The following is a 56,874-nucleotide window of genomic DNA, read 5'->3' as shown; positions in this document are numbered from 1 at the left end:
GCCCAGCCGTCCCAGCCCGTTGGTGAAGCCGGCGGTGGCCGTCCAGGCGGAGCGGCGCAGTGACATCGCCGCTCCGATCGGGTTGCGGATCGGGGCGAGGGTGGTCGGCAGGCCCGGATAGCTGCAGCCGACGACCCAGCCGAACTCCGGCGGGAACCAGTCGGGCCGCCCCTCGCCGGGCCAGGCCGGCACGACGAGCCCGCCGGTGCCCTGGACGGACGGGTGGGCGTAGGGCCGGATCAGCCGGGCGAGCCACTCCTCGTCCGCCCGCGCGTCGTCGTCGAGGAAGGCGATGACCTCGGACGTCGCACGCTGGACGCCGGTGTTCCGGGCGCCGGAGAGGCCGCGCGGACCGGTGTTGGGGATGACGGCGACCGCGGGGGCGAAGGCGGCTCGGGCCCGCTCCCGCAGCGGCTCGTTGTGGTCCGTCACGACGATGATCTCGTCTGCCGGGCGTCGCTGGCGAAGAATGCTGTCGACGGCGCGCCGGAGATCCTCCCACCGCTCCTCGGTGTAGGCGCAGATCACGACGGACACGGAGGCCGATGTTCCGATGGTGTCGCTCACGCGCGCTCGATCCTGCTGGCGGGCACCCACTTCAGCCGGGGTGCGGCGGCGCGCGCCGGCCTTGGGGTCGGCACGGGCACGGGCGCACCGCCGTGCGACGCGGCCCACGACGTCCGCATCCGCGGGACGGTCGACCCGGCCGTGCCGAAGGAGGTCGCCGGGTTGTGCCGGTCGCGTTCGCCCCGGCGCGGTGCCGTGAGCGGGCGCCGGCCCCACTCGGCCATGATCGTCCGGAGTACCCGCAGGCCGTCCGAGACCGCGTTCAGGTTGCTGGTGCCGTGGATCCGCGGGTGTTCGAAGCTCGGTACCTCGACGACGCGCAGGCCCGCCCGGGCGACCCGCATGTTGATCAGCGTCTCGATCTCGAAACCGTCACCCCACTGGGCCGGTGTGCCGGNCTCCCCGGGCGCGACATCGAGGACGGGAAGGCAGTGTCGCCAGAAGGCGTTGTAGCCGTAGCAGAGGTCGGAGTAGCGGCAGCGGAGCAGTCCGTTGACCAGGCTGCTCAGGGCGAAGTTGCCGGCCCGCCGCAGCGGGGTGATGTCGCTGCTGCCCCCGCCCGGTATGAACCGGGAGCCCTTCGCGAAGTCGGCGCCCGCCCGCAGCACGCGCACGAAGTCCGCGATCTCACCGGGGTCCGCGGATCCGTCCGCGTCCAGCATCACGATGATGTCGCCGGTCGAGGCGGCGAAGCCGCAGGCGAGCGCGTTGCCCTTGCCCCGGCGGGTCTGCCGCACGACGACGACGTCCGGCCGCAGCGAGCGGGCGACGGCCACCGTGTCGTCGGTGGAATGACCGTCCACGAGCACGATCTCCGCCTCGGCCGGGAGCCGACGCAGGATGTGTGGCAGGTTCCGGGCCTCGTTGAGCGTTGGAACGACGATGCTGACAGCCGGCGGGTCGAACATCGAGGTGTCGACGTTGGTGTTCGGCGCCTGCGGATCGGATGTCATGTTCCCNCTACGCGGCCGCGGCAGGGCGGCCGAGCTGGATCATCGGTCGATGGCAGCGCCACGCGATCGTGGCGACGAGTGTGCGATTCGTCGCCGCAGGTGATCATTCGTGGCCGCTCGGAGCCAGCCGGTGATGTGCGCAGGGAAGGCGGCTGGCCGTGCTCGGTCGTGTCCGGCCTCGGCGGGTGCCCGGCGACGGTGCCGGCGCCCGGCGATGATGCCGGTGCGGCGGCGGTGCCGGCACCGGCTCCTTGGTCGCGCCAGGTGGCGCGGCGGGCGGTGTGCCGTGGTCGCGAGCGCCGCAGCGCCGCATTGCCGGGAGCGGAGAGCCCCAGGCTGGACCCGAGCGGTTTCGACGATAGCGAGCGATGCGAAAGTGCAGGCTGCGTCGCCGTGGGTCACTGGCGCAGGGCGGTCACCCTCGCGGCGGGATCGCGGCGGTGCGGAGCCTCCCGCCCGCCCTCCGCGACATCGGGCGGCCCGGTCCGAACCGGGCGGGAAGGCGAGATGTCCGGCGCGCCGGGGGCGGAAAACCGCCGGCCGCGGCAGGTCCGGACCTCCTGCGGAGGGAAAAGTGTGCGCTCGGTGCCCGGACTACCGCGGGGTGTGTCCAGCGCCGGAGTGATGCAGGTCATGCGCCTGGGCCGGCTGGTCATCGCGCGACGGGGGACGCCGGGCCCCGGCCTGGCGGGCGGCGAGGTCGATCAGCAGGCCGGCCAGAGCGTCGGCCTGGGCCTTCAGCGTGTGGTGGGCGACGACGCTGGCGCGGGCCCCCACTCCGAGCAGGTGGGCGAGCGTCTCGTCGCCGAGCACGCGGGCGATCTTGTCGCGCAGGTNGGCGACGTCGTCCTGGCGGGCGATCAGGCCGGTGGCGCCGTCGGTCACCACCTCCGGGATTCCGGCCGTGGGAAACGACACCACCGGCCGGCCGCAGGCCTGCGCCTCCAGCACGCTCAGCGGCAGCCCTTCCAGGCTGGAGGCGAGGACCAGGACGTCGCTGGCCCGGAGCAGATCGGCGATGTCGGACCGGGGCCCCAGGAAGATCACCCGGTCGCCGAGCAACTCCGCGCCCAGCCGGCGCAGCGACGTCCCGGAGGTCGGGTCCAGGCTGGGCGCCCCCGCCACGGCCAGCCGGGTCGACGCCAGATGTTCGGGCAGGTCGGCCACGGCACGGATCACCTTGTCGATGCCCTTGCGGGGGTCGAGCCGCGACATGACGAGGACCAGCGGCGCCGCCGGGTCCGTCGACAACGTCGCCCGTACGGCGGGGTCGGCCGGGCCGGGGCGCAGCGCGTCGGTGTCGACGCCGTTGCGAATGACCACCGTGCGCCGCGCCGCCCGGGCCGGCAGGGAGGCCGCGACCGCACCGCTGACCGCCACCGCCCGCGCCGCGCCCAGCACGGCGACCCCGCGCAGGCGGCCGAGCAGGTCCGGTTCGTTCTCCTCGTGCAGGACGAGAAGTGCCGGGCGCCGGCACACCGCCGAGGCCAGCACGGCCTCCAGATGCGACCAGTGGCTGTTCGCCAGCAGGACGTCGACCTCAAGCCGGCGGGCGAGTCGTGCGGTGCGGGCCGCCGCGGCCACCGTCCGGCCGGCCTCCCGGGCGGCGAGCACGGCGTTCGGGCGACCGTCCGGGTGACGCAGCGTCCGGTTCGCCGGTACCGGCAGGACGACGTGCTCGCCGCCCGCGTCCCGCCAGGCGGCCGCGGTCGCGCTGTCCGCCGGCGCGGCCAGGATCTGCTCGATTCCGCGCTGCCTCAGTAGCGGCGCCAGCCGCAGCAGGAAGCGTTGCGCTCCCCAGAGCCCCTCACCCTGTTCGACGATGAGGACCCGCGCGGCCGGGTTCTTGTCCACACCCAGGGACGCTACGACATGTCATCGGTCATGTCCTGTCGGTGATGCCAGCGGATGGCTGGCGCCGCGGCGACGGCCCGTCCGAGCAGCAGCGCGAGCGCGCATCCGTCGGCGTCTCCGGCGGACGCGGCGAACGGGAGAACTGCCGCGACCACGGCGAGACCGACCAGCGCCGCGCCCCCGCGGAGGAGCGGCCCGAGCGCGGCCCGTCCAGGCAGGAGGTGATCCGCGGCTGTGCGGTCCGGGAGTGGATCACTCGTGAGCAGGTCGATCACGACCATGAGAAGGAGCAGCCGGAAGCAGGTCGTCGCCTCGTCCGCGTGGGCGGCGCCGAGGAGGGACCAGGGAACGGGCGCCGCTACCAGCAGGACGGCGACGCACGGCAGGGCTGTCAGCCCGCGGCCCTCGGCCGCGGTGCCCACGGCGACGACGGCGAGAGCGGCCAGCGCGAACCCGGCCGAGGTGGCGTCCGCGTCGTGGCCGAGCCGGAAAAGGGCCACGCCCGCGATCATCGAGGGCCACATCATCCGGGACGACGCGAGCCGGGTTGAGATCCGCGGGCGAGGGACGGCCCGGACCGCCCGCGCGATCTGTGTGACCTGTGCGCGCGGCAGGCCTGGCAGGCGCGTGCCCCGGGTGCCCGGCACCTGGAGCGACGGCGCCGGCAGGCCGGAGTCGGGCGTGCGCGGCGCCGGGATTCGCGCCGGCCCGCCGCGGGCGCCCCGGGCCGGGCGGGTGCTGGTCTGCCAGAGCAGCCAGCCGCACCGCGGCCCCGCTGCCAGCGCGGCGGGTGCCAGCCAGGCGAGCAGGGCCAGGTGCGCCTGCGCGGAGGCGGTGTCGCCGAGCGCGACCAGCACGCCGAGGCGGGCGAGGCCCACGGCGACAGCGGCGGCCGCGGCAGCCTGCACCGGGGCGCTGGTGGGCTGCCGCCCTGCCCGCCCGGGCCACAGGGCGGCGCTGGCCGCGGCGAGCGGAACCAGGATGAGGAAACCGGGACTGGTCCGCGGGAAGGTGAGGCCGGGGACGAGCCATCCACCGACCGCCGTGAACATCGCCGCCCCGGCCGCGGCCAGGCCACCGGCGCGCAGCCGATCGTGCGCTCCGGTGCCGCCGGCCGCCGCGCGGGCGAGCTGGACGACGACCCACAGGCACAGCGCGGTGGTCGCGTCGGCGGTGAGGGTGGGTGCCGACGCCCGGTGGGCGGCGTAGCTCCAGAACAGGCCGGCGAGCAGCAGTGCGGCCAGCCGGGCGGCTGAGCCCGGCGAGCGGTCGACGGCCGCCCGGCCCGGGCGCGGCAGGCGGAGCGGCCAGGCGGGGCGGTCCGGTGCCATCGGCCGGTCGACGCCACCGGTCCAGGTGGTGCTTCCGGTCCAGGCGGCCGGCCAGGACCAGTCGACGTCCTCGGTCCGGTCGGCATCCCGGGCCCGCCGGGTTCCGGTGGGTCCCCGCCGTTCCGCCGCCGGGCTCGTCATCGCTGCGAGCGCCCGGGCCGCTCGGAGCCTGGCTGGTCGCCGGTCGCCCGGTGTGTCCCCTCGACGGCCCGGGGCGCGAACCGCGGCCGATAGGCGCCGCCGAGGCGGGCCGGGATCCGGGTGCCGAGGGCGGAGGGCATGAACCGCAGCCGGGACCCGGAGGCGATCGTTCGTGGCAGCGTGCGCCCGATGCCGTCGAGCCAGGCCCGTACGCGGTGGTCGGCGAGGCCGCCGTACACGGTCAGCCGGGTGAGGGCGAAGGGATCGTCACCCGGGTGGGACAGTGCCTCACCCACCGCGCACGCGGCGCTGTAACCGGCCGCGATGACAAGCTGACGGACGCCCTGGTCCCAGCCGCCGCGCGGATAGGCGAAGGACCGCGGCTCCTCGCCGGTGATCGCCGCCAGCCGCCGCCGGCAGAGGGTGATCTCCGCGGTCACGTCCGACCGGTGCAGGCCGTCGAGACGGCGGCCGCTGTGCCCGCTGGCGCCGATCTCCACACCCATCTCGTGCAGGCGCCGGATCTCGGTCTCGCCGAGCATGCCGGGCGCGCCGATCCGGGAGGTGGTCACGAAGACGGTTGCCGCGTGGCCCCGTTCGGCCAGCTCACGGGCGGCGGTGAACGTCTCCGCGCGGTCTCCGTCGAAGGTGACGACGATGGCCTCGGGCGGTGCGCCGGCCGACCGCAGGGCCGCGCAGTACTCGCCCACGGTCATGAAGTGGCGGTGGGAGCGCTGGATCATGCGGCGGTGCCGGGCGAAGACCGCCGGCGTCACGGTCGACCTCCGCGGGACGTGCGCGGTGGGGTCGGCGACCACGTCGTAGCGCAGGATCGGCACCGGCCGTGGCCGGCTGGCGAGGCTCCCTCGGGCGCGCGCGCGGGTGGCGGCCGCCGCGGGCCGTTCCGCCTCGCCGTCCTCCTGGACTCCCAGGGTTTGTTCGAACTCTGCCGTGGTGACGGATTGTGGGGAAGACACTATCGCCCCTCCAGCGGTCCCCGGGCCGCCCGTTCTCGTCGGGTCGGCTCATATCGCGAAAAGTAACCGATCGGCGCCCAGCGGAATCTAGCATGAGTGATTGCTGCGGGTAGCGGCGCCATTACGGACGGGAGATCCGTGTCAGAGGTGAGCGGAAAAAGAAATGGTCCTCGGTGCGGGTCGTGTGGTCCTCCGCCTGTCGCGAGCAGGAAAATAAATTCGTGTTTGTTTCGATGAAAGTTAGATCATCTATTTATGTTGCCGTCGGATTGCGGTCGCCGTGGCCGTGGGGGAGTGACGGCGGGCGTGGACGCGTCCGCCGCCGTTGCCGCCCGATTGCTGGCGGAGCCGCCCGATTGCTGGCGGAGCTGCCTGGTTGCTGTCTGGTTGCCGGCTGGCGGCTGCCGGGGGCAGGCCAGGCAGCCGGGAACCGTTCGCCGGTGCCCGCGGTCGGGGCATGGCTAGGGAGGCGGCGCGCCCGCCCGGGCGGCACGGCGTTGCAGCCGGGTGAACCGCGGGCATGCGCATTTGCCGCAGTCGCTTCCCGGCCGGTAATGCTGGTGCGAATCATCCAGATGGCCNCACCGACACGTCCGCCACCAGGAGCGCGGAGCGCGTCCCCGGTAATTCGGCGTGTTGGTGGGCACGACGTGACAGTACCCCACGGATCTACTTGGCCGGATGTTGCGCCGCCGACCCTCGGGTGCCCATTGGTGGCGGGCGCCCCTGCTGGCCTGAGAAAAGCCCGAGGGTGCTAACCCGTGAACAATCTGGACGAACGGCACTGCTGGCGCCTTGGTGTGTGTCCCAGGTCGCGGCTACCGCCGGGTCGTCCCCGCGGTGGGGCGCGGCGGAATGCACAGTGATGTGCGCGGCGGCCGGGGCCGGGCGAGGTGCGCGGGGGCCGGCGGAGTGGTGCGCGGTGGTATGCGGGTGCCCGGGGCGGGTGGTGGGGCGCGGCGTTCGGGCGTCAGACCGGGCGGCGCCGGCGGGCCGCGGCGGACTGGGCGAGGGAACGCTGCCGCTCTCGCCGGGCGATCTGGGCGCGCCGGCCGCGCACGGCTGCGATCACGGCGACCAGGATGACCGCCGCGAGCAGGACCGGCGCGTGCAGGATCATCTCCGAGCCGACGTCGATCGCCCGGTTGCGCAGCCCCGTGCTTCCGTCCCCGGCCTCGGGGTTGAGGTAGCCGACGATGATCGTGATCACCGCGTAGGCGAGCGGCGGCATGATCACGACGCCGATCAGATCGTCGACATGGGCGCGCAGTGCCGCGACGACACATGAGGCCACAAACAGGACCCCGAAGACATACCGAAGATTGTCGAAGAGCAGCGAGTCGATGACCGCACCGAGCCCGCCGGCGACTACGACGAGCAGCGCCGCGCCCAAAGCGGACAGCCCTCGGCGGGTTCCGGTGACGACGGTGGCCGGCGGCGGCGAACCGTCCCGTGCCCGGTCATACGGATACGCGTCATCCGGCATACGGGTACGCCCGGGCCTGCCGGGCGGTCCGGCNGGCTGCCGGTGAGGCGGCGTACTCACCAGGGCAACGTACCGCCCCGACTTTGCGGTCAGGTAAGGGCGATGGCCGGTGCGGGCAGCGCGTCCTGATCACCGCACTATGGGCATACCTTTATGTACGATGCGCTACCGATTTACGGGGCGTGGAATCGCCGCGCCGGCTCGGCGGCCCGGTTTCCGCGGGCGCGTCGCCGGTCGCGGAGGGCCGCGCGCGTCCCGCCGTCAGGGTCTGCCCGGGTTTGCGCAGGGGGGTCGGTCGGGCTGAGCGGTAGGGCTGCTCCGGCCGCGAAAACGGTTCGGCGGTACCACCGGCGCCGCGGAAGCGGGGCCGACCGCGGGATGTGGCACCGATGTGGCCCTCGGGTGACCGGCCGGCGCGTGGTCCACCGGTGTCGGCACGTGGCGGTCGGTCGCCGTTCCGTCGCCGCTCCGTGGCCCTTCCGCGGCCGACCTCGGGAATGCCCGGGGAAAGCCGCCGCCCTGATGGTCCGATGGTGGCGTCCGCGCCCGGGGCGATCACCCGTAGACTGCTCGCTCATGGGTCTGTCGATCGGCATAGTCGGGCTGCCCAACGTGGGTAAGTCCACGCTGTTCAACGCCCTGACACGCAACGAGGTTCTCGCCGCCAACTACCCGTTCGCGACGATTGAGCCCAATGTGGGCGTGGTCGGCGTGCCGGATCCGCGGCTGGCGAAGCTGGGCGAGATGTTCAAGAGCGTCCGGCTGGTGCCCGCCACGGTGAGCTTCGTCGACATCGCGGGCCTGGTCAGGGGAGCGTCGGAGGGGCAGGGGCTGGGAAACCGCTTCCTGGCGAACATCCGTGAGTCGGATGCGATCTGCCAGGTCGTCCGGGTCTTCTCGGATCCCGATGTGGTCCACGTCGACGGTGCGGTCGACCCGGTGTCCGACATCGAGACGATCAATACCGAGCTGGTGCTCGCGGATCTGCAGACCATCGGCGCCCGGCTGCCGAAGCTGGAGAAGGAAGTCCGCCTGGACCGTTCCAAGCAGCCGCTGCTGGACGCGATGAAGGCGGCACAGGAGGTGCTCGACGCCGGGCGCCCACTGTCGAGCGAGCCGTCGGTGGACCGGGCCGCGCTGCGCGAGCTGTTCCTGCTCACCGCCAAGCCCTTCCTGTACGTCTTCAACGTCGACGAGGACGTCCTGGCCGACCCGGGCCGGCACAAGGAGCTCGCCGAGCTCGTCGCCCCGGCCGACGCGGTGGTCCTCTGCGCGAAGGTCGAGGCGGAGCTGATCGAGCTGCCGGAGGAGGACGCGACCGAGCTGCTCGCCTCCCTCGGCCAGGAGGAGAGCGGGCTGGCGCAGCTGGCCCGCATCGGCTTCCACACCCTCGGGCTGCAGACCTACCTCACGGCCGGGCCCAAGGAGGCACGGGCCTGGACGATCAAGGTCGGCGCCACCGCGCCCGAGGCCGCGGGTGTGATCCACAGCGACTTCCAGCGCGGTTTCATCAAGGCGGAGATCGTCTCCTACGACGACCTCATGTCGGCGGGCTCCATGGCCGCGGCCCGTGCCGCCGGCCGGGTCCGGATGGAAGGCAAGGACTACGTGATGGCCGACGGCGACATCGTCGACTTCCGCTTCAACGTCTGATCCCGCCGCGTACCGCCTCGATCCCGACCCGGTCAGTGCTGGTTGGCCTCGGCCTTCCGGCGGGCGGGGTCGCGGCTCCGCCAGCCCTGCCGCACCCAGATCGACACCGCCGCCAGGACGAGGGGCAGGCTCACCAGGGTGAGCGCGAGCGAGGCGGCGTCATGGTGACCCGCCCGCAGCGCGGACCCCAGGCCGCCGCACGCCGCACCCGCGAACACCAGCCCGAGGGCCAGCGAGCTGAGCCTTCCCTGCCTGCCGTCGACGGGACGGCTCCGCTCCGCGGCCCGGCGCAGGTAGAAGAGGGCGGCCAGCGCGACCACCGGGGGCAGGATCAGTCCGGACCATTCCACCGCCTCAGTGTGACAGGGGCGAGGTCCGGGAAGGCCGAGAAGATCGGAAAAGATCCGAGAAGATCCGGGTAGATCCGAGAAGGGTCCGCTTCCGCGGTCGGGGCCCGGTTGGCTCCAGGTCGGATCAGGTCCGTTGGCCGAGGCCGAGACCGGGGCGCCGAGGGCTGTGCAGGAGGCGGGCCGCCCGGGGCAGGACCGACACGGCGGCCTCGGCCGGCCCGCGCCGTCCCGTCGCCTGCCACGCGGTGGCGGCGGTCAGCGCAACGAGGAGTTGCAGCCCGTACGACCTGGTCGGATCCACCGGGAGCACATCGGTCGACATGATCACTACGTGTAGCGCGTAAAAGGTCAGCGTCATGCCACCGAGGGCCGCGAGCGGGCGGGTCAGCGGGACGTGCGCGCCCAGCAGCGCGAGCCCGAGCAGGGCCAGCGCGGTGCCGGTGGTGTGGGCGAGGTCGAACGGTGTAGTCGAGTGCGGCGTGTCGACGGCCAGCCACCACGCGGTGTCGGTCGGGGTGGCGCCGTACAGGCCCGAGTCGATGAACCAGCCCTGTGGCATGGCACCCACGCCCGGTACCCGGGCCGGGTCCGCGAGGTGGTCGCCGCCGCCGAGCGGCCCGAGCAGCAGCCAGGACGTCCCGCTGGCCACGACGGCGAGGGCCAGGCCGCCGGCCAGCAGCCGGACGGCGACCGCCCGCGAGCGCAGGTCCGCGTGGGCCACGGCCATGCCGACACAGAGGTAGCCCAGCCAGGCGAGCGCCGGGTAGACGCCGGTCAGGGTCAGCTTCGCCAGCAGTGGTCCCGGTTCGCCCAGTGCGGCGAACGTCGGCGAGGACAGGTCGGAGGCGGGCAGGTCGTCCCGCACGAACTGGCTGATGACGGGTATCACGGCCATCGCCAGGACGGCGGTCGTCAGCAGTGCTGGGACCGGTGCCTTCAGCAGTGGCAGCGCGAGGACGAACAGCAGGGCGTAGTAGGCGAGGATCACGGCGATGCCGGAGTCGGCATACGCGAGGGCCAGCCCGATCGCGCCGGTTCCGAGCGCGCGCAGGAACACCGAGAGCTGGGCCTGGCCGGCGGTCCGCCGCCGGGTCGACAGCACCAGCGCGACCCCCGCGAGCACCGCGAACGCGGCGGCCGACCGCCCCGCGGCCAGAGTGAACGCGGGTGAGATCGCCGGATGGCCCGATTCGGTGTCGGTGAAGGCGGGGTAGACGTGGGTCGCCACCATCCCGATCAGCGCGACGCCGCGGGCCAGGTCGACCCCGGTGATCCTGGTGGCGCCGGGTGGGCTCGAACCGTCCATCTGTCCAGAGTCGCAGCATCCGGGGCCTGTGCGCCGGACGGACGCGCTTCGCCGCCGCCGCGCCGGGGCTGCCGGGTGATGAAATGCCACCGGTACGGACGAGTCCGGGCGTACGGGATGGAGACCACGCAATGATCTGTCATCTGGTGGTGAGGGCCGACTGGGAGCCCGGGGCGGGCGACTACCGGCCGGCCAGCCTCGCCACCGAGGGCTTCATCCATTTCTCCGCCCCGGAGACGGTGCTGGAGACGGCGAACCTCTACTACCGGGGCCGTGCCGACCTGCTGCTCGTCGTCGTCGACCCGGAGCGGCTCTCCGCCCCGCTGCGCTGGGAGCCGGCCGCGGGGCCGGCGGACCGCGGCGGGGCGCTCTTCCCGCACCTGTACGGCCCCATCGACCCGGGCGCGGTCCGGGCCGTGATGCCGTTCCCCTGCGCTCCGGACGGGTCGTTCACCACGATGCCCACCCTCTGACGCAGGGTGTTGACGCCGGGCGGCTGTCAGAAGGTGACGCCGGACGAACGCAGGATCGCCGAGATCCTGCGGGCCAGCTCCAGATCCAGTTCGGTAACCCCACCAGCCGAATGGGTCCAGACGGTGAAGACGGTCGTCCCGGGGCCGTGTTCCACGACCGGGTGGTGGTCCATCGCGTCGGCCGCACGCATCACCTCGTCGACGATGGCGGTCGACTCGTCGCCGTCGACGAGAATCTCCAGCCGGAGCCGGTCGGCGTCGCCGATCCAGCCCGGGAGCGCCTCCAGGGAGGTGGAGACTGCACTGTTGTCCAGCCGTGTGGGCATCATTCGCTCCTCGGCGGTCCTTGGGTGGTAATCCGGGGCGGTGGGCGGTGGGCGGTTGAGTGGCGTTGCCCACCCCGCGCGGATGTTGCCATCCGTGGCCTCGCGGCGCCACCCCGCGGTCGTGGGCGACGGCGCCGGGTGGGCCGGGGGCGACGGCACTGGGTCGGGAGAGTCGGATCGGCGGAAGTCGACCGAGGTCGCAGGCGGAAGGACGTGCGGGGATGTCGCCTATGGGGCAGCGGCCGGTGGCGGAGCCGCCCGTCGAGGAGAACCGGCTGGTAGTCGCCGTGGCGCTGGTGGACGGAGCGCGGCGGGTGCTGGCCGCCAGCCGCCTGGCCCCGCCGGCGCTCGCGGGGCTGTGGGAGTTCCCGGGCGGGAAGGTCGAGCCCGGTGAGGACGAGCTGACCGCGCTGCATCGGGAGTGCCGCGAGGAACTGCGTGTCGAGATCGAGCTCGGACGCCTGTTCGGGGAGATCGCGCTGCCCCGGCCGGGCTGGCGGATGCGGCTGTGGCTCGGCCGGGTGAGTCGGGGCGTGCCGGTCGCGGTGGAGCACGGTGAGCTGCGCTGGCTGGGCGTGAACGAGCTCGATGACGTCCCCTGGCTGCCCGCGGACCTGCCCCTTGTCGACGCGCTGCGCCGCGAGCTCGCCGCCCCGCCGGAGGGTGAGCTCACGCCGCGGCCGTCCTAGGAGCGATCTCTGGTGGATCAAGGTCGGCTGGTTCGGGGCCGGGGTAGCGGGCCGGGTAATTGATCGGAGGTCGGGGCGGCTGTGTCTGGCCCGCGGCCGCGGGTGGCCGGGTCGGGTCGCGGTGCGGGCGGCCGGGTCGGGTCGCGGTGCGGGTGGCCGGCTCAGGCCGCGGTGCGGGCGGACGGCTCGGGTCGCGGTGCGGGTGGCCCGCTCGGGCGGCGGCGGTCGCTGGCTCGGGGTCGGGGTGGCTGTGGCTGGCCCGGGGTTGGGGTGACATGCCTGTCTGATTGGACGGGGCGGCCACGGTGGCGGGGCGGGTCGGGAGGCCGTGGTGCGACGGTCCCGGGCCGGTGTCGGGACACCACCGCCGTGTTCCTTCCGGCGTCCGGTACTCCGTCTACGGGCATGGCGGCCCGCGGTGACGTGGTCGACGCGCGGCCGCGGGGTCGTCGTGTCCGGCGGGAAGCCGCTGCAACGCCGCTGCCAGGGCTTTCAGTGGGCGCACAGGCCCCGGAACAGCCCTCGCCCACCCCCGGGCCGCCCGTCCGCGGGTGTGCGCTGACAGCGACTGAAGGGCTTGTTGTGTCTCCGCTTCCGGAGGGGTTGCACTCCCTTCGCTGTCGGGGTTGTCAATACCTCTCCCGTGGAGACACGCAGAGGTCTTCAGTCGCCGCATCGCCACACCCGCGCCGGCCGCTGAAACGCTGACCGTCACCGTCAGATCACGCGTCAGCTCCCCCTGTGCCCCCTGCCCCCAGCACCCGCCGGCGCTCGCCTGCATCCGCCTGCGGCCGTCAGCTGAATCCCTCGGCCGGTCGGGAGGTCACGAGGTCACGAGGCGGACTGACCGGCAGGATCCATCCCGCGGTCGGCCGGAAAGGAAGTCGCCCGCTGCCGGTGGTGCCGATCGCCGGCCGGGGCCACGACTCGACCCCGCTTGTGCCGGCCTTGGACGGGGTCCGGCCCGGCGCGACGGTCCGGCCCGGCGCGACGGTCCGCCCCGACCGCGGACTCGCCCCGACCGCGGACTCGCCCCGACCGCGGGTGCCGGGCGGGTTCCGCCCGGCGGGTTGGCCCGGTGGGCGGCGGTCCGGGGCCATGATGGCGGTCTGCCGCGCGCGGGGTGCCGTGATGAGTCCGTACCATGGAGTCGGACCGCGGCGGTGCGGATGTCGTTCTTCCGGGCGGGGCCACCCCCCGGGTGGCGCGCCATAGACCGCGGTCTGTCATCTGACGAACCGTTTCGGGGTAACAGGAACCGAGCCCTGAAGCCCCACTTTTCCCGGAGCTCATCACCGTGCCCGTACGCGCCGATCTTCGTAATGTCGCGATCATTGCCCACGTCGACCATGGCAAGACGACTCTTGTGGACGCGATGCTCCGGCAGTCCGGCGCGTTCGGAGAGCGTGGCGACGTCACCGATCGGGTCATGGACTCGATGGACCTGGAACGCGAGAAGGGCATCACCATTCTCGCGAAGAACACTGCCGTTCGTTTCGGTGACGTGACCATCAACATCATCGATACCCCCGGCCACGCCGACTTCGGGGGCGAGGTCGAGCGCGGCCTGGCGATGGTCGACGGCGTGCTGCTGCTGGTCGACGCGAGTGANGGCCCGCTTCCGCAGACCNGCTTCGTGCTCCGCAAGGCCCTCGCCGCCCGGCTNCCGGTCGTGCTGGTCATCAACAAGGTCGACCGGTCGGACGCCCGCATCAGCGAGGTGGTCGACGAGGCCTACGAGCTGTTCCTCGACCTCGACGCGGACGAGGACCAGATCGACTTCCCGATCGTCTACTGCAACGCCAAGGCCGGCCGGGCGTCCATCACCCGCCCGGAGAACGGCCAGAGCCCGGACTCACCCGACCTGAAGCCGCTGTTCGACCTGCTGCTGGAGCACGTCCCGGCGCCGTCGCACACCGAGGGCGCGCCGCTGCAGGCCCTGGTCACGAACCTGGACGCCTCGCCCTACCTGGGTCGGCTCGCGCTGTGCCGGGTGCACAACGGGACGATCAGCCGTGGTCAGACTGTCGCGCTGTGCCGGGTCGACGGCACCCAGCAGCGAGTGAAGATCACCGAGATGCTGATGACCGAGGCGCTGGACCGGGTGCCGGCCGAGCAGGCCGGCCCGGGCGACATCATCGCCGTCGCCGGCATTCCCGACATCATGATCGGTGAGACGCTGGCCGACGCGGAGGACCCGCGCCCGCTCCCGGTGATCACGGTGGACGAGCCGTCCATCAGCATGACCATCGGGGTGAACACGTCGCCGCTGGCCGGTCGCTCCGGCAAGAAGCTGACCGCACGCCTGCTGAAGAACCGGTTGGACGCCGAGCTCGTCGGCAACGTCTCCATCCGCGTGCTGCCGACCGAGCGTCCCGACACCTGGGAGGTGCAGGGGCGGGGTGAGCTGGCGCTGGCCATCCTCGTCGAGCTGATGCGCCGCGAGGAGTTCGAGCTGACCGTCGGCAAGCCGCAGGTGGTGACCAGGGAGATCGACGGGAAGGTGCACGAGCCCGTCGAGCGGCTGACCATCGACGCGCCCGAGGAGTACCTCGGGGTGCTGACCCAGCTGCTCGCCCTGCGCAAGGGCCGGCTGGAGCAGATGGTGAACCACGGCACGGGCTGGATCCGGCTGGAGTACCTGGTGCCCGCCCGTGGTCTCATCGGTTTCCGCACCGAGTTCCTCACCGAGACCCGCGGCACCGGCCTGCTGCACCACGTCTTCGACCGGTACGAGCCCTGGTTCGGCGAGCTGCGCACCCGCGCGACCGGTTCGATGGTCGCCGACCGGTCCGGGGTCGCCACCGCGTACGCCCTGTTCAACCTGCAGGAGCGCGGGACGATGTTCGTCGGGCCGACGACCGAGGTGTACGANGGCATGATCGTGGGTGAGAACTCCCGGGCCGACGACATGGACGTCAACCCGACCAAGGAGAAGAAGCTCACGAACATGCGCTCCTCGACCGGTGACGAGCTGGTGCGGCTCACCCCGTACCGGCAGCTCTCGCTGGAGCAGGCGCTGGAGTTCTGCCGTGAGGACGAGTGCGTCGAGGTGACGCCGGCGACGGTGCGGCTGCGCAAGGTCGCGCTGACCGCGGCCGAGCGGGAGAAGCTGCGTTCGCGCCGTCGCACCGGCTGACGGTTGACCGGTTGCCGGGTCGCCTGGGCGCCGGGGTCACGGCACGCGCGTAGGGTCGTGCCGTGACCCAATCCGCCGAAACAGTGCCACCTCGACGGGTGCTGTTCGTCCATGCCCACCCGGACGACGAGGTCATCTCGACCGGTGTGACGATCGCCGCAAACGCCGCCCGCGCCGACACCCACGTCACGCTGGTCACCTGCACGCTCGGTGAGGTCGGCGAGGTGCTGGTTCCCGAGCTGGTCAACCTGCGGGCGGATCTCGGCGACCAGCTGGGCGGCTACCGCATCGGCGAGCTCAAGCGCTCCTGCGCCGAGCTCGGCGTCACCGACCACCGCTTCCTCGGCGGCGCGGGCCGCTGGCGGGACAGCGGCATGATGGGCACCGACGCCAACAACGATCCGCGCTGCCTGTGGCAGGCGAACCTGGACGAGGCGACCGAGGCCCTGGTCCGGATCATTCGGGATGTCCGGCCGCAGGTCATCGTGACCTATGACGAGAACGGCGCCTACGGCCATCCGGATCACATCCGCGCCCACGACGTGTCCGTCCGGGCCTTCGTCGACGCGGCCGACCCGGATTTCGCGCCTGACGCCGGGCCACCGTGGCAGATCGCCAAGTTCTACGAGACGGCGACGCCCAAGTCGTTCATCCAGGCGAGCATCGACTACTTCCGGGAGCACTCCCCGGGCAACAGCCCGTTCGGTGCCGAGTCCGCGGACGACGTGCCGCTGGCGGTGCCGGACGAGCTGATCACCACGGAGGTTGACGCCGAGGAGTTCCTCCCGGCGAAGCTGGCGGCGATGCGCGCGCACCGGACCCAGATGGCCGTCGACGGGTTCTTCTTCGCGCTCGCCGACGGGATCGGGCAGCGGATCTGGGCCACCGAGCACTTCGTGCTGACCCGCGGTGCGCTGGGCGCGGAGCCAGGAGCCCGCGAGACCGACCTGTTCGCGGGTCTGGCCCTCTGNTCGCGGGACCGAGACCGCCGGTCCCTTCGCCGCTCGCGTCGTAACTCGCCCGTTGGTGCTGTTTTCGCCGACGGCGGACCTGGCCGCGGCATGCCCTCCGGAGCCCGCGCGTTGAAACGGGTGTAACGCTGTAATCAGTGTGAGGAGGTTCGGTTGACTCCCTGCGTCAGCGCCCCCGGAAGCCCGAACGGGTGGGCCGCACCCCTCAGATCGGGCGAGGTGACCCATCTCGCCGGGTGCGGGACCCATGTTCCGTCGAAATAGGAAGCCGCCCGCCGCTACTGATCACGCTGCGGACACCCCTGCTCATGATCACGGCGAGGCACCCGGCGAGGCACCCGGCGAGGCACCCGGCGAGGCACCCGGCGAGGCACCCGGCGAGGTCGCTCTCGACGCGTACTCGCGGATCGTGACCCGCGTGGCCGAAGAGGTCGCCCCGAGCGTGGCCAGCCTGCGGGTCCGCACCTCGCGCGGTGCGGGTGCCGGCTCCGCCGTCCTGTTCACGGAGGACGGCTTCCTGCTCACGTCCGCGCATGTCGTGGAGGGCAACCATCCCGGCGGTCAGGTCGGCCTCGCGGAGTTCGTCGACGGGACCGTCCACGCCGTCGACCTCGTCGGTGCCGACCCGCTCTCCGATCTCGCGGTGCTGCGGGCCCGGGGGGCCACCCCGGCCCCGGCGCGGCTCGGCGACGCGGCGGCGCTGCGGGTCGGCCAGCTGGTCGTGGCGGTCGGCAACCCGCTGGGCCTCACCGGAAGCGTGACCGCCGGTGTGATCAGCGCACTCAACCGCTCGCTGCCGACCCGCTCCGGCTCGGCCGTGCGGGTGGTCGACGAGGTCATCCAGACCGACGCCGCGCTGAACCCGGGCAACTCCGGCGGCGCGCTCGTCGCCGCGGACGGGCGGGTCGTCGGTGTCAACACGGCCGTCGCGGGTATCGGGCTCGGCCTCGCCGTACCGGTGAACGCGACCACCAGGCGCATCCTCGCCGCGCTCATCCGGGACGGGCGGGTGCGGCGGGCCTACCTCGGGGTCGCCAGCGCCCGGGTTCCGCTCCCCTCGGGGCTCCTGGAGCGCACCGGGCAGCGGTACGGCGTGCGGCTCGCGGAGGTGGTGCGGGGCAGCCCGGCCGGGCGCGCCGGCCTCTTCGCGGACGATCTCGTCCTGTCCGTCTCCGGGGTCGCGGTGGCGGGGCCCGGCGACCTGCAGCGGCTGCTGACCGAGGAGACCATCGGACGCCCGGTCGAACTGACCGTCTGGCGGCGCGGGGCACTGGTGGACGTCGTCGCGGTGCCCGAGGAGCTCGCCGTGCGCTGACCGTCGTCCCGGGGCGCGCCGCCCCGCCCCCGGGGGTGATCATCCGTGCGCCACCGGCGGAGTGGTCGGGGTGGTCCATGGCCTACTGTCGGAGAATGCCCCGTCCGAAAGCCGGCCACGATCGTGATCATGAAGTGCGTCCCGACCAGGGCACGGCCAGGGCGGCGCGGGCCGGGAGCGGCGGCGCCGCCGGTGCGACGGGCGGCGGGAAGACCCAGCCCGTCGCCGGGGGCGCCCAGCACGTCGGGGTTGACCGGGGCGATGCGGAACCCGGCCGCCTCTTCCTCGGCGCCTCCTACGCGTTCGGTGTCGTCGCGGGGTTCGCGCTCGGGCTGTACGGCGTGGTTCTCGTGGCGGAGGGGCCGCGGCCCGGCGGGTTCCTGATCTCGGTCGGCCTGCTGCTGGCCCTGTTCGGCAACGCCGGGCTGGCGTACCTCATGCGCTGGCTGACGGGGACCCGGCTCGGCGCGATGGTCGTGCTCGCCGGCTGGACCCCGGTGGTCCTCGCGCTGGCCTCTTCGCGGACCGAAGGTGACGTCCTGCTCAGAGCGTCGGCCGCGGGGTATCTCTTCCTCCTGTTCGGCCTGCTGGCCCCCGTCGTGGTGGCCGTGGTCGGTCAGGCCCGGCGTGGTCTCACGGCACTGCCGCCGGCGGCCCGGGCCCCGAGGGCGCCCTCCCGCTAGGCGGCGGTGCCGGCGCCGGCAGGGCGGCCGATGTCACCTGAGAGCGCACAAGGCGCGGTGCGGCCGGTGCCGCGGCGGTAGCCTGGCCGCCGTGGCAAGCCCAGCGCGCCAGCCCCTGCCCGAGCCTGACCCGGTGGTACCGGACGATGTGCGGCCCCCCGGCACGCGCCCTTCGGGCACGCCGCCTTCGGGCCCGCCAAGCTCACGAGGCACCCGTTCGCCAGCGAGGCTGGACCGCCCGGACGCGAAGGTGTTCCGCCAGGCCGTCGGGCGGTTCGCCACCGGCGTCACGGTGCTCACCACCGTCCTGGACGGCCGCCACCTCGCCATGACGGCGAACTCGTTCGTCTCCGTGTCGCTCGACCCGCTGCTGGTTCTCGTCAGCATCCGCCGCGACGCCACGTTCCACGACCCGCTCCTCGCGTCCGGAGTCTGGGGTGTCTCCGTGCTCGCCGCGGACATGAGCCAGGCGTCCCGCGACTTCGCGCGCACCGGCCGCCTTCCACGGCCTGGCGGCCCAGCGCAGGGATCGCAGGTCGGCGGGGAGCAGCTCGGCGGGTGGCCGCACTCGTTCGGGCCGCGCACCGGTGTCGCGCNGCTCGACGGGGCACTCGCCGTCATGGAGTGCGGCACGGTGGAGACCCACCCGGCCGGCGACCACACGCTGGTCATCGGTGAGGTGCTGGGGCTGGCGCGGCACCGGCCCGACGCGGCACCGCTGGTCTTCTACGAGGGCGGCTACCTCTCCACCGGCGCCCCGGTCAGTTGAGTCTGGCCCGGGCCGCGGTCGCCGCCTGCCGGGCCGCGGCCGCGGCCGCGGGCTCCACCGTCGACACCGCGTCGGCGAAGTTGGCCAGGTCCCTGGCGCCGCCCAGGAAGTCACCCAGCCGGACGCGCAGCTCGCCGCGCTCGCGCCGCAGCGCGACGGGGTGGTGGGGCAGCAGCAGCGAGAGCTCCACCGCCCACAGCCGGGTCCGCGGGACGTCGGTGCGCGCTGCCAGCACGCGGATGTTGCCCAGCACCCGGGCCAGCAGGTCCTCCGGGGACATCGGTGTCAGATGCGCGCGGGTGAACGCGGTGCCGGCCGCGCGTACCCGGGCGGCCGCGTCGTGCACGGTCATGATCTGGCCGCCGGCGAACGGGTCGACGAGGACGTTCTCGTGGGGCGAGCCCACCGCCACGATCACGTGCCCGGGCAGACCGACGGCGTAGGCGGGGATCCCGAGCCGGCGCGCGACCTCGAGCCACACCACGGACAGCAGGATCGGCAGGCCGTGGCGCCGGCGGAGCACATCGGGCAACAGGGAGGCACGGACGTCGTCGTAGTCGGATTCCTGCCCGGCGAACCCGGACTGTTCGCCGAGCGACTCCCGCAGCGCCTCCGCGGCGCCCCGCAGGTCGAGCCCGGTGAGGGTGCCGCCGCCGGCGTCCGCGCCCGGGTCGGTGGCGCCGTCCGAGCCGCGCGCCGCCGCACTTTGCGCGGCGAGCAGCGGGGCCGCGGTGGCGGCGAGCGCGTCGAGCGCGCGGGTCGTCTCGACCGGGTTCGTCTCCGGGCCGGCCTCGGCGGCGATCAGGTGGCACGCGAGCGCGAGGTCGACCTGCTCACGCCGGACGACCGTGGCGAACATCCGCCTGCTGTGGGCGCTCACCGCTGGCGACCTCCACGTTCGGATCAGGCCCGTCCGAGCCGATCTGCGGCTGGGTGGATCCGGGTTCGGACATCCCCGTAGGTCCGCCGTGTTGACCAGCCGGCCGGCATGTGGAGAGACACATCCACGTTCCGGTGGCGGTCATTGTCCTTCAGTATCGCCCGACGGCGCCTCGGGGTCTGCTCCCCGGACCGGCCCATCCGCCCGCGGATCCGCTTTTGTGATCCCATTGTTGCGTTCTGCGATCACCTGGCCCCCGCCTGATCCGGACTGGTATGAACTGGGTGCCTGGCCGGGGGATCGCGGACTGGCCCGGCGGGGTGTCGGGGGCACGACACGCGCCGCCACTAGGGATTCCTCGGGCACACTCACTGTCGTACCGTCGGTGCGGCGGAGGTGAAGCTCGCCATCCGACCAGGACTCAAGCGTGCCCAGAACATCGCTCAGGGGGAGTGGTCCCGGAATTCGACGCCGGATCACGACCCGGGAGCCGATGTCTGCTGGAGTGATGTGGACGACATACACGACCAGTGCACGCCCTTGTTGTCGACACCGAACGGTCCAGGTCGATACTAAGGAACTCAGTCGTCCGTGAGCTCGAGGAGGAACGTCCGGTGACCTACGTCATCGCGGAGCCCNGTGTTGATGTGAAGGACAGGGCCTGCATCGAGGAGTGCCCGGTCGACTGCATCTACGAGGGCGGACGGATGCTGTACATCCAGCCTGACGAGTGCGTCGACTGTGGTGCATGCGAACCTGTCTGCCCCGTGGAGGCCATCTACTACGAGGACGATGTCCCCGAGCAGTGGAAGCTCTACGCCGAGACGGGCGCGAACTTCTTCGAGGAGCTCGGCTCGCCCGGCGGCGCCTCGAAGGTCGGCGCCCTTGACTTCGACCCGCCTGCCATCGCGGCACNGGCACCTCAGGGCGAGTCCTGACCGGTTCAGGGGAGTCGGCTAGGCCGCCTCGGACGATTCGATCGCCGGGGCGGTCCCGGGTGCGGCTGCCCGACTTCCCGTGGGACCACCTGGTCTCGTTCAAGGAGAAGGCGCGAGCCCACCCGTACGGCCTGGTCGACCTGTCCGTCGGGACACCGGTGGACGCCACCCCGCAGGTGGTGCGCCAGGCGCTCGCCGGTGCCGCGGATGCTCCCGGCTACCCGCTGACCGCGGGAACACCGGAGCTCGGTGAGGCGGCGGCCGGCTGGCTGGCCCGCCGCCTCGGAGTGGTGGTCGAGCCATCGGCAGTGCTGCCGGTGCTCGGCACGAAGGAACTGGTCGCCCAGCTTCCGTCACAGTTGGGGCTGGAGCCGGGGGACCGGGTCTGGGTGCCCACTCCCGCGTATCCGACCTACGAGGTCGGTGCCCTGCTCGCCCGCTGCGAGCCGGTTGTCGGCCCCGCCGAGGGCGTCACGCTGGTCTGGCTGAACACGCCCGGCAACCCGACGGGCCGCGTCCTGTCGGTGGACGAGATGCGCGCGGTCGTCCACTGGGCGCGCGAGCGGGGCGTGATCGTCGCCAGCGACGAGTGCTACATCGAGCTGGGCTGGGAGGCCCGGGCGGTCTCGGTGCTGCATCCGGATGTGTGCGGCGGCTCCCATGAGGGCCTGCTCGCCGTGCACTCACTTTCCAAGCGCTCGAACCTCGCCGGGTACCGCGCGGGGTTCGTCACCGGCGACCCGGAGATCGTGGCCGGACTGCTCCAGCTGCGCAAGCACGCCGGGATGATGATGCCGGCGCCCGTCCAGGCGGCGATGACGGCCGCGCTGGCCGACGACATGCACGTCGCGGACCAGCGTGCCCGGTATGCCAACCGGCGCGCGGTGCTCGCCGCGGCCCTGGCCGTGGCGGGCTTCACCATCGAGCACAGCGAGGCCGGTCTCTACCTCTGGGCGACCCGGGGCGAGGACTGCTGGGCCACGGTCGACGCCCTGGCGAGTGTGGGTGTCCTGGTGGCTCCGGGCAGTTTCTACGGCGAGTCCGGCCGGCGCCACATCCGGGTTGCGCTCACCGCGCCCGACTCCCAGATCGCCACCGTGCCCGAGCGCATGACGATGCTGCCGCCGGTGGGCGGGCAGCCGGCGCAGTACGGCCCCGGGGCCGGCTGGGCGGCGCAGACGCCGCCCGGCGGCTACCGGCACCACCAGCAGCAGGCGCGCCCGGACAACTACGGCGCGGGCGAACAGTACGGCCAGTCGGGCTACCGGGACGGGCGAGGCGGGCCGGCCGCGGACCCCTACCGGCAGGCCCCCGCGCCGGAGCACCCGGTCGACCGGAGGCCGCCGGCCCCGTACCAGACCGGTCAGACGCCGCTTCCGTCGTATCAGACGGCCCAGCCGCCGCCGTACCAGACCGGCCAGACCCCGGTACCGCCGCCTTACCAGACGGGCCAGACCCCGGTACCGCAGGCATACGAGACGGGCCAGACCCCGGTACCGCCCTACCAGACCGGCCAGGTGCCGCTGCCGCCGTACCAGACCGGCCAGACGGTCCTGCCGCGGAGCTATCCGCCGGGCCCGGAGGAGCACTCCGCGCATGGCCAGCCCGGTGCCGAGACCGCCGAGCACAACGGCTCGCGTCACTGGCGGGCGGAGCCGGACATCCGCTGACCGCCTTCCGGTCGCTGACCGCCTTCCGGCCGGTGACCTGCACGGCGGGCGTGGGAGATCCTCAGGCAGTCCCGAGCGCCGCTCGCGGTGCGGACCGTAGGGTCTTGAGATGTGAGCAGCGTGAGTGAGACATCGTTCGAGTCCCCGCTGGACAGGTCCATCGACGACCTGTGGGAGCGCCGCGGCGAGCTGACCCCCGACGACACCCAGGCCAGGAAGATCATCGTCGGTGCGGTCGACGCCATCGACGCCGGTGAGGCCCGGGTGGCCCGGGTCGGCGCGGACGGCGCGGTCGCCGTCGACGAGCGCGCGAAGCGCGCGATCCTGCTGTCGTTCAAGGTCCTGCCCATGGTCGAGTCCGCTGCCGGTGACTTCCGGTTCCACGACCGCGTACCGCTCAAGACCAGGTTCGACGGTGTCCGGGTGGTTCCGGGCGCGATCGTCCGCTGGGGCGCGCACGTCGAGCCCGGCGCTGTGCTCATGCCGAGCTACACCAACATCGGTGGCTATGTCGGCGCGGGCACGCTCGTGGACACCTGGGCGACCGTCGGCTCCTGTGCCCAGGTCGGGCGCAACGTGCACCTCTCCGGCGGGGTCGGCCTCGGTGGTGTGCTGGAGCCGCCCAGCGCGGTGCCGGTCGTGGTCGAGGACGACGCGTTCGTCGGCAGTCGCTGCATGGTGGTCGAGGGCGCTCGGGTCCGGCGCGGCGCCAAGCTCGGCGCGGGCGCGATCCTCACCGCATCCACGCATGTCTTCGACGCGGTGACCGGCGAGGAGTACCCGCGCGGGGAGATCCCCGAGCGTGCGGTGGCGGTCGGGTCCAGCCGGGTCCGCTCGTTCCCCGCCGGGGAGTTCGCGATGCCATGCATCCTGGTGCTGCGGACCCTGGAGGAGGGCGAGATCCACGACAAGCTCGCCCTCAACGACATCCTTCGGGAGCACGGGGTGGCCTCCTAGCCATGGAGCTCGACCTGGCGCTGTCCGCCCGTGAGCTGACCCGCGCGCTGGTCGACGTGCCGTCGGTCAGCGGCGACGAGGCGGCGCTCGCCGCCGCCGTCGAGAAGGCGCTGCGGTCGGCCGGCGAGCTGGAGGTGTGCCGGGACGGCGATGCCGTGCTCGCGCGGACCACCCGCGGCCTGCCGACCCGGGTGCTGCTCGCCGGCCACCTCGACACGGTCCCCCTCGCGGGCAATCTGCCCGCCCGCCTCGACGGCTCCCGCCTGTACGGCTGCGGGACGTCCGACATGAAGGCGGGGCTGGCGGTGATGCTGCGCCTGGCCGCGGCCCTGGGCGCCGGCGCCGCCGCCCGGCACGACGTGACCTGGATCTTCTACGACAACGAGGAGGTCGAGGCGGCGCGGAACGGGCTGCGCCGGCTGGCCGCCGGGCACCGGGCCTGGCTGGCGGCCGATCTCGCGGTCCTCATGGAGCCCACCGGCGGCGAGATCGAGGCGGGGTGCCAGGGGACGCTGCGGGTGGTGGCCACCACCCGTGGCCGGCGCGCCCACTCGGCCCGTTCCTGGCTCGGCGACAACGCGATCCACCACGCCGGCGAACTTCTCTCCCGGCTCGGCGCCTACCGGCCGCGCTCCGTCACGATCGACGGCTGCACCTACCGGGAGGGCCTGTCCGCGGTGCGCATCGCCGGTGGAGTCGCCGGCAACGTGATCCCGGACGAGTGCCGGGTCACCGTGAACTTCCGGTTCGCGCCGGACCGGGATGTCGCGGCCGCGCTCGATCACGTCACCCAGGTGCTCGACGGGTACGAGCTGACCGTCGAGGACAGCGCCGGGGGCGCGCTTCCCGGGCTCGCCGCACCCGCCGCCGCCGCGTTCGTCGCGGCCACCGGGCGCACCCCGGTGGCCAAGTACGGGTGGACGGATGTGGCGCGCTTCGCCGAGCTGGGTATCCCGGCGCTGAACTACGGCCCGGGTGACCCGAACCTGGCGCACACCCGCGACGAGTACGTCGACCTGGCGCTCGTCGACGAGGCGGAGCGGGTGCTCAGCTCCTACCTGGTGGCGGCGTAGCGGGGTGGCGGCGTAGCGGGGTGGCGGCGTAGCGGGGTGGCGGCGTAGCGGGGTGGCGGCGTAGCGGGGTGGCGGCGTAGCGGGGTGGCGGCGTAGCGGGGTGGCGGTGGGCCGTGGCGGGCCGCTGGCCGCCGGCACCTCCGCGGGAGGCCGGGGGCGAGGAGGTCTTCGGGGCTGTCGGTGCACCTGCGTATGGTGCGGACGTGACAAGCTCCACCCCCCCTGAGCCCTCGACCGGCGGATCGACGCGAGCTGGCGGGCCGCCGCCCGAGCAGCGTCGCGGCCCGGTCACCGCCCGGCGCGGCCAGGTGCAGACGTCCACCACCGACCAGCGCCTGCTCGGGACGCGGAGCCCGGCGTCGTTCGTGCACAGTGACCCGTGGCGGGTCCTGCGCATCCAGAGCGAGTTCGTCGAGGGGTTCGGGCTGCTGGCGGATCTGCCGCCGGCCGTCACCGTCTTCGGCTCCGCGCGGGTGGGCCGGGACGAGCCCGAATACGAGCTCGGTCGCCGGCTGGGCGCGGCGCTGGCGGCCGCGGGCTACGCGGTGATCACCGGTGGTGGCCCCGGGGTGATGGAGGCGGTCAACCGGGGCACCCGCGAGGCGGGCGGGCTGTCGGTCGGCCTCGGCATCGAGCTGCCGTTCGAACAGAACCTGAACGACTGGGTCGACCTCGGTGTGAGCTTTCGGNACTTCTTCGTCCGCAAGACGATGTTCGTGAAGTACGCGGAGGCGTTCGTCATCATGCCCGGCNGCTTCGGCACGCTGGACGAGCTGTTCGAGGCGCTGACCCTGCTGCAGACCGGGAAGGTCACCCGGTTCCCGGTGGTGCTGATGGGCACCGAGTACTGGTCCGGGCTGTTGGACTGGCTGCGCTCGACCGTCCAGGCGGCGGCCCGGATCAAGCCGGGTGATCTGGACCTGGTGCATCTCACCGATGACGTCGACGAGGCCGTGCGCGTCATTCTCACCGGCACCGGGCGCGGCACCGCGGGGCCGGCCGGTCCGGTCAGCCACGGCGGCGGCGGCGAGCGCGCTCCCGGCGGCGGGGGCGGTGAGCCTGACAGCGCCTCCGGTGGCGGTGTGGGCGGCAGTGCGGGCGGGGAGGTGGGCGGCGTGCCCGGCTTCGTCGGGAGTGTGGACCAGGACGGGCGGCCCGTCGGCACGGACCCGATGTGAACATCTGTGTCTACTGCTCGTCGTCCGAGCTCATCGACCCGTCGTTCGTCCTGCTCGCGGCCGAGGTCGGGACAGAGCTTGCCCGGCGCGGGCATGTCCTGGTCTCGGGCGGCGGTTCGGTGTCGTGCATGGGCGCCGTGGCACGGGCGGCCCGGGCCGGCGGCGCGCACACGATCGGTGTCATCCCCGAGGCACTGGTCGCGATGGAGGTCGGGGACACCGACTCCGACGAACTGATCGTCACCGCCACCATGCGTGAGCGAAAAGCGATCATGGATGAGCGTGCGGACGGTTTCCTCGCCCTCCCCGGCGGCCTGGGGACGCTGGAGGAACTGTTCGAGATCTGGGTGGGCGGCCTGCTCGGCCTGCACGACAAGCCGATGGTGATCCTGGACCATGACGGGGTGTTCGCGCATCTGCGCGTGCTCATCGACGACCTGGTCGGCCGCGGTTTCGTGCGTCCGCACGCCCGCGACACCGTGATCTGGGCGACCAGCGTGACCGAGGCGCTGGACTTCGTCGAGGGCGGCGTGCGGGGCCGCGGCGGGCCGCGGCGGGTGCCGACCTCGGAGGAGGTCGCCGAGGGCGAGTGACCCCGCGGCCCCGTTCGCCGGGTGGCCGTTCGCCGGGTGGCCGGCCGTCAGGTCACCGGTCGTCGGTGACCGGGTCGGTAACCGGGGGTGAGGTGGTCAGACGACTCCGCGGCGCGCGATCCGCAGGTCGACATCCCCGCGCAGGGCGGAGACCATCCGCAGTGTGCGCCAGGTGGCGGTCACCTGGTGCGCGCGGAAGACCCGGGCCCCGAGCCACGCGGCCACCGCGGTCGCGGCCAGGGTGCCCTCGAGCCGCTCGTCGACCGGGGCGTCCAGCACCTCGCCCACGAAGTCCTTGTTGGACATCGCCACCAGCACGGGCCACCCGGTGGCGACCAGCTCCGGCAGCCGGCGGGTGGACTCCAGCGAGTGCCGGCTGTTCTTGCCGAAGTCGTGGCCGGGGTCGATCAGCACCCCGTCGGGCCGGACGCCCAGCGACACGGCCCGCTCGGCCAGCCCGGTGGTCGTGACGGCGATGTCGGCGACCACGTCGTCGTAGGCGATCCGGTGGGGGCGGGTCCGCGGCGGCAGGTGGCCGGCGTGGGTGCACACCAGGCCCGTGCCGAACTCGGCGGCGACCTCGGCGAGCTGCGGGTCGACTCCGCCCCAGGCGTCGTTGAGCAGGTCGGCGCCCTCGCCGGCGACCACCCGCCCGACCTCGGCCCGCCAGGTGTCGACGCTGATCACGATGTCGGAGTGCCGGGCCCGCACGGCCCCGACGAACCCGCCGATGCGCCGCAGCTCCTCGGCGGCGTCGATCTCCTCGCCCGGAGCCGCCTTGACCCCCCCGATGTCGATGATGCCGGCGCCGCCGTCCACCGCGGCATCGACGGCGGCGAGCGCCTCCGCCTCGCCATAGGTGGCACCCCGGTCGAAGAAGGAGTCCGGGGTGCGGTTGACGATCGCCATCACGACAAGCTCGGACGGGCCGAAGCTGCGCGTACCGAGCCGCAACGGCCGGGCGGCGCGGCTGGTCGGGTGGGAATCGGCGGCCACCCCGCCCACCCTGCCAGACATCGCCGCGACTGGACCAGACTTCCCGGTGGCCGGGTCGTGCCTCCTGGTAGTCGTGCCGCGTCGTGGTCGTGCTGCGTCGTGGTCGTGCCTCCTGCTGGTCCGGTCGGGTCTCCCGCCGCCGATGTCCGCCGCGCCGCCGGGATGTCCGCCACTCTCGGTCTCGTGCCCGCCGGCGAGTCGGCGGGTGGATCCGCCGCGGGCCGGCGGGCATGGCACGATCGACCTCGTGGTGCTCGCTGTGGAGATCCTGCTCATCGCGACGGTGGTGTTCGTCGTGGCGGCCCTGGCCGTCGGGCGCTTCGACCGGATGGTGCCGGCCCTGCCGGACGGGCCGCATGTCGGCCTGGGCAGTGGCGCGGTCGCCTCCGACGACGTGGCGGACGTCCGGTTCGGCATGGCCGTGCGCGGATACCGGATGGCCGAGGTCGACGCGGTGTTGGCCCGCCTCGCCTACGAGATCGCCTGGCGGGACGAGGAGCTCGCGCGCCGCGACGAGGAGCTTGTGCGGCTCGCGGAGCTGGCGCACCTCGGCGCGGACGCCGGCCCCGGCGCCGGCTCCAGCGGTGCCGGTACGCCGCCCGGCCCGGCCACGCCGCCCGGCCCGGCCGGGATCGCCGGTGTGGGCGAGCTGGACGGCGCGCCCCGCGGGGCTGACGTGTCCGGTGAGGCCGGCATCTCGGGTGGGGCTGACGTCTCGGGTGGGGCTGACGTGTCCGGTGGGGCTGACGTGTCCGGTGGGGACAAGGCCCGTCACCACGGGTCCGACCAGGACGACGCCGGCCGGCCCCCCGACGTCCGGGACGAGCCGGACCGGCCGGCGGTTGCCGCACCCGAGGACGATGCTGGTGGGTAACCGTAGTGAAACGCATCGGATTGACTAGCGTGGGGGTGCTGGGGCACCAGTAAGATCATCGATGGCACTACCCTGCCGTGNCCGTTGTGATTCCCCGCTGGGACGTGTTTCGGTTTGCGGGCGGGTCTCCGGGATAATCGTCGTCAGACGCAGGTCCGACGGCAGGAAGAGGTGCACCGATGGCGGCCATGAAGCCGCGGACGGGTGACGGTCCGCTCGAGGTCACCAAGGAGGGGCGCGGCATCGTCATGCGCGTCCCGCTCGAAGGGGGCGGCCGACTCGTCGTCGAGCTCACCGCCGACGAGGCGAGCGCGCTGGGAGATGCTCTCAAGGTCGCTGTCGGTTAGGTCCGGGTGGTCATCTACGACTGGTCAGCTGTACACGCCTGCGATGCGGGGGGCGCGGTATGACAACCGTCGTGTCCCCGCCGAGTGTCGACTTCCTGGAGTCGAGGTACCGAGCCCCGCTCGTCTTCATCACGTCCGCTGATCATCAGGGGTCCGCCGGTGAGCCCGCGGCGGAGGCCGCGCCGCCCGCCGACCAGACCGGGCCGGGTGGCCAGGCCGGTGTGGTCGGCGCGGACTGCGTGGTCCTCGCCGTGGTGGTCACGTCGGCCGAAGGGGCCGCCGTGTTGACGGACCGCGCCCGCCGGGCGTGTGCCCGGGTCGGCGTTGATCCGGATCAGCTGATCGAGAACGAGAGTTTTCGCGGCGACGCCGGTGGGGTGCTCGTCGTGCCGTTGGCGCGGTCCGAGCGGCCCTGGCGGCTTCTCCTGGTCGGTGCTGGCGCCGGTGAGGTGGCGGACTGGCGGGCCGCCGGGGCGGCTCTCGCGCGGCGGGCGGGTGCGAAGGGGAGGCCCTTCGTCGTCGCCGACCCGGACGCGGAGCGTGCCCGGGCCCTCGTCGAGGGGTTCGGGCTCGCCTCCTACCGGCTCGCCGACGCGGTCACCGGCCGCGGGCCCGAGGAGGAACCCGCGGACCCGGCCTCGGACCCGGCCGCGGCTGATCCCGTCGCCGCCGGCCCCGCTTCCGCGGCGGCTTCCGATCATGCCGGCGACGCGCGGCCGGCTTCGGACGCGGATCTGCCCGACCGGGCCGACCCGCGCTCGGACCGGGTGCTGGTGCTCAGTCCGGAACGGGCCGACGACCCGGCTGTCGCCGGCGCCGTGCGCCGGGGCCGCGTCGTCACCGACGCGGTGTGCCTCGCGCGTGATCTGATCAACATGCCGAGTCTGGTCAAGACGCCGGGCTGGTTCGCGGAGCAGGCGCGGCTCGTGGCCGGCCAGGCTGGTCTGGGCATCTCGGTGCTCGACCACGCCGACCTGGTCCGCGAGGGGTTCGGTGGGCTGGTCGCGGTCGGCGGCGGGTCGCCACGCCCGCCTTGCCTGGTCCAGATCACCTACGACGGCCCGGCCGCCGCCCCGGGCGGGCCCGGCCACCGGGTCCTGGTGGGCAAGGGCATCACGTTCGACTCCGGGGGCCTGTCACTCAAGCCGTCGGTGTCGATGGCAGGCATGAAGACCGACATGTCCGGCGCCGCGGCGGTTCTGGGTGCCATGGCGGCCCTGCCTGAACTGGGCGTCCCCGGCAAGGTCACCGCGCTGCTCTGCCTCGCGGAGAACATGATCGGCCGGTCCGCGGTCCGTCCCGGGGACGTGATCACCTGCTGGGGTGGGACCACGGTGGAGGTCCTCAACACCGACGCCGAGGGACGTCTGGTGCTCGCTGACGGGCTCGCTTACGCCGCCGCGACGCTCCAGCCCGACCAGATGGTCGATCTCGCCACCCTGACCGGCGCGATCACCGTGGCACTGGGCCGGCGCACCGCCGGTCTGTTCTCCTCGGACGACGCTCTCGCGNGGGAGCTCGCCGCGGCGGCGACTGTCGCGGGGGAACGCCTGTGGCGACTGCCGCTGACCGAGGAGTACCGGCCCGCGATCGACTCGCCGGTCGCCGATCTGGCGAACATCGGCCGCGCCCTGGACGTGAACGGTGGCTCGATCACCGCGGCGCTGTTCCTGCGCGAGTTCACCCGCGGCCGCCCCTGGGCGCATCTGGACATCGCGGGCACGGCCCGCGCGGACTCCGACGACGGCGAGATCAGCCGAGGCGGCACCGGGTGGGGCGTCCGCACCCTGATCGCCTATCTGGCCGGCGGCGGCTCGGGGGAGCCCGAGAGCCGGCACTGAGCAGGGCGGCGCGCCGCCCGCGGGGGCCGTGGGCTCCCGTGGGCGCCGCTCCGCCGGGTCCCGGCCGGCCGCTCAGGTCCGTTCGGCGCCGGCGCGTCCCGCTGGGCCGTCAGGGACGCGCCGGCGCCGCCGACCCCAGCGTGGTGAGCTGGCGCCGGACCCAGTGCAGACTGTTCTTCTCCGGCATGACCGCCGGCCAACCGGCGAGCGCGGCCTCCATCTCGTACCGGGCCGCCGTCGCCAGAACCTCGACCAGCAGATCGTCGACGTCGGCCTGGTCGACCCGGAGCTGGTCGAGGTAGCGCGCGAGGATGCCACCCGGGTGCGGCTCCCGGACGACATACGCCTCCCCGGTGTCCACCACCCAGTTCAGCCGGTAGGTGGAGTGCTCGTCGTCCTCGATGGTCCAACCGTCTCCGAAGGAGATCTCCTCGGACGCCCGCCGGCGGGGATCAGCCTCGTAGAACTCGCGGATGTTCATGCCGTACGCCTGCCCCCGGGGGCGGCGGTCGCAAACGTGCCGCCCCGGACGCCCGCCCCGCGACGCCCGCCCAGGTCGTCCCGCCGCACCGGGCCCGATCCCGCCCGCCGGCTGCGGCGTCCCGCCGATGGCTACGGCGTCCCGCCCCCGATGCGGCCGAGTGCCGTCTGGTAGCCGGCCGCCATGGTCTCGGTGAGGACCAGCGAGAGCCGCAGCACGATCCGGCCCTGGACGAAGGTGTACTCGGCCGGCGGGTCGCCTTCGGCGCGCGGCGTGCTCAGGGCCGTGGCGCGGCTGCGGGCCGCGGCCGGCTCCGCGAAGACCTCGATGGCTCCGCCCCGCTCGATGGCGTCCGCCGGCGCCCCGCCGGTCTCGCTCGCGCTCACCCGGGTGTCGGTGAAGGCGATCCGACTGGTGTAACCCGCGGGCCGCCCGAGCAGGGCATCCGGGTCGTTCTGGGCGGTGTAGACGACCGTCGTCCGCAGCGGCAGGCCCTGACCGGCGAGCATGATCGCAACCTGCTCCGCGGTAGGCCCGGCCACCTGTTCCGGCGCGCCCGTGGCCCCGTCGGTCGTACCCGGGGTGGGGGCGCCCGCGGTGGCGGTCACTGCCGGGCCCCGCGCCTCGCCCGACCCCGTGGTGGCCCGGTTCAGGACGTATCCGGCCCCACCGGAGAGGACCGCGATGCCGAGGAAGAAGGCCACCCACCCGAGCCAGTTCTCGCCGCGGGCCGGCGGCGGGGCGGGCGGCGGGGCGGCCGGGCGTGCGGGGCCGGCCGAGATACCCGCCCGACCGGGCGGGGCTGGACGACCGGGCGGAGTCGGCCGACCGGGCGGCCTGCCGTACCCCGGGGCGTGGCTCGGGTGGCTGCCGTGGCTCGGTGGTGTGGGCTCGTCGGCGTAGTCCCGGGCCCGGGACGTCCAGGCGCCGCGGCTGCCGGTTCCTCCGGTCGGACTCCCCGGCCGCCTGGCGTGCCCGACAGGGCGTCCGGCGGGACCGCCGGTGTAGCCCGGGTGTGGCCCGTAGCGGCCGTCCTCGGCGTGGCCGGCCGGACCGCCGTAGCGGCCCTGATCGCTGTAGCGAGCCTGATTGCTGTAGCGAGCCTGATTGCTGTAGCGGTCGTGGCGGTCGTGGCGGTCGTGGCGGTCGTCGTCGTGGTCGTCGTCGAAGTGACGACGATCCACCTGACCGCGCACCATGTCCGTCACTCCCGGTTCGACGCGTGTCGCCCGACAGGTGCCGGCCGACCTTCCGGCGACCTGCGCTCACCGGCGGGTGATCCCTCGCCGGGAGCCGCCTGGGTCGTGTGGCCCAGGCAGGCTGACTCGCCGTCGACCGCCCGCCCCCACCATCGGGCGCCGCCGTGGATCGTACGGGTGGGGGAAATGTCGGACATGGTGCGGGTGCGGTAGATCGTTGCGGTCTCCGGCTCAGCTGAGCCTAATCGGTGACCTGGTCCCGACGCACCGCGCGCGAGCGCCGGTCGCCCGGCTCAGCCGACCGGCGAGGACTTCGCCACCACCGCCACCAGCAACCCGTCGCCGGTGGTGAGCAGCATCTGGGTGAGCCGCGCGTCGTCCCGCACGGCGGTCGCAAGCTCGCGGACCGCGACGACGTCCTGGCCGCGCGCGGCCGGGTCCATGGTCTGGCCGCCGGCCAGGACCCCGGCGAAGGCCACAACACCGCCTGGCCGCAGCAGCCGCAGCGCCTGCGTCAGGTACTCGGTGCTCTCGCGCCGATCGGCGTCGCAGAAGACCAGGTCGTAGGCACCGTCGGTGAGTCGNGGGAGCACTTCGAGCGCCCGCCCGGTGATCAGCCGACTGCGCCCCGGGGCCATCCCGGCGTCGGCGTAGATCCGCCGGGCGAGCCGCAGGTGCTCGGCCTCGACGTCGATGGTGGTGAGGGTCCCGTCGGGCCGCATCCCGCGGAGCAGCCAGGTGCCGGACACGCCGGTACCGGTGCCGATCTCGACGACCGCCCGGGCGCCCACGGAGGCGGCGAGGAAGCGAAGCACCGCGCCGGCACCGGGACTGACCGGGACGATCCCGACCTCCTCGGCGCGAGCGCGGGCAGCACGAAGAACAGGGTCTTCCAGGAGGAAGCCCTCGGCGTAGGCGACGGCAGATTCCCGTGCCGCGATGTCGATGTCCGGCATGACATCCGCAGCCTACGGGAACAGGAGACGAGACAGGAACGTTCGTGTTGCCAGATGCGTCCGTGTCGACCGGGTCGAGGGGAGAAAATCGGTGTCCGCAGCGGGATTCGCCGCTCCCTGGCCAGCGCGTCGGGTACGTTCGTCGCGAACCGACCGAGAGGCGGCCGTGGCGACGGAGGAGCTCGGGGCCGGTTCGGCCGTCCAGAACCCGGCCGCTGCCCCAGAAAACACTGGTTGGGTGCCCCCGTCCTGGGAGGACGTGGTCCGCGAGCACGGCAACCGGGTATATCGGCTTGCCTATCGTCTGACCGGCAACGCCCACGACGCGGAGGACCTCACCCAGGACGTCTTCGTGCGGGTCTTCCGCTCGCTGGCGGACTACACCCCCGGCACTTTCGAGGGCTGGCTGCACCGCATCACCACGAACCTCTTCCTGGACCGGATGCGCCGCCAGCAGAAGATCAGGTTCGACGCGCTGCCGGAGGACACCGAGCGGCTGGCCGGCCGCGAGGCGAGCCCGGAGGCCGTCTACGCGGAGAGCCACCTGGACGCCGACGTCGAGGCCGCCCTGGCCGCGCTCCCGCCGGACTTCCGGGCCGCGGTCGTGCTGTGCGACATCGAACAGCTCTCCTACGAGGAGATCGCGCAGACCCTCGGCGTCAAGCTCGGCACGGTCCGCAGCCGGATCTCCCGCGGGCGGGCGATGCTGCGGGCGGCACTGGCCGACCGGGCGCCGCGCGGCATGGCGATCACCGCCGACGGGTCGGCGACGGCCGGGCCGGAGCACGGTGGGGCGCCGGCCATGAACATGCCGGGTGCCGCCGCCGCGTCCGGAGCCTGGAACGGGGTGCCGGTCGACGCCGCCCCCGCGCGCCACGAGGCCGGCTCGCCGGATGGCCCGTTCGGCCGTGATGGCTCCGACACCGAGCGGGCCGGGCGGCGGGGTCGCAGAGGCGAGCGCCGCCGGAGCTCGGTGAGCACTGCTGTCGGAGTCGAGGGCGGTGCTCCTCGGGAGCGGCGGGCGTGAGCGGGCACCTGGGCGAGCGTCTCACCTCCCTGGTTGACGGCCAGCTGGGCCACGACGACCGCGATCGTGCCCTTGCCCACCTCGCGCGGTGTTCCGCATGCCAGGCGGAGGCCGCCGAGCAGCGCTTCCTCAAGACCCGGCTCACCAACCTCGCCGAGCCGACGCTGCCGGGCGGTCTGACCGCCAGCCTGCTGAGCCTCGGCGCGCGGGAGTACCAGGCGGCGCGGCCGGCTCGGCCCGCCCCCTCGGCGCCGCTCAGGATGCCCGTGCTGGCCGGTGGTTTCGTCGCCGAGCGTTCCGCTGAGCGGGCGGCTGAGCGTTCCGCCGCGCGGCGGCCGGCGCCCGCTCCGGAGCCGCTGGCCCGGCGCGCGGGTGGTCGGGAGCCGCACCCGGCTCTCTCGGCGGGTTCACTCGGCCGCGGGGGAGCGGCCCCGGCCAGGCCGGGGCCGGTGAGGCCAGCAGTTGGGGCGTCGCGTGCGCCGGGCGGGCCTTCCCTGCGCTCGGGCGCGTGTGGCGCTTCCCCGGTGGGTGGAAAAGCCCGCGGTATGTCCGGTGCGCGGCCCGGGCACTCGGCCCGGTCCGGCGGGCGTGGGCGGATGCGCCGCACGCTGGTCGGTTCCGCCGCCTTCATGATGCTGGCGGTCAGCGGTTCGGCGTTGGCCGACGGGCGCGCGGCCGCCCGCCCCGCCGGCCCGCAGACCGGGCAGCTGCCCGCGGTCGTGGCGGCGGTCCCGGCCAAGGCCCCGTCGCCGAGCGGGCCGCGCCCGAGCCCGATGATCGCCCCGGTCTCCTTCCCCCGGCCCTGAGCAGGCTTTCGCCGCCGCGGCTTCCCCGCCTCCGGGCAGCGGCCGTGCTTTCCGCCGGCCCGCTGTTTGCGCGTTCCGTGCTGCGCGCGGTTTGCGTGATCTGATCAGATCGACCGCCATGTGATCGTCTGATGGCACCACCGGGCTACCTCAAAGGTCGTTGAATTCGCACTTTCGCGTTAACAACGGCAGGTGAGTGACTCCCAGGTGCATGAACGCGTCGCATCCCTCACGATGAGTTAGCTCAGTGAGCCGCGTCGGGGAAATTTGCACCTGCTGACCTTCCTGCGTTCGTCCGACACCCTTTACCGTGTTGTCCGCCTGGTTGCGCGGACGCGCGGCGGCGGCCCGCGGACAGCCCACGGTCCCCAGTGTGGTGATCGGGCACATCGGGGAGGGCATGTGGACAGCACCGGTGACGACCAGACCACGGATGGCACCAGCCCAGGCGTGGTGCCACCGCGGAAGGCATCGGTGCCGACCAGACCGGCGGTCCGTCCCACTGTTCGTCCGCGAGCACAGGACGGGACGATTCCCTCAGCCGGCGGGCCGCGGCGGCCGGTGCCCGCCTCCCTGCCGTTGCACGGTCCGGAGCGCCGCCCGCACGGCACCGCCGTGGCCGCCAGTCGGACCGCGGAGGCCGCGGAGGCCGCGGAGACCGCGGAGACCGCGGAGTCAGGGGAAGCCGCGGAGGCCGGGGAAGCCCCGGGAGCCACGGAGAACGCGCGAGCCGGAGGGCACGGCGAGCGGGCGCCGGCGGGCAGGCGCGCAGCGGCCGACAGACAGGCTTCCCTGGACCAGCCCCCGCCCGCGCAGAGCCGCACGGGGCTCGACGGCCGGCCCGGCGCGGCGCCTCCCGCGCCAGCCGCCTCCCGGCCGTCAGCTCCGGTCCGCCCGGCGCAGCGTCCTTCGGCTGGCGCCGCTCCGGCTCGCCCCGCTCCGGCTCGCCCGGCTCCGGCTCGTCCGGCTCCGGCTGGTTCCGGCCAGGTCGCCCCGGCTCCGGCTCGTCCCGGCCGCGCGACGGATCGTCCTGGCACTGATCGTCCCGACCGCTCGGCGGCTCAGCCGCACCCGGAGCGCATGCCCGCAGCGCCGACCGGGCCGGGGCCGGTGGCGGACCCGCCGTCCGCGCCTTCGGTCGAGCGGGACATCCCGCCGCGGCGCGAGCGATCCGGCGATCACACCGGGACAGCGGCCCCCGGCGCGTCGCGGGCGCCGTTTGTCGAGCCGGTTCGTGCGTCGGCGCGGATTCGCAACGGTTCGCCGGCTGGCGGCGGTGACTCCCCGGCCGACAGCCGACCGGAGCCGGCCGGCGGCGCGGACCGCGCGGCGAAGGCGGCGGACGGCACCAAGGAGGGCGACGGCGCCACCCCCGACAGGTCGGCCGACGGCACGGGAGACGTCCGCGGGAGTGCCGCCGGCCGGGCAGCCGCGCCCGCGGTCACTCGCGGTGACCAGGCTCGGCGGCCCGGGCAGCCGCGAGGGATCTTCGAAGCCGCCCGCGCCCCGGAACCCGCCTCGACGGGGCGCTCCAAGCCGGCCGGCGAGGTGACTCCGCCGCCCCCCGGCCGGGCGCAGCGTCCCGTGACGCCCTCGGCTGGCAAGGAGGGCTCGGCGCCGGCGGCGGCCCGGGTCTCGACAGGTCCGGGTCGGGCCGGAGCCGGAGCCGGGGCGCCGGCCGCGCGTGCGGGGGTGCCTGGTACGACGGCCGAGCCCACGCCCAGGCCGGCGAGGACACCGCCGGCTCCGGCGTCCCGGGTGGACGCCGCGCTCCGGTCGGGTACGCAGTCTCGGGCGGAGCCCGCTCGCCGGACCGAGGCGGCGCCCCGGACGGGACCGACCTCGCGGGTGGACTCGCCCTCGCGGGTGGATCCCCCGTCACGGACGGATGCGCGGTTCCCGAAGGATTCGGGTCAGCCCGCGGCGGTCCGCCCGCCGGCGACTGTCCGTGAGCCGGCGCGGTCCGTGGCCGAACGATCGGCGGCTGAACGGTCCGTGGCTGAACGGTCGGCGGCTGAGCGGTCGGCGGCTGAGCGGTCGGCGGAGGCGCGGATCTCGCCGGAAACCGGGGGCCGGCGCGGGAACCGCCCCACGGCGGACCCGTTCGTGGACCTGGTGTCCCAGCGCCGGCCGCCGCGCCCGCCGACGCCGCCGCCGTCGGAGCAGGCCGCCGGCCGAGGCGCGTCACCGACAGCGGCACCCGTCGACGCCGGCGGGCGAGCGGGTGAGCCGCCGGCCCCCGAGCAGGGCATGCGCGGGATGCCCGGCACGGCCACCAGCCATCACCGGGCGCCGGCGGCCGAAGCGGGGCGCGGGCGGCGCGCACTCGCGATCACCGCGCTGGTCGCCGGGCTGCTTGGCGGGGTGGTCGGCGGCGGAGTGACGGCCGCGCTGATGGGCGGGGCGCCGGACACTCCGGCTCCGGCGGCAGCGGCTCCCACCGTCGTCGATCCCGGATCCGTGGCCGCGGTGGCCGCCCGGGTGCTCCCCTCGGTGGTGACCATCGACGTCTCCGCCGGTGCCGAGGGCGGCAACGGCTCCGGGGTGATCATCCGGTCCGAGGGATACATCCTGACGAACAACCACGTGATCGCGCCCGCGGTCGCGGCAAACGGCCAGATCATGGTCACCNTCGGTTCTGGTGCCGAGCCGGCACTGGCCCAGGTCGTCGGCCGGGACGAGCGTTCCGACCTCGCCGTGCTGCGGATCCCCGGGGCGACCGGGCTGCCCGCGGCGACGCTGGGCCGGTCGGACTCCCTCGTCGTCGGAACGCCGGTGATCGCGATCGGCGCGCCGTTCGGACTGTCCGGCACCGTGACGACAGGCATCGTGAGCGCGCTCGACCGTGATCCGAGCGTGCCCGTCGAGGGTGGCGGCGCCTCGGTCATCATCGGCGCGATCCAGATCGACGCCGCGATCAACCCGGGGAACTCCGGTGGGCCGCTGCTCGACGCGAACGGTCAGGTCGTGGGCCTGAACACGGCAATCGCGACCGTGCCCGGCGCGACCGTCCAGTCCGGCAGCGTCGGGGTGGGCTTCGCCATCCCGATCGACTACGCGGCCTCGGTCGCGGATGAGATCATCCGCACCGGCCGGGCGACCCACCCGTATCTGGGGGTGTCGGCCGCGACGGTCACCGCCGCCGAGGCCCGGGCACGCCACACCACCGCGGGGGCGGTCATCCGGGACATCGAGCCGACCGGGCCGGCGGCCGCCGCGGGCCTCCTCCCCGGCGACATCATCACCCGAGTCGAGGACACAGTGGTGACCAGCACGAACGATCTGACCGCGGCGACCCGCCTGCGCCGGGTCGGGGACTCGGTGACCGTCACCTACTGGCGCGCCGGGTCCGAGCGGGTGACCCGGGTGGCATTGCAGGAACAGCGATAGCGCGGCGGAAACGGCCCGGGAGCCCGACCGGGCGGCCCGCCCGGTGGCACGTGCGGCCCGCCCAGTGGCACGAGAGTGGGGGTGGCCCCGCGGGCGGGTGCACCCGCCCGCGGGGGCCGTGCGCCCGACGTGCCTGGTGGGAGCCGGAGTCGGCCCGCTCGGGCTGCCGGTGAACGACAACCGGACACCTGTTCGTCATGCCGGAGCCTTCCGCCGACAACGGCCAGGGAGGTACTCTGACCGTTGTGTTCAACGGCGTAGGGTGGGGCGAGGTAGCTGTTCTGCTCCTCATCGGGCTGTTTGTTTTCGGGCCCGACCGATTGCCGAAGGCTGCTCGCGATGCGGGCCGCATGCTGCGCCAGTTCCGCCAGATGGCGAACGGGATGCGCAACGACCTGCGCTCGGAGCTCGGGCCGGAGCTGGCGGATCTCGACCTTCGGGACCTGCACCCCAAGACCTTCGTCCGTAAGCACCTCTTCGAGGACGAGGATCCGCTGCTCACGTCCGGCCCGTCGGGCCCGTCCGGCCGGCGCGGGTCGCTGGACTCCCTGCTCGGCGGTGAGGACATCCCCGCCCGGCCGTCCCTCACCAAGAACCACCTGCCGCAGCCGGGGTCGGAAACCGCCTCGCCGGTCAGGCCGGGGCCGTCGCTGACCAAGTCGAGTTCGTCAGCGGGCCGAGCGGTCGCCACCGGCACCGCGCCGGTCGCGCCCCCGGCCCGCTCCGAGCACCTCGCCGAGCCGGCGCCGTTTGATTCGGACGCCACCTGAGCGACCCGGCGGCGGGTGAACCGATCTCCGGCGGCGGGTCGGTGCGGGCACCCGTCATCGACCTGCACGCCCACTCGACCGCCTCCGACGGCACGCTGGAGCCGGAGGAGCTGGTTCGTCGGGCCGCCAGCGCCGGGCTGGGCGTCGTCGCGCTGACCGATCATGACACCACCGCCGGGATCGACCGGGCGGCGGCCGCGCTGCCGCCAGGGCTGACGCTGCTGCCCGGAGCCGAGATCTCCTGCACGGTGGAGACCGGCGGTCGGCGGGTCTCACTGCACGTGCTGGCCTACCTTTTCGACCGGTCGGAACCCCGGTTCGCCGCGGCCCGCGCGCGGCTGCGGGCCGACCGGGCCACGCACGCCCGCCGGGTGGTGGAACGGATCGCCGCCGCCGGTCACCCGGTGCGCTGGGAGCGCGTCCAGGAACTCGCCGCCGGCACGGTCGGCCGCCCGCATCTGGCCGCCGCTCTGGTCGATGCGGGCCTGGTCGCGACCGTGGACGACGCGTTCACCCGGGAGTGGATCGGTGCCGGCGGGCGCTTCTGGCTCCCCAGGACGCAGCTGGACGTCTGGGAGACGCTGCGGCTGATCCGGGAGGCGGGCGGGGTCAGCGTGTTCGCGCATCCGTTCGCCAGCGCCCGCGGAGTCACCGTCGGGCCGGAGGTCATCGTGGATCTGGCCGGGGCCGGGCTGACCGGCGTCGAGGTGGACCATCCCGATCACGCACCGCGGGACCGGGCCCGCCTGCGCGCGCTGGCGGCGGAGCTGGGCCTGGTACCGACGGGCTCGAGTGATTTCCACGGGGACGGCGACCGCCGGGTCCTCGGGTCGGAGTCGACGTCGTGGGAGTCCTACGAGGCCCTCGTGGCCCAGGCCGGCGGAGCCGCGCCGATCCGCCGGTGACCTACCCTGCGGTTTCGGTCCGGCGGTTTCGGTCTGGCGGACTCGGTCCGGTGACCTTGGCGGTGGTCGCGGCGGCGGTCAGTCCGTCGCGGGTGTGATCTCGGGGTCGCCCAGTCGCCCGAGCAGCTCGGCGATGATGTCCTGTTCCTCGGGGGTGAAGTGGCTCAGGACGTGGCGGGCCACCCCCCGCAAATGGGTGCCGGAGGCGGCTCGCAACCGGTNGAAACCCGCCTCGGTGAGGGTGGCCAGCGTTCCCCGCGCGTCCGACGGGCAGGCCCGGCGCTCCACCAGGCCGTCACGTTCCATCCGGTCGACCAGCCGGGTCAGGCCGCTGCGGGAGAGCAGCACCCTGTGGGCAAGCTCACTCATCCGGAGCTGGTGGTTCGGCGCCTCCGAGAGCTGTACGAGCACGTCGTAGTAGGCGAGCGGCAGCTGGTGGGCGGCATCGAGCTCGGCCTCCAGCAGGCGGGTGACATGCGCGTGCGCGCGCAGCAGCCGCCGCCACGCCCGCATGCCCCGGGCGTCCACCGTCTCCCCGGATCGGGCTACGGCCGCCTCTTCCCGCGCCATATGGATCAGAGTACGTCGGGCCGTGCGCCGGGTAGTAGGCCCGGCTGGCGGGCCACCGGCCGGCCGCCGTCGGGCCGCTGTGGGGCCGCCGGCATGGGAAGCGTGCTCTGCCCCCCACTGCCGAGCGGGCCCGACGTCCCGGCGGCGGGCTATCGTGGAGCTAGGTCGCGCCAGGTGAGCAACCGACACGCGACCAGGAAAAATCTGATCATTACGACGGCGCCGGGCCCGGTCGAACGGTCCGGCGCACCACGCCCCCCGCAATGGAACATCCGAGGTCGGCCACGGCCGAGGATGTCGACCCGCGACCGAGGTTTCCCTTGTCACCAGCCCTGCCTTCGTCCGACGCCATCCAGTCCGCCCTGGCGACAGTGCTGGACCCCGAGATCGGGCGGCCGATCACCGACCTTGGCATGGTGGAGTCGGTCCAAGTCCGCGACGACGGCTCCGTCGACGTGGGCGTTCTGCTGACCGTCTCCGGCTGCCCGATGCGCGAGGAGATCACCTCCCGCGTCACTCGTGCCGTCAGCGGTGTCGACGGCGTCCGGGACGTCCGGGTGGCGCTCGGCGTGATGACCGCTGAGCAGCGGACCGCCCTGCACGAGAAGGTGCGGGGCACCGCGCAGCGGGTCATTCCCTTCGCCCAGCCCGGTTCGCTGACCCGCGTGTACGGAATCGCCAGCGGCAAGGGCGGCGTCGGCAAGTCCTCGGTCACCGTGAACCTGGCCGCCGCCATGGCACGGTCGGGGTTGTCCGTCGGTGTCCTCGACGCGGACATCTACGGCCACTCGGTGCCCCGGATGCTCGGCATCGACCGTCCCCCGACGCAGGTCGAGAAGATGATCATGCCGCCGCAGGCGCACGGTGTGAAGGTCATCTCCACCGGCATGTTCACCCGTGGGAATCAGCCCGTCACCTGGCGTGGTCCGATGCTGCACCGTGCCCTGGAGCAGTTCCTCTCGGACGTCTTCTGGGGCGACCTGGACGTCCTGCTCCTCGACCTGCCGCCGGGCACCGGCGACATCGCGATCTCGCTCGCCCAGCTGGTGCCCACGTCCGAGCTGCTGCTCGTCACCACGCCCCAGCTCGCCGCCACCGAGGTGGCCGAGCGGGCCGGCACCATCGCGGTGCAGACCCACCAGAACGTGGTCGGCGTGGTCGAGAACATGGCCTACATGCCGTGCCCGCACTGCGGCGAGCGCGTCGACGTCTTCGGTGAGGGCGGTGGCGCCGCCGTCGCCGAGCGGCTCACCCGGGTGCTCGGCCACGAGGTGCCGCTGCTCGCCCAGGTACCGGTGGACGTCCGCCTGCGCCAGGGTGGCGACAACGGCCAGCCGCTGGTCCTCGCCGAGCCCGACTCCGAGGCCGGCAAGGCGCTGCGCGCCGTCGCCGAGCGGCTGACCTCCCGCTCCCGCGGCCTCTCCGGCCGCTCGCTGGGCATCAGCCCCGCCGGCCGCGCCTGAGCCGACGCGGCCGGCCCCTCGCCGGGCCGGCCGCGCCCGGGCAGCACTTCGCCGGCGCCGGCCGAGCCCGGGCGGTACTCCATCGGCCGGTGAGCAGGCCGGAGCCCGGGGAGCGGCCGGAGGGTTGGCGGCGAGGTTGTGCAACCGCCGTTTCCCGTTCACTCCACTGTGGTGTCATCTGGCTGTGATGCGGGGCGAGGGTTCCTTCGCGGCTGCCGGTCGGCCGGGTCGGCGAGCTGTTCTGGCGGGCGGGGTGGGCGCTCTGTTCGCTGCCGCGGTGGGCGCGTGCGGCGGCGGGTCCGGGTCCGCTCGGTCCGCCGCGCCGACCATGCGGGCACCTACGCCGGTCCCCGGGATCCGCGAGGGCGTCTTCTCCCTCGGGGTCGCCAGCGGTGATCCGCTGCCCGACGGGGTGATCCTCTGGACCAGGCTCGCTCCCGAGCCCACCGCCGGCGGCGGCCTGCCGGCCCGCGACGTCGAGGTCGACTGGCAGATCGCCCGCGACGAGAGGTTCGCCGACGTCGTGCGCGGCGGTACCCAGCTCGCGACCGCGTCCTTCGCGCATTCGGTGCACGTGGACGTCCGCGGCCTGGAGCCGGGGCGGGACTACTTCTACCGGTTCCGGGCGGGGGACGTCCTGAGCCCCGTGGGGCGGACGCGGACCGCCGCGGCCGCCGGAACCGCCGGCGGGCGGCTGTCGTTCGCGCTCGCGAGCTGCCAGGACTTCCAGAACGGCTACTGGCCGGCGTTCGACGCCATTGCCGCCGACCACCCCGATCTCATCCTCCATGTTGGGGACTACATCTACGAGTACGACCCGGACAGCCGCTTCGCGGACCGCCGTCACACCACCCCGGAGACGCCTGGGCTCAACCAGCTCCGGACCCTGGCCGACTACCGGAACCGTTACGGGCAGTACAAGTCCGATCCGGCGTTGCAGGCCGCCCACCTGGCGGCCCCCTGGGTGGTGGCCTGGGATGACCACGAGGCCGAGAACAACTACGCCGGCCTGGTGGACGAGAGCGGTGACACCGGGGAGCGCCACCAGGACCAGGCTGCGTTCGCCCGGCAGCGGGCCGCCGCCTACCAGGCCTACTACGAGCACATGCCGATCCGCGCGCAGCTCGATCCCGGGTCGTCGGACCTGCGGATCTACCGCCGCCTGACTTTCGGTGATCTGCTGACCCTCAACGTCCTGGACACCCGCCAGTACCGGACGCCGCTGCCCGGCGCGCCCGCGGACGGGATCGGCGCGGTCAGTCTGGGCCGGGACAACACCGGCGGCACCATGACCGGCGCGCAGCAGGAGATGTGGCTCGTCGACGGGCTGCGGTCGTCCCGCTCCCGCTGGAACGTCATCGCGCAGCAGACGATGATGGCGCAGCTGCACGGCCAGCTGAACGCCGGTGAGGTGCTCACCAACCTCGACCAGGCCGACGGCTACCTGCCCTACCGGCGGCGGATCCTCTCGGCCGTGCGGGATACCGGCGTGTCGAACCCGGTGGTCCTCGCCGGGGACATCCACTGTGCCTGGGTGAACGACCTGCGGGTCGACTTCGACCGGCCGGAGACCCCGGTGATCGCGACCGAGTTCGTGTGCACGTCGATCAGCTCGCAGTTCTTCCTCATCAGCGAGGATTTCGTCCGCGAGAACAACGCGCGGTTCAACCCACACGTGCGCTACTTCCGCGGCGACCGCCGTGGCTACACCCGGGTGACCGTGACGGACGCCGAATGGCGCGCGGACATGCGGGTCGTCGACACCATCGACGAACGCAGCGCGCCGACATCGACGGACCAGACCTGGGTCGTCGAGGCCGGTACGCCCGGAGCCAGGAAGGCATAGGCGATCTCTCGTAGATCAAGCTCGGCTGGTTCGGGTGGCCGGGGCGGGTGGCTGTGGCTGGCCCGGGGTCGGGGTGCGGCCGGCTCGGGGTTGGGGTGACAGACCTGTCTGATTGGACGGGGCGCCCCGGTGGCGGGGCGGGTCGGCCCGGCCCGTGGTGCGACGGTCCCGGTCCGGTATTCGGGACACCACCGCCGTGTTCCTTCCGGCGTCCGGTACTCCGTCTACGGGCGTGCCGGCCCGCGGTGACGTGGTCGACGCGCGGCCGCGGGGTCGTCGNGTCCGGCGGAAGCCGCTGCAACGCCGCTGCCAGGGCTTTCAGTGGGCGCACAGGCCCCGGAACAGCCCTCGCCCACCCCCGGGCCGCCCGTCCGCGGGTGTGCGCCGACAGCGACTGAAGGGCTTGTTGTGTCTCCGCTTCCGGCTGGGTTGCACTCCCTTCGCCGTCGGGGTTGTCAATACCTCTCCCGTGGAGACACGCAGAGGTCTTTAGTCGCCGTATCGCNACATCCGCGCCGGCCGCTGAAACGCTGACCGCCGCTGTCAGATCACTGAAACGCTCCCCCCGGCCCCGGCCCCGGCCCCGGCCCCGGCCCCGGCCCCGGCCCCGGCCCCGGCCCCGGCCCCGGCCCCGGCCTCGTGCCGGGTGAGGCCCTCGGCCGGTCACGAGGTGCCGAAGCGGACGTACCAGCGGGTTCCACGCCGCGCTCGCCGGAGAGATCCATACCGCGGTCGACAGCGGCTGCGCCGCTGCGCCGCTGTGCCGCTTCGCCCGTCAGTCGAACGGTCCCGCGCCGCGGCGGCTGCGCCGCGCTCGCCGGGGCCCGGAGCCGGTGGGGGAGTGGCGCACGCGTCCCCTGGGCTGGGCGGGGCGGGTCATAGGCTGTGCCGTGATCGGCTCGGCGGCGGCGGGAGGGTGTGATGGCCGGCGTGGATGGTGTGGATGGTGTGCCCGAGGTTTTCGCGGTGCCCGAGGTGCCCGCGGTGCCCGAGGTGCCCGCGGTGTCGACCCAGACCGCGGCGGTGACTGTGGCCGACGCGGCGATCGACCAGTCACGGCTGACGGTGGTGGTCAACCCGAAGGCGGGCGGGGGCCGGGCCGCGAAGGTGCTCGACGACGTCCGCGCGGCGCTGGCGCGCTGGGCTGACGACGTCACGGTCGAGACCACGCGCAGCCTTGAGCACGCCGACGAGCTGGCCCGGGCCGCGGTTGCCGACGGGCGGGTCACGGTGGCGCTGGGCGGTGATGGCCTGGTCGGGAAGGTCGCGGGTTCCGTGGCCCGGGCGGGGGGTGTGCTGGCCGTCCTGCCCGGCGGGCGGGGTAACGACTTCGCGCGCGGCCTGGGGATCCCGCGCGATCCGGCGCTCGCCGCCACCGCGCTGGTCGGCGCGGTCGAGCGCCGGGTGGACCTGCCGGAGGCGAACGGCGTGCCCTTCCTGGGCATTGCGAGCCTCGGGTTCGACTCCGACGTCCAGGTGATCGCGAACCGGACGACGCGGCTTTCCGGCCAGAGCGTCTACACCTACGCGGTGCTGCGGGCACTGGCGGCGTGGAAGCCGGCCCGCTTCACCGTCGCGGTCGACGGCGAGCCGGCGTTCGAGCACCTCGGCTGGACGGTCGGGGCGGCCAACGGCCCGTTCTACGGCGGGGGGATGAAGTTCGCCCCGGCGGCCGACATCGCCGACGGCCAGCTGGAGATCGTGCTGGTCGCGCGGACCAGCCGGTTCACCTTCCTGCGGCTGTTCCCGCGGATCTTCTCCGGGCGGCACGTCGAGGTGCCCTACGTCGAGGTGCGGCGGGCCCGGCGGCTGCTGGTGGACGCCGACCGGCCGTTCCAGGTGTACGCGGACGGCGACCCGGTCGCCGACCTCCCGGCCGAGATCGTCGTCCGGCCGGGGGCGCTGCGCCTGCTGGTGCCGCCGCGCACCTGACGCCTGCTCTCCTCAGATCAGATCAGCGCAGCTCGGGTGTCGCGTGGTAGTCGGCGGTGCCGGCGACCTCCGGGTAGTGCAGGTCGAAGGCGGGCCGCTCCGAGCGGATGCGCGGCAGCTGGTGGAAGTTGTGCCGGGGCGGTGGGCAGGATGTCGCCCATTCCAGCGAGTTGGCGTAGCCCCAGGGGTCGTCGACGATCGCGAGCCGGCCGCGCCGGTAGGACTTCCACACGTTGTACATGAACGGCAGGGTCGAGACGCCGAGCAGGAAGCTGCCCGCCGTCGACAGCGTGTTCCAGGCCGTGAACCCGTCGTTCGCCCCGTAGTCGGCGTACCGCCGGGGCATTCCCTGCACCCCCAGGTAGTGCTGCACCAGGAAGGTCAGGTGGAAACCGAAGAAGACCATCCAGAAATGGATCTTCCCGAGGGTCTCGTCCATCATCCGGCCGGTGATCTTCGGGAACCAGAAGTAGGTGCCGGCGAATGCGGCGAAGACGACCGTCCCGAACACCACGTAGTGGAAGTGGGCGACCACGAAGTAGCTGTCGCTCACGTGGAAGTCGATGGGCGGGCTGGCCAGCATCACCCCGGTGAGCCCGCCGAGCAGGAAGGTCACCAGGAACCCGAGGCAGAACAGCATGGGGGTCTCGAAGCTGAGATTGCCGCGCCACATCGTCCCGATCCAGTTGAAGAACTTGATGCCGGTCGGGACGGCGATCAGGAACGACGTGATGGCGAAGAACGGCAGCAGCACGGCGCCGGTGACGAACATGTGGTGTGCCCAGACCACGACGGACAGGACGCCGATGGCGATCGTGGCCAGCACCAGGCCCTTGTAGCCGAAGACGGGCTTTCGGGAGAAGACGGGGATGATCTCGCTGATGATGCCGAAGAACGGCANGGCGATGATGTAGACCTCGGGATGCCCGAAGAACCAGAACAGGTGCTGCCAGAGGATGGCGCCGCCGTTCTGGGCGTCGAACACGTGGGCACCGAACCGCCGGTCGGCCTCCAGGGCGAGCAGCGCACCGGCGAGGACGGGGAACGCCACGATCACCAGAATGGACGTGATCAGGAAGGTCCAGCAGAAGATCGGCAGGCGGAACATCGTCATGCCGGGCGCGCGCAGCACCATGATCGTCGTGGCCATGTTGACCCCGCCGAGGATGGTGCCCAGGCCGGAGACGACGAGGCCCAGGATCCACAGGTCCGACCCNGTTCCCGGGCTGTAAATCTCGTTGTTCAGCGGGGCGTAGGCGAACCAGCCGAAGCTCGCGGCCCCGTCCGGGGTGAGGAAGCCGGCGACGACGGTGAGCGAGCCGAACAGGAAGAACCAGTAGGACATGGCGTTCAGCCGGGGGAAGGCGACGTCCGGGGAGCCGATCTGCAGCGGCACCAGGAAGTTCGCGAACGCGAACGCCAGCGGCGTCGCGAACATGAGCAGCATGAGCGTGCCGTGCATCGTGAAGAGCTGGTTGTACTGCTCGTTCGAGAAGTACTGCAGGCCCGGCCGGGCCAGCTCGGCGCGCNTCATCATCGCCAGCACGCCACCGAAGACGAAGAAGGCGAAGGACGTCACCGCGTACATTACGGCGATGTCCTTGTGCGAGGTGGTACGCAGGTAGCCGAGTAGGTGGACGCGCTGCCGCACGTGCCTGGGATCGGCGGGCTCCGCGATATGGCCGGGCGGTTCGCGTAGAAGAGTCACTCCGGCTCCCGGCTCTGGCGCGGCGGACGAGGGCGGCAGGAGTCTAACGCGGCGCCGGCGGCCGTGTGGGTTAGTTGTGCCGGCACCGGAGGGTCGGAACACCGCCACCGACCGTCCTGACCACGACAAAACACCGGAGATGGGGCGGGAACCGCCACGCGGCCCTTTCGGTGCACCGATTTCCCGGCGGATTCCCGGAGCGCCGGCCCGGGCGCTCACCCGCGGGCGGAAGTCAGAGCGCGGAGAGGTGGGAGCCGCCGGCGCCGAACAGCAGCCGGTCGACGAGCGTCGGATTGTCCCGCAGGTCCTCGATCACCAGATGTTCCATCAGCAGCAGCGCCGCGTCGGCCGGCCACAGCACGCACCACAGCCAGACTCCGAGCGCCTCGCCGACGAACGCCGCGCGGTCGGGTGGGGCCGCCACCGGCCAGAGCGCGGTCGGGTGCCCCGCCGCCTCCACCTTCGCCTCCGGCACCTCGTCGAGGCGTTCGGGGTCCGGCGCGGTGAGGCCGGCGAGCCTGGTGCCGAGACCGACCCGCGGTGACTCGGCCACCAGGATCATCTCGGCGGGACCGCCCACCGGCGACGGGCCACCGGCGGAGATCGCCGTCGCGTGCGCACCGGTGCGGTCGTCGCCGGCCCAGCCGACGCCGCTCACGAACCAGTGCACCGGCATCGGCGAGGGCAGCCACACCGGCACTCGGCTGGTCTGCCGCAGGGAGTGGAGAACCTGCTCGCGCGAGGACCGTGCCTCGTGGAACGGCTCCACATCGCCATGCCGGTCGCAGCGCCACCGGTCGCTCCACACGTCCGGCGGTGCCAGTTCGCCAAGGCAGGCCGGGCATACCGGCGGGGCGGTCACCGCCCGCCCTCGCAGGCTCGGCGCGGGCCGGTCGACCGGTCCCCTACGGCACTGTCTGTCAGATCGGGATCCACGGGCATCCTCTGCCTCCAGATGCGGCTGATGGACGATTGATGCCCGGTGAGGCGGATCCGACTCCTCACAGCTGGCGGTGCCGGGCGACCTCCTCGACGACTTCCTCCAGAATGTCCAGCCCTTCGATGAGCAGATGTTCCGGAATGACCAGCGGTGGCAGCAGCCGCAGCACGTTGCCCCAGGTGCCGGCGGTGAGCAGGACGAGCCCGCGGCGGTGGGCCGCGGCGGCGCAGGCCACCGCCGCCGCGCGGTCGGGCGGCGGCGCCACCCGGCCGGCGACGGGCGGGCCGGTGGCGACGAGTTCCAGCGCGAGCATCGCCCCGCGGCCGCGTACGTCACCGACGAACGGATACCGCTCACCCAGTGCCCGCAGTCGCGGCATCGCGATCCGCTCGATCAGCCGGGCCCGGGCCACGAGGTTGTCCCGCTCCAGGGTGGCGATCGCGCCCAGCGCGGCGGCACAGGCCAGCGGGTTGCCGCCGTAGGTTCCGCCCAACCCGCCGACCTGCGGCGAGTCCATGATCTCCGCCCGACCGGTGACGGCCGCGAGCGGCAGGCCGCCGGCGATGCCCTTGCCGGTCACGATGATGTCCGGGACGACGCGCTCGTACTCGCAGGCGAAGAGATCGCCGGTGCGGCCGAACCCGGTCTGCACCTCGTCCGCGACGAGGACGATCCCGGCCGCCCGGCAGAACTCCGCCAGCGCCGGCAGGAAACCGGCCCCGGGCACGATGAAGCCGCCCTCGCCCTGGATCGGTTCGATCACGACCGCGGCGACGTTCCGCGCGCCGATCTCCGCGGTGATCGTGTCGACGACCTGGGCGGCGGCCTGCTCGCCGCAGGCGGCGGCACCGCCGGGCCAGCGGTACGGGTAGGCCATCGGCACCCGGTAGATCTCCGGCGCGAACGGCCCGAAGCCCGCCTTGTAGGGCATCGACTTGGCGGTGAGGGCCATCGTCAGGTTGGTGCGGCCGTGGTAGGCGTGGGTGAAGGCGACGACGGCGGGCCGTCCGGTGTGCGAGCGGGCTATCTTGACCGCGTTCTCGACCGCCTCCGCGCCGGAGTTGAACAGCGCCGAGCGTTTCTCGTGGCTGCCNGGAGTCAGCCGGGCGAGCTCCTCGCACACGGCGACATAGCCCTCGTAGGGCGTGATCATGAAGCAGGTGTGGGTGAAGTTCCCGGCCTGTTCGGTCAGGTTGTGGACCACGGCGTCGGCCGAGTTGCCGACGTTGACCACGGCGATGCCGGAGCCGAAGTCGATCAGCGAGTTGCCGTCGACGTCCACCAGCACGCCGCCGCCGGCCGCGGCCGCGTAGACCGGCAGCGTCTCGCCGACCCCACGGGCGACGGCGCGGGCCCGGCGCCGGGCGAGCTCCGTTGAGCGGGGCCCGGGAATCGGGGTGACCAGCCGCCGCACCTGCGGCAGGCCGGGGCCGCCGCGCAGTGGCCGGTGAACGGTGTCCGTCCCTCGCATGAGTCCTCCTGGCGCCCCGACGTGCCCTTCCGTGTCAGATGCGTGACCGAGTGTAGGAGTCCCTGCTCGGGCTGGGGTGGGTCACGGGCAGTCAGCCACCGGTGGCGAAGCCGGGTACCGGATGAGTCGCGATAGTCCTGTCGTGGTTACTTGTTGTCCTGTGGATTCCGACNGGTGGGGAATCCGTGGCGCCGGGCGCGGGGCGAGGCGCTTGTCCGCGTCGGTGAGGAGATGGTGGTAGCGGTGATCGAGGACGGCGGTACCGGGAGACCCGGACCTGGCAGCGGGGCTGGCGGACCCGTCGCCGGTCCGTGGATCGGTCGTCCGTCCGGCGCCGGGACGGGCCCGCGGCGCGCCGGCAGAGGTGGCGCGCGCCCGGGTTCCGGCGGTGGCGCGCGCCCGGGCGCCGGTGGCGGTGCCGCTGGCGGTGGCGCCGGTGGCGGTGGCGGTGCCGGTGCCCGTGGCGGTGGCGGTGGCGGTGGCGGTCGTGGCGGCGACGGTGGTGGTGGCGGCCCGGCGGAAGCGCCGGTGACCGGGTTCTGGGTCGCGGGCCGGCGGCGCACGGCCGCGGCGACCTTCGCGGTCCGCAGCCCCTACGACGGCCGGATCGTCGCCACCGTCGCGCGGCCGGGGGCGTCCGACGTCGAGGAGGCGCTCGCGGCGGCCGCCGCCGCGGCGCGCGCCTGTGCGGCGCTGCCCGCCCATGTGCGTGCCGGCGCGCTCAGCAGCGTCTCCCGGGAGATCGCCCGGCGCGGCGACGAGATCGCCAGCCTGATCACCAGCGAGTCGGGCAAGCCGATCACCTGGGCGCGCGCCGAGGTCGCGCGCGCCTCCTCCACCTTCCGCTGGGGCGCGGAGGAGGCCCGCCGGTTCGCCGGGGAGGTCGACCGGCTCGACACGGACCCGACCGGTGAGGGACGCATCGCGCTGACCCGGCGCTTCCCGATCGGCCCGGTGCTGGGCATCGCGCCGTTCAGCTTCCCGCTGCACCTGGTGGCGCACAAGGTCGCACCCGCGATCGCCGCCGGCGCGCCGATCATCGTGAAACCCGCCCCACGGACCCCGCTGTCCGCGCTGCTGCTCGGTGAGCTGCTCGCCGGGACCGATCTGCCCGAGGGGTCCTGGTCGGTCCTCCCGGTCACCGACGAGCAGATGCCCGCCCTGATCGCCGACCCGAGGCTGCCGGTCGTGTCCTTCACCGGCTCGGCCCGGGTCGGCTGGGGGATCAGGGACGCGGTGCCGCGCAAGCACGTCGTCCTCGAGCTCGGCGGCAACGCGGCGGTCCTGGTCGCCGCCGACTACTCCGACCCGGCGGACCTGCGCCACGCGGCCCGGCGGATCGCGCTGTTCTCGAACTACCAGGCCGGCCAGTCCTGCATCGCCGTCCAGCGGGTGTTCGTCGACCGGACGCTCTACCCGCGCGCCCGCGAGGAGATCGTCGCCGCCGTCGCCGAGCTGCGCGGCGGCGACCCCGCCGACCCGGCGACCGACGTCGGCCCCCTGATCGACGGTGCCGCCGCGGAGCGGGTCGGTGCCTGGGTGCGGGAGGCGGTGGCCCGGGGCGCGACCGTGCTGTGCGGTGGCATCGCGCAGGGAACCGCCTTCGCGCCGACGGTGCTGACCGGCGTCCCGCGGGACGCGACGGTGGTCAGTGAGGAGGTGTTCGGCCCTGTTCTCGTGCTCGAGCCCGTCGACGGCCTGGACGACGGTCTGGCCCGGGTGAACGACAGTTCCTACGGTCTGCAGGCCGGCGTGTTCACCCGCGATCTCGGGACGGCCTTCCGAGCCCATCGTGCGCTGGAGGTCGGCGGTGTGATCATCGGGGATGTGCCGTCCTACCGGGCCGACCAGATGCCCTACGGCGGGGNGAAGGGCTCCGGGCTGGGCCGGGAGGGCGTGGGGGCGGCGATGGCGGACCTGACGGTGGAGCGGGTGATGGTCCTGGCCGGCGTCGAGCTGTGATCCCGGGCTTCGAGTCCCGGGGGGCGAGAACTGTTCGCGGGCGCGGGCGCGGGCGCGGGGCGCGGGCGCGGGGCGCTGATCCCGCGCCGGCCGCTCAGCTCAGGCCCACCTCGGCGCGGTCCGGGTCCCGAAGGTCGGTTCCGGCGTCCAGCCAGCGCTGGCGTATCGCGGTGGCGCCGTGTACGCGCTTGTACGCCGCCTCGTTGGGCGTCATCGGCAGCAGCGGGAGGAACTGGACCGGAGCCGGGACGGCCGGGGCCGCCCCGGCGGGCCGCTCCGCGGCGGAGAGCTGGTCGCCGGCGGCGAGCGGAAGGTCGGGGACCAGCCCGCCCGGCTCGCCCACCAGGACGGCGGTGAAGCGCCCGCCGTCCCACAGCGGCTCGCCGAGATCGAGCCCGCTGCCCGCCACCACCGGCCGGCCCTCGACCACCGGTACCGAGGCGAGTACGGCCAGCGCCCGGGCGGCATCATCACGCCGGCCGCGCAGCGAGAGCACGAGCTCGGCCCGCGGCCCGGCGGGATCGCGCACGGTCGACTCGGCGGGGGACATCGGTTCCCGAGCCATCCCGAGCGTCACATATCGGACGACACCGTCGGGGTCGGGGCCGAACCGCAGGACCTCGACCGGATCGGCACCGAGGAAGGTGAGGCTGGCCCGCCCGCTGTCCGGGCCGAACCAGCCGGTGAGATGCCCCTCGACCCGCCGGAGGACCTCGTCACCGCTCAGGTCGGCGCCGGCCGGGTGGCCGGCTCCGCCGTGTGGGTGGCCGGCGCCGCCGTGCGGTTGGCTGGCTCCGCTGTGCGGTCGGTGAGCTCCAGAGGGGGTGTCGTGCGCCGGATCATTGGTTGCGCCCATAGCGGTCGATCGTAGGATCGCGACGCCGCATCTGTTCGTTGTGACGGCGGGCTGGTGTGACGGCGGATCGGAGGGTCAGATGGCACAGGTGCTCAGCAAGGGTGCGAACGCTGCGCTGCCGACGACCGACCTGCGGGTCGAGATCTTCTCGTCCACGCCTCTCGACATCGCCGCGCTGCTGGTGACGGCGTCCGGCAAGGTGCGGGGCGACGCGGACTTCGTCTTCTTCAACCAGCCGGCCGGCCCGGGGGTTCGCCTCGCTCCGCCGTCGGCGCTTGAGCTCACCCTCACGGCGGTGCCGTCCGACATCGACAAGGTGGTGGTGACCGGCAGCCTGGACGGCTCCGGGCCGCCGACGTTCGCCGCTGTCCGTGGTCTTGCGGTGGCCGTTCGGGACAACCGCGGTCAGGAGATCGCGCGTTTCGACCCGGCCGGCCTGAGCACCGAGACGGCGCTGGTGCTCGTCGAGCTGTACCGCCGGGCCGGGGCCTGGAAGGTGCGTGCCGTCGGGCAGGGGTACGCCTCCGGGTTGGCGGGTATCGCGACGGATTTCGGTATCACGGTCGACGACCCGGGCAGCGGGAGTGCCGGGTCCGCCCAGGCCGGCGCGGTGCAGGCTCCGCCGCCCGCGCCGCCCGCGCCGCCCGTTCCGCCCGTTCCGCCCGTTCCGCCGTCTCCGCCGGCGCACTACGACGCCCCGACCCAGGTCGTATCCCCGCCGCCCGCCGGGGCTCCGTGGGGTCCGCCTCCCCCGCCTGGTCAGCAGTGGGGCCCGCCGCCCCCGCCGCCTGGTCAGCACTGGGGTGCGCCGCCCCCGCCGCCTGGTCAGCAGTGGGGCCCGCCGCCCCCGCCGCCTGGTCAGCAGTGGGGCCCGCCGCCTCCCCCGCCTGGTCAGCAGTGGGGCCCGCCGCCCCCGCCCCCGGCGGGTGGTCAGCAGTGGGGTCCTCCGGCGGGCGGCCCGCCGCCGGCCGCGGGCGCCGAGACTGGCCGGGTGAACCTGGACAAGGGCCGGGTCTCGCTGCGCAAGGGCCAGAGCGTGTCACTGGTCAAGACCGGGGCGCCGCCGCTCGCCCGGGTCCGGATGGGGCTCGGCTGGGATCCCGCCCAGCAGGGCCGGTCCATCGACCTCGACGCCTCGTGCATCCTGTTCGACGAGCGCGGCAAGGACGTGGACAAGGTCTGGTTCATGTCGAAGAAGGGCGCCCGCGGCGCGGTGCGCCATTCGGGCGACAACCTGACCGGTCAGGGTGAGGGCGACGATGAGACGATCTTCGTCGACCTCGGCGCGCTGCCGCCGAACGTGGTGAGCCTGATCTTCACGGTGAACAGCTTCGGCGGGCAGTCGTTCACCGACATCAGAAACGCCTTCTGCCGGCTCATCGACGACCAGACGAACCAGGAGCTGGTTCGCTTCGACCTGTCGGAGTCGAAGCCGGCGACCGGGCTGGTCATGTGCCGCCTGCGGCGGGAGCCGGGNGCGCCCACCTGGGCTATGACGGCCATCGGGGAGTTCCACGACGGGCGCACCGTGCGCGCGATGGTCGGGCCGTCCCGGCAGTACCTCTGACCGCGCCTCTGACCGCGCTGATCTGGTTTCCGGCCGCGCTGGCAGGCACGGCCGCGGTGTGATGCGCGCGGCCTCGCCTCCCGGCGGGTTGCGCCGGGCCGGTGCACGGGTAGCCTCCCGCCGTGACCGCTGTGCCTGCCCCCGCTCGTCTCCCGGGCCGAGGACGCCGATGACCGCCCGGCCCGGCCCGGCCCGGGTCTACTGCCGCCGGCTCGCCGGCCTGCTCGTGCTCGACCCCAACGGCGATCAGGTGGGCCGGGTGCACGACGTGATCGTCACGCTGCGGCTGGGGCACGAGCCGCCGCGGGTGCTGGGGCTGGCCGTGGAGGTGCAGCGCCGTCCGATCTTCGTACCGATCTCACGGGTGACCGGGGTCGAGTCCGGTGCGGTGGTGCTGTCGTCCGCGCGGCTGAGCTGGCGCCGCTTCGCGCAGCGCCCCAACGAGACCCGGGTACTCGCCGAACTGCTCGACCGCCGGGTCACCCTGGTCCTGCCGGGCGCGGACTCGTCCGCGCCCGCCGGCCGGGAGGTGACCGTCGTCGACGCCGCCATCGAGCCGACCCGCTCCGGCGACTGGATCCTCGACCAGGTGGCGGTGCGGGTCGGCCGCGGCCGCCGCGGCGAGGTCCGCACCGTGAGCTGGGACGAGGTGACCGGCTTCTCGCTGCCGGAGGAGGGGCAGGGCGCGGCGAACCTGCTGGCCGCCTTCGAGAAACTGCGGCCGGCCGACCTCGCGTCGCTGCTGCATCATCTGTCGAGCAAGCGGCGGGCCGAGGTCGCGGCCGCCCTCGACGACGAGCGGCTGGCGGACGTCCTGGAGGAGCTGCCCGAGGACGAGCAGGTGGAGCTGCTCGGCGGGCTGGCCGCCGAGCGGGCGGCCGACGTGCTGGAGGCGATGGGCCCCGACGACGCCGCCGACCTGCTGGGTGAGCTGCCCACCGACGAGGCCGAGCAGCTGCTGCGCCTCATGCAGCCGGAGGAGGCGGCCCCCGTGCGCCGCCTGCTGGTCTACGCGGACGACACCGCGGGCGGCATGATGACGAGCGAGCCGGTCGTGCTCGCCCCGAACGCGACGGTCGCCGAGGCGCTGGCCCGCGTGCGCGCACCCGAACTCTCCCCGGCCCTGGCCGCCCAGGTGTATGTGGTCCGCCCCCCGTACGAGACGCCGACCGGGCGCTACCTGGGGCTCGCGCACTTCCAGCGGTTGCTGCGCGAACCGCCCAGCACGCTGGTCGGCGGCGTCATCGACGTCGACATCACCCCGCTGCGCCCCGATACCCCGCTGCCCGAGGTGACACGTCACCTCGCGTCGTACAACCTGGTCGCGGCACCCGTCCTGGACGACGCGGGCCGGCTGGTGGGGGTGGTGACCGTGGACGACGTGCTGGACCACCTGCTGCCATCCGACTGGCGGGAGCGCCAGCTCACCTCGGACGTCCTGGTCGGCGGGACGCCGGGAGTCATGAGCGCACCCCCGGCCGGTGATCCCGACCCGGGCGGGCGCGGTGAGGTGGGCAGCGCTCCGGCGGCGACATGAGCGGGCTGCTGCGCAGGCGCGGTGAGCGGCTCGACCAGCCGCGCGCGTCACGGCGGGCGGACATCCGGCCCAGCTACGAGCCGGACGCGTTCGGTCGCGTCGCCGAGCGGATCGCGCGCTTCCTCGGCACCGCCCGTTTCATCGCCGTGCAGACGGTGGTGATCGTGATGTGGCTCGCCTACAACATCTTCGCGCCGTCATGGCTGCGCTTCGACAACTATCCGTTCATTTTCCTTACCCTCGCCCTGTCGTTGCAGGCCGCCTACGCCGCCCCGCTGATCCTGCTGGCGCAGAACAGGCAGGACGACCGGGACCGCGCGAACCTCGCGCAGGACCGGGAGGTGTCGTTGCGTCTGCAGGACGACAGCGGGTACCTGGCCCGGGAACTCGCCGCGATGCGGATCTCCATCGGGGACCTGGCCAGCCGGGACTTCCTGCGTTCCGAGCTGCGGGCACTGCTGGCCGATCTGGACGGCACCGCCACCCGCGGCGAGCGGAGCCGGAAGGACCGGCGGGAGCGCCACCGCCGCCAGGAGAGCGTGCCCGCCGTGCCGAACGGCGTCAGCGGGCCGGCGCGATCCGCGACCTCGGTGCGGTCGGGGTCGGGGTCGGGGTCGGGGTCGGCGGGGTCGGCGGCGCGGTCGGGGTCGGGGTCGGGGTCGGCGGCGCGGCTGGGGAAATCGGTGACCTCGGGCAGCGCGGGTGGTTCGGGAGGACCCGGTGCTTCGGGAGGATCGGGAGGGCCTGGAGGATCGGGAGGGCCTGGAGGATCGGGAGGGCCTGGAGGATCGGGAGGGCCTGGAGGCCCGGGAGGGGCCTCGACCTCCGGGGACTCGTCGGGGCACTCATCGAGCCCCACGCCGCCGGAGCCGGAGTGACCGGGGCGGCCGGTCTCGCGTACCGGGGCGGTTGGTCTTGCGTCGCCGAGGCGTGGATCTCTCCGGCGACCGCGGCGTGGAACCGGCTGGTACGTCCGCTTCGGCACCTCGTGACCGGCCGAGGGCCTCACCCGGCGCGAGGCCGGGGCCGGCGCCGCAGGGGCCGGGGCCGGGGCCGAGGCCGGAGCTAGGGCCGGGGGGGAGCGTTTCAGTGATCTGACAGCGGCGGTCAGCGTTTCAGCGGCCGGCGCGGATGTAGCGATACGGCGACTAAAGACCT

The 56,874-nt window shown here is 73.7% G+C and carries 42 protein-coding genes and 23 pseudogenes (1 of these 65 only partly in view); 38 read left to right on the top strand and 27 right to left on the bottom strand.

Translation table 11 applies throughout. The annotated features are described in order from the left end of the window. The 8 genes and pseudogenes from UG55_RS29505 to UG55_RS46290 form a co-directional block, all read right to left on the bottom strand. Positions 1-567 carry the 5' end (the start) of a glycosyltransferase family 2 protein gene (locus tag UG55_RS29505; RefSeq protein WP_199865156.1) on the bottom strand. Its footprint begins 1,779 nt before the window's first position, so the window shows 567 of its 2,346 coding nt (coding positions 1-567); it begins with the start codon at positions 565-567; its stop codon lies off the left edge, out of view. Beyond that, positions 564-964 (bottom strand): annotated as a pseudogene (locus tag UG55_RS38010) (glycosyltransferase family 2 protein); the annotation flags it as partial. The pseudogene UG55_RS38010 and the gene UG55_RS29505, both read right to left, overlap by 4 nt. Position 965: 1 nt before the next feature. Then, positions 966-1,520 (bottom strand): glycosyltransferase family 2 protein (locus UG55_RS38005; RefSeq protein WP_242424627.1); only part of this gene is annotated, 555 nt, incomplete at its 3' end. Between the two features lie 594 nt (positions 1,521-2,114). Then, positions 2,115-2,356: pseudogene (locus tag UG55_RS38000) on the bottom strand (glycosyl transferase family 1); the annotation flags it as partial. A 1-nt stretch (position 2,357) separates the two neighbouring features. Further along, a partial coding sequence (locus UG55_RS16350) for a glycosyltransferase (RefSeq protein ID WP_242424626.1) occupies positions 2,358-3,374 on the bottom strand: 1,017 nt, incomplete at its 3' end. An 11-nt stretch (positions 3,375-3,385) separates the two neighbouring features. Then, complete coding sequence (locus tag UG55_RS16345; protein ID WP_066069512.1) at positions 3,386-4,846, bottom strand: hypothetical protein; 1,461 nt, start codon at positions 4,844-4,846, stop codon at positions 3,386-3,388. Continuing rightward, a complete protein-coding gene (locus UG55_RS16340; RefSeq protein ID WP_066069509.1) occupies positions 4,843-5,823 on the bottom strand; it encodes a polysaccharide deacetylase family protein in 981 nt (326 codons plus the stop codon). Before UG55_RS16340 ends, UG55_RS16345 begins: the two co-directional genes overlap by 4 nt. A 970-nt stretch (positions 5,824-6,793) precedes the next feature. Beyond that, positions 6,794-7,309 (bottom strand): DUF6542 domain-containing protein, encoded by a 516-nt coding sequence (locus tag UG55_RS46290; RefSeq protein ID WP_066069507.1) that lies wholly within the window; start codon positions 7,307-7,309, stop codon positions 6,794-6,796. A gap of 576 nt (positions 7,310-7,885) precedes the next feature. Here UG55_RS46290 and ychF point away from each other — a divergent pair. Beyond that, positions 7,886-8,962, top strand: a complete 1,077-nt coding sequence (ychF, locus tag UG55_RS16330) for a redox-regulated ATPase YchF (RefSeq protein ID WP_066069504.1) — start codon at positions 7,886-7,888, stop codon at positions 8,960-8,962. A 32-nt stretch (positions 8,963-8,994) separates the two neighbouring features. On the opposite strand, the gene UG55_RS16325 is transcribed toward ychF, so the two are convergent. Then, positions 8,995-9,312 carry a hypothetical protein gene (locus UG55_RS16325; RefSeq protein WP_066069501.1) on the bottom strand — a complete coding sequence of 106 codons (318 nt, stop codon included), beginning with the start codon at positions 9,310-9,312 and terminating at the stop codon, positions 8,995-8,997. Positions 9,313-9,436: 124 nt separating this feature from the next. Continuing rightward, positions 9,437-10,618 carry a heparan-alpha-glucosaminide N-acetyltransferase domain-containing protein gene (locus UG55_RS16320; RefSeq protein ID WP_066069498.1) on the bottom strand — a complete coding sequence of 394 codons (1,182 nt, stop codon included), beginning with the start codon at positions 10,616-10,618 and terminating at the stop codon, positions 9,437-9,439. Positions 10,619-10,749: 131 nt separating this feature from the next. On the opposite strand from UG55_RS16320, the gene UG55_RS16315 reads away from it, so the two are divergent. After that, positions 10,750-11,091, top strand: coding sequence for a DUF952 domain-containing protein (locus UG55_RS16315; RefSeq protein ID WP_066069495.1), 342 nt, complete (start codon positions 10,750-10,752; stop codon positions 11,089-11,091). A gap of 26 nt (positions 11,092-11,117) precedes the next feature. On the opposite strand, the gene UG55_RS16310 is transcribed toward UG55_RS16315, so the two are convergent. Continuing rightward, positions 11,118-11,417 carry a 4a-hydroxytetrahydrobiopterin dehydratase gene (locus UG55_RS16310; RefSeq protein ID WP_066069667.1) on the bottom strand — a complete coding sequence of 100 codons (300 nt, stop codon included), beginning with the start codon at positions 11,415-11,417 and terminating at the stop codon, positions 11,118-11,120. Between the two features lie 221 nt (positions 11,418-11,638). Between UG55_RS16310 and UG55_RS16305 the strand changes: the two genes are divergently transcribed. The 9 genes and pseudogenes from UG55_RS16305 to UG55_RS37965 all read left to right on the top strand — a co-directional run. Continuing rightward, positions 11,639-12,106, top strand: a complete 468-nt coding sequence (locus UG55_RS16305) for a (deoxy)nucleoside triphosphate pyrophosphohydrolase (RefSeq protein ID WP_242424625.1) — start codon at positions 11,639-11,641, stop codon at positions 12,104-12,106. A gap of 1,297 nt (positions 12,107-13,403) precedes the next feature. After that, positions 13,404-13,717 (top strand): annotated as a pseudogene (locus UG55_RS37995) (GTP-binding protein); the annotation flags it as partial. Between the two features lie 55 nt (positions 13,718-13,772). Beyond that, positions 13,773-14,980 (top strand): annotated as a pseudogene (locus UG55_RS16300) (EF-Tu/IF-2/RF-3 family GTPase); the annotation flags it as partial. 1 nt (position 14,981) lies between these two features. Then, positions 14,982-15,245 (top strand): annotated as a pseudogene (locus tag UG55_RS37980) (translational GTPase TypA); the annotation flags it as partial. Positions 15,246-15,307: 62 nt separating this feature from the next. Next, positions 15,308-16,215: pseudogene (gene mshB, locus UG55_RS16295) on the top strand (N-acetyl-1-D-myo-inositol-2-amino-2-deoxy-alpha-D-glucopyranoside deacetylase); the annotation flags it as partial. A 248-nt stretch (positions 16,216-16,463) separates the two neighbouring features. Beyond that, positions 16,464-17,531 (top strand): S1C family serine protease, encoded by a 1,068-nt coding sequence (locus UG55_RS16290; RefSeq protein ID WP_242424624.1) that lies wholly within the window; start codon positions 16,464-16,466, stop codon positions 17,529-17,531. Between the two features lie 95 nt (positions 17,532-17,626). Next, positions 17,627-18,214: a DUF6113 family protein gene (locus tag UG55_RS37975; protein ID WP_242424623.1), complete on the top strand. Its 588-nt coding sequence runs from the start codon at positions 17,627-17,629 to the stop codon at positions 18,212-18,214. A gap of 229 nt (positions 18,215-18,443) precedes the next feature. Beyond that, positions 18,444-18,810 (top strand): annotated as a pseudogene (locus tag UG55_RS47390) (flavin reductase family protein); the annotation flags it as partial. Between the two features lies 1 nt (position 18,811). Next, a partial coding sequence (locus UG55_RS37965) for a flavin reductase family protein (protein WP_242424640.1) occupies positions 18,812-18,983 on the top strand: 172 nt, incomplete at its 5' end. Here the strand turns inward: UG55_RS37965 and UG55_RS16275 are convergent. Then, positions 18,976-19,863 (bottom strand): transglutaminase-like domain-containing protein, encoded by an 888-nt coding sequence (locus tag UG55_RS16275; protein WP_199865155.1) that lies wholly within the window; start codon positions 19,861-19,863, stop codon positions 18,976-18,978. The two genes, UG55_RS37965 and UG55_RS16275, sit on opposite strands and share 8 nt — an antisense overlap. A 639-nt stretch (positions 19,864-20,502) precedes the next feature. On the opposite strand from UG55_RS16275, the pseudogene fdxA reads away from it, so the two are divergent. From fdxA to UG55_RS16245, 8 genes and pseudogenes are all read left to right on the top strand, one after another. Beyond that, positions 20,503-20,778 (top strand): annotated as a pseudogene (fdxA, locus tag UG55_RS16270) (ferredoxin); the annotation flags it as partial. 82 nt (positions 20,779-20,860) lie between these two features. Further along, positions 20,861-22,471: a succinyldiaminopimelate transaminase gene (gene dapC, locus UG55_RS16265; RefSeq protein WP_066069479.1), complete on the top strand. Its 1,611-nt coding sequence runs from the start codon at positions 20,861-20,863 to the stop codon at positions 22,469-22,471. 120 nt (positions 22,472-22,591) lie between these two features. Next, positions 22,592-23,428, top strand: a complete 837-nt coding sequence (locus UG55_RS16260; protein WP_199865154.1) for a 2,3,4,5-tetrahydropyridine-2,6-dicarboxylate N-succinyltransferase — start codon at positions 22,592-22,594, stop codon at positions 23,426-23,428. Positions 23,429-23,430: 2 nt separating this feature from the next. Beyond that, positions 23,431-24,501 carry a succinyl-diaminopimelate desuccinylase gene (dapE, locus tag UG55_RS16255; protein ID WP_066069474.1) on the top strand — a complete coding sequence of 357 codons (1,071 nt, stop codon included), beginning with the start codon at positions 23,431-23,433 and terminating at the stop codon, positions 24,499-24,501. A 308-nt stretch (positions 24,502-24,809) separates the two neighbouring features. Then, positions 24,810-25,190 (top strand): annotated as a pseudogene (locus tag UG55_RS37960) (LOG family protein); the annotation flags it as partial. A 1-nt stretch (position 25,191) separates the two neighbouring features. After that, a pseudogene (locus UG55_RS37955) lies at positions 25,192-25,253 on the top strand (hypothetical protein); the annotation flags it as partial. A 1-nt stretch (position 25,254) separates the two neighbouring features. Next, positions 25,255-25,508: pseudogene (locus UG55_RS37950) on the top strand (LOG family protein); the annotation flags it as partial. Between the two features lie 167 nt (positions 25,509-25,675). Next, positions 25,676-26,272 (top strand): TIGR00730 family Rossman fold protein, encoded by a 597-nt coding sequence (locus UG55_RS16245; RefSeq protein WP_066069471.1) that lies wholly within the window; start codon positions 25,676-25,678, stop codon positions 26,270-26,272. Positions 26,273-26,368: 96 nt separating this feature from the next. Here the strand turns inward: UG55_RS16245 and folP are convergent, their stop codons facing one another. Beyond that, positions 26,369-27,289, bottom strand: a complete 921-nt coding sequence (gene folP / locus UG55_RS16240) for a dihydropteroate synthase (RefSeq protein ID WP_083986872.1) — start codon at positions 27,287-27,289, stop codon at positions 26,369-26,371. A gap of 184 nt (positions 27,290-27,473) precedes the next feature. Between folP and UG55_RS37945 the strand changes: the two genes are divergently transcribed. The 4 genes and pseudogenes from UG55_RS37945 to UG55_RS37940 all read left to right on the top strand — a co-directional run. After that, positions 27,474-28,142 carry a DivIVA domain-containing protein gene (locus tag UG55_RS37945; protein ID WP_242424622.1) on the top strand — a complete coding sequence of 223 codons (669 nt, stop codon included), beginning with the start codon at positions 27,474-27,476 and terminating at the stop codon, positions 28,140-28,142. Between the two features lie 179 nt (positions 28,143-28,321). Then, a complete protein-coding gene (locus UG55_RS27445) occupies positions 28,322-28,489 on the top strand; it encodes a DUF3117 domain-containing protein (protein WP_018634565.1) in 168 nt (55 codons plus the stop codon). A gap of 59 nt (positions 28,490-28,548) precedes the next feature. Beyond that, positions 28,549-30,000: pseudogene (locus UG55_RS16230) on the top strand (leucyl aminopeptidase family protein); the annotation flags it as partial. 1 nt (position 30,001) lies between these two features. Further along, positions 30,002-30,330: pseudogene (locus tag UG55_RS37940) on the top strand (leucyl aminopeptidase); the annotation flags it as partial. A gap of 109 nt (positions 30,331-30,439) precedes the next feature. Here the strand turns inward: UG55_RS37940 and UG55_RS16225 are convergent. From UG55_RS16225 to UG55_RS37930, 4 genes and pseudogenes are all read right to left on the bottom strand, one after another. Further along, the gene (locus tag UG55_RS16225; protein ID WP_066069464.1) at positions 30,440-30,811 is read right to left on the bottom strand and encodes a hypothetical protein; all 372 of its coding nucleotides are present in this window, start codon (positions 30,809-30,811) and stop codon (positions 30,440-30,442) included. Positions 30,812-30,942: 131 nt separating this feature from the next. Continuing rightward, a complete protein-coding gene (locus UG55_RS28580; protein ID WP_157901523.1) occupies positions 30,943-32,010 on the bottom strand; it encodes a hypothetical protein in 1,068 nt (355 codons plus the stop codon). 293 nt (positions 32,011-32,303) lie between these two features. Further along, a pseudogene (locus tag UG55_RS37935) lies at positions 32,304-32,594 on the bottom strand (O-methyltransferase); the annotation flags it as partial. Position 32,595: 1 nt separating this feature from the next. Next, positions 32,596-32,966: O-methyltransferase (locus tag UG55_RS37930; RefSeq protein WP_396230930.1), on the bottom strand; the 371-nt coding region annotated here is incomplete at its 3' end. A gap of 166 nt (positions 32,967-33,132) precedes the next feature. Here UG55_RS37930 and sigE point away from each other — a divergent pair. The 6 genes and pseudogenes from sigE to UG55_RS16190 all read left to right on the top strand — a co-directional run bounded on the left by sigE (position 33,133) and on the right by UG55_RS16190 (position 39,864). Continuing rightward, complete coding sequence (gene sigE / locus UG55_RS16210) at positions 33,133-33,993, top strand: RNA polymerase sigma factor SigE (RefSeq protein WP_066069460.1); 861 nt, start codon at positions 33,133-33,135, stop codon at positions 33,991-33,993. Further along, on the top strand, positions 33,990-34,799 hold the full coding sequence (locus UG55_RS29500; protein ID WP_066069457.1) for an anti-sigma factor: 810 nt from the start codon (positions 33,990-33,992) through the stop codon (positions 34,797-34,799). The genes sigE and UG55_RS29500 overlap by 4 nt, the downstream gene beginning before the upstream one ends. A 1,080-nt stretch (positions 34,800-35,879) precedes the next feature. Continuing rightward, a pseudogene (locus UG55_RS46280) lies at positions 35,880-37,430 on the top strand (hypothetical protein); the annotation flags it as partial. 1 nt (position 37,431) lies between these two features. Continuing rightward, a partial coding sequence (locus tag UG55_RS16200; RefSeq protein WP_242424621.1) for a S1C family serine protease occupies positions 37,432-38,189 on the top strand: 758 nt, incomplete at its 5' end. A gap of 197 nt (positions 38,190-38,386) precedes the next feature. Continuing rightward, entirely contained in the window at positions 38,387-38,959 is a 573-nt protein-coding gene (tatB, locus tag UG55_RS16195; protein ID WP_396230929.1) for a Sec-independent protein translocase protein TatB, read from the top strand. Between the two features lie 41 nt (positions 38,960-39,000). Continuing rightward, on the top strand, positions 39,001-39,864 hold the full coding sequence (locus UG55_RS16190) for a PHP domain-containing protein (protein ID WP_255360492.1): 864 nt from the start codon (positions 39,001-39,003) through the stop codon (positions 39,862-39,864). 78 nt (positions 39,865-39,942) lie between these two features. Here UG55_RS16190 and UG55_RS37920 read toward each other — a convergent pair. Together UG55_RS37920 and UG55_RS16185 are read right to left on the bottom strand one after the other, a co-directional pair. Beyond that, positions 39,943-40,085: pseudogene (locus UG55_RS37920) on the bottom strand (MarR family transcriptional regulator); the annotation flags it as partial. Between the two features lies 1 nt (position 40,086). Beyond that, positions 40,087-40,434 (bottom strand): MarR family winged helix-turn-helix transcriptional regulator (locus UG55_RS16185; RefSeq protein WP_242424620.1); only part of this gene is annotated, 348 nt, incomplete at its 3' end. Positions 40,435-40,754: 320 nt separating this feature from the next. Between UG55_RS16185 and UG55_RS16180 the strand changes: the two genes are divergently transcribed. From UG55_RS16180 to UG55_RS16170, 3 genes are all read left to right on the top strand, one after another. Continuing rightward, complete coding sequence (locus tag UG55_RS16180) at positions 40,755-41,897, top strand: Mrp/NBP35 family ATP-binding protein (protein ID WP_066069451.1); 1,143 nt, start codon at positions 40,755-40,757, stop codon at positions 41,895-41,897. Positions 41,898-42,084: 187 nt separating this feature from the next. Beyond that, entirely contained in the window at positions 42,085-43,743 is a 1,659-nt protein-coding gene (locus tag UG55_RS16175; RefSeq protein WP_066069448.1) for an alkaline phosphatase, read from the top strand. 921 nt (positions 43,744-44,664) lie between these two features. After that, positions 44,665-45,675 (top strand): diacylglycerol kinase family protein, encoded by a 1,011-nt coding sequence (locus UG55_RS16170; protein ID WP_083986870.1) that lies wholly within the window; start codon positions 44,665-44,667, stop codon positions 45,673-45,675. 22 nt (positions 45,676-45,697) lie between these two features. Here UG55_RS16170 and UG55_RS37915 read toward each other — a convergent pair. The 7 genes and pseudogenes from UG55_RS37915 to UG55_RS37895 form a co-directional block, all read right to left on the bottom strand. Continuing rightward, positions 45,698-46,575: pseudogene (locus UG55_RS37915) on the bottom strand (cbb3-type cytochrome c oxidase subunit I); the annotation flags it as partial. A 1-nt stretch (position 46,576) separates the two neighbouring features. Then, a pseudogene (locus UG55_RS37910) lies at positions 46,577-46,891 on the bottom strand (cbb3-type cytochrome c oxidase subunit I); the annotation flags it as partial. 1 nt (position 46,892) lies between these two features. After that, a pseudogene (locus UG55_RS37905) lies at positions 46,893-47,204 on the bottom strand (cbb3-type cytochrome c oxidase subunit I); the annotation flags it as partial. 1 nt (position 47,205) lies between these two features. Then, positions 47,206-47,383: pseudogene (locus UG55_RS37900) on the bottom strand (cytochrome ubiquinol oxidase subunit I); the annotation flags it as partial. A gap of 232 nt (positions 47,384-47,615) precedes the next feature. Continuing rightward, a complete protein-coding gene (locus tag UG55_RS16160; protein WP_066069442.1) occupies positions 47,616-48,245 on the bottom strand; it encodes a DUF6758 family protein in 630 nt (209 codons plus the stop codon). Between the two features lie 139 nt (positions 48,246-48,384). Further along, a pseudogene (locus UG55_RS16155) lies at positions 48,385-49,416 on the bottom strand (aminotransferase class III-fold pyridoxal phosphate-dependent enzyme); the annotation flags it as partial. A gap of 1 nt (position 49,417) precedes the next feature. Next, positions 49,418-49,794, bottom strand: a 377-nt coding sequence (locus UG55_RS37895) for an aminotransferase class III-fold pyridoxal phosphate-dependent enzyme (protein WP_242424619.1), incomplete at its 3' end; no start/stop codon positions are given. Between the two features lie 388 nt (positions 49,795-50,182). On the opposite strand from UG55_RS37895, the gene UG55_RS29150 reads away from it, so the two are divergent. Both UG55_RS29150 and UG55_RS16150 read left to right on the top strand, forming a co-directional pair. Further along, positions 50,183-50,326: a hypothetical protein gene (locus UG55_RS29150; protein WP_157901522.1), complete on the top strand. Its 144-nt coding sequence runs from the start codon at positions 50,183-50,185 to the stop codon at positions 50,324-50,326. Then, a pseudogene (locus UG55_RS16150) lies at positions 50,323-51,661 on the top strand (aldehyde dehydrogenase family protein); the annotation flags it as partial. The gene UG55_RS29150 and the pseudogene UG55_RS16150, both read left to right, overlap by 4 nt. A gap of 189 nt (positions 51,662-51,850) precedes the next feature. Here the strand turns inward: UG55_RS16150 and UG55_RS16145 are convergent. Then, the gene (locus tag UG55_RS16145) at positions 51,851-52,612 is read right to left on the bottom strand and encodes a suppressor of fused domain protein (protein ID WP_083986868.1); all 762 of its coding nucleotides are present in this window, start codon (positions 52,610-52,612) and stop codon (positions 51,851-51,853) included. A gap of 79 nt (positions 52,613-52,691) precedes the next feature. On the opposite strand from UG55_RS16145, the pseudogene UG55_RS16140 reads away from it, so the two are divergent. From UG55_RS16140 to UG55_RS16130, 4 genes and pseudogenes are all read left to right on the top strand, one after another. Further along, positions 52,692-54,088 (top strand): annotated as a pseudogene (locus UG55_RS16140) (TerD family protein); the annotation flags it as partial. A 1-nt stretch (position 54,089) separates the two neighbouring features. Then, positions 54,090-54,179, top strand: a 90-nt coding sequence (locus UG55_RS45460) for a hypothetical protein (protein ID WP_255360494.1), incomplete at its 5' end; no start/stop codon positions are given. A 169-nt stretch (positions 54,180-54,348) separates the two neighbouring features. Next, positions 54,349-55,716, top strand: a complete 1,368-nt coding sequence (locus UG55_RS16135) for a magnesium transporter MgtE N-terminal domain-containing protein (protein WP_066069430.1) — start codon at positions 54,349-54,351, stop codon at positions 55,714-55,716. Beyond that, positions 55,713-56,594, top strand: a complete 882-nt coding sequence (locus tag UG55_RS16130) for a DUF1003 domain-containing protein (RefSeq protein WP_083986867.1) — start codon at positions 55,713-55,715, stop codon at positions 56,592-56,594. The genes UG55_RS16135 and UG55_RS16130 overlap by 4 nt, the downstream gene beginning before the upstream one ends. Positions 56,595-56,874: the final 280 nt, after the last annotated feature.

The sequence above is a fragment of the Frankia sp. EI5c genome (assembly GCF_001636565.1).
Classification (GTDB): domain Bacteria; phylum Actinomycetota; class Actinomycetes; order Frankiales; family Frankiaceae; genus Parafrankia.
Note: the sequence above shows the minus strand (reverse complement) of the source record. Positions and strands in the feature narration are given on the sequence as shown.

Excerpts from the sequence above, each read along its gene's own strand:
- UG55_RS16145 (WP_083986868.1), bottom strand. The coding sequence starts at position 52,612 with ATGGGCGCAACCAATGATCCGGCGCACGACACCCCCTCTGGAGCTCAC.
- UG55_RS16315 (WP_066069495.1), top strand. The coding sequence starts at position 10,750 with ATGATCTGTCATCTGGTGGTGAGGGCCGACTGGGAGCCCGGGGCGGGC.
- tatB (WP_396230929.1), top strand. The coding sequence starts at position 38,387 with ATGCCGGAGCCTTCCGCCGACAACGGCCAGGGAGGTACTCTGACCGTT.
- UG55_RS16130 (WP_083986867.1), top strand. The coding sequence starts at position 55,713 with ATGAGCGGGCTGCTGCGCAGGCGCGGTGAGCGGCTCGACCAGCCGCGC.
- UG55_RS28580 (WP_157901523.1), bottom strand. The coding sequence starts at position 32,010 with ATGGTGCGCGGTCAGGTGGATCGTCGTCACTTCGACGACGACCACGAC.
- UG55_RS27445 (WP_018634565.1), top strand. The coding sequence starts at position 28,322 with ATGGCGGCCATGAAGCCGCGGACGGGTGACGGTCCGCTCGAGGTCACC.
- dapE (WP_066069474.1), top strand. The coding sequence starts at position 23,431 with ATGGAGCTCGACCTGGCGCTGTCCGCCCGTGAGCTGACCCGCGCGCTG.
- UG55_RS16320 (WP_066069498.1), bottom strand. The coding sequence starts at position 10,618 with ATGGACGGTTCGAGCCCACCCGGCGCCACCAGGATCACCGGGGTCGAC.
- UG55_RS16345 (WP_066069512.1), bottom strand. The coding sequence starts at position 4,846 with ATGACGAGCCCGGCGGCGGAACGGCGGGGACCCACCGGAACCCGGCGG.
- ychF (WP_066069504.1), top strand. The coding sequence starts at position 7,886 with ATGGGTCTGTCGATCGGCATAGTCGGGCTGCCCAACGTGGGTAAGTCC.
- UG55_RS16310 (WP_066069667.1), bottom strand. The coding sequence starts at position 11,417 with ATGCCCACACGGCTGGACAACAGTGCAGTCTCCACCTCCCTGGAGGCG.
- folP (WP_083986872.1), bottom strand. The coding sequence starts at position 27,289 with ATGTCTGGCAGGGTGGGCGGGGTGGCCGCCGATTCCCACCCGACCAGC.
- UG55_RS16170 (WP_083986870.1), top strand. The coding sequence starts at position 44,665 with ATGGCCGGCGTGGATGGTGTGGATGGTGTGCCCGAGGTTTTCGCGGTG.
- UG55_RS16305 (WP_242424625.1), top strand. The coding sequence starts at position 11,639 with ATGTCGCCTATGGGGCAGCGGCCGGTGGCGGAGCCGCCCGTCGAGGAG.
- UG55_RS16290 (WP_242424624.1), top strand. The coding sequence starts at position 16,464 with ATGTTCCGTCGAAATAGGAAGCCGCCCGCCGCTACTGATCACGCTGCG.
- UG55_RS46290 (WP_066069507.1), bottom strand. The coding sequence starts at position 7,309 with ATGCCGGATGACGCGTATCCGTATGACCGGGCACGGGACGGTTCGCCG.
- UG55_RS16135 (WP_066069430.1), top strand. The coding sequence starts at position 54,349 with ATGACCGCCCGGCCCGGCCCGGCCCGGGTCTACTGCCGCCGGCTCGCC.
- UG55_RS16225 (WP_066069464.1), bottom strand. The coding sequence starts at position 30,811 with ATGAACATCCGCGAGTTCTACGAGGCTGATCCCCGCCGGCGGGCGTCC.
- UG55_RS16175 (WP_066069448.1), top strand. The coding sequence starts at position 42,085 with ATGCGGGGCGAGGGTTCCTTCGCGGCTGCCGGTCGGCCGGGTCGGCGA.
- UG55_RS37975 (WP_242424623.1), top strand. The coding sequence starts at position 17,627 with ATGCCCCGTCCGAAAGCCGGCCACGATCGTGATCATGAAGTGCGTCCC.